Origin of the sequence: Comamonas sp. AG1104 (assembly GCF_003350425.1) — a bacterium.
Lineage (GTDB): Bacteria > Pseudomonadota > Gammaproteobacteria > Burkholderiales > Burkholderiaceae_C > Comamonas > Comamonas testosteroni.
Genome location: NZ_QQAS01000007.1, coordinates 156,776 through 214,446 on the forward strand (window position 1 = coordinate 156,776; position 57,671 = coordinate 214,446).

Sequence of the window (57,671 nt, forward strand, 5' to 3'; positions counted from 1 at the left end):
TCGTGTTTGGTGCCCAGGAGAGGACTCGAACCTCCACGGAGTTACCCGCTAGTACCTGAAACTAGTGCGTCTACCAATTCCGCCACCTGGGCATTTCAGAGTGAGTGAATTATATAGCGGCTTGAGTACTGCTCATGCCGGTTTGCGCGGATTTTTCAGAAAACTTTGCGCGGCAGCCGGGATGACTGCCAAAACGAAAAAACCGCTGCATTTGCATGCAACGGCTTGTCGTGTTTGGTGCCCAGGAGAGGACTCGAACCTCCACGGAGTTACCCGCTAGTACCTGAAACTAGTGCGTCTACCAATTCCGCCACCTGGGCATTTCAGAGTGAGCGAATTATATAGCGGCTTGAGTACTGTTCATGCCGGTTTGCGCGGATTTTTCAGAAAACTTTGCGCGGCAGCCGGGATGACTGCCAAAACGAAAAAGCCGCTGCATTTACATGCAACGGCTTGTCGTGTTTGGTGCCCAGGAGAGGACTCGAACCTCCACGGAGTTACCCGCTAGTACCTGAAACTAGTGCGTCTACCAATTCCGCCACCTGGGCTTTCAGGGAAGCTTCGTATTGTAATGCATTTTTCTGCATTCAATCCGAATCTTTAAATTTTCATAAGATGCCGTTTGGCTTGCAAACATTCCCTTGAGGAATGTTTTCCAAGTTTGTTTCAACCCTTGCAGGTTGTCGTTAAACTTGGTGCCCAGGAGAGGACTCGAACCTCCACGGAGTTACCCGCTAGTACCTGAAACTAGTGCGTCTACCAATTCCGCCACCTGGGCATCTCAGGAAAGACATAGATTGTATATCAAGAAAATGAACCCTCGCGCAAAAGTTGCCGATATGAACGAAGAAATTTTGGGCACAGTGCAGGGCCACCGCGACGGACACGGCTTTGTCGTCCGTGACGATGGTGAGCGTGACATCTACCTTCCCCCCAATGAAATGCGTGCTGTGTTGCACAAGGACCGAGTCCAGGTGCGCATTGCTCGCCATGATCATCGCGGTCGCCCCGAAGGGCGCGTGGTGGAAATCGTGGAGCGTCCCGATCAGCCCATCATTGGCCGCTTTCTGCAGGAAAGCGGTGTGTGGCTTGTGGCCCCTGAAGACAAGCGCTACGGTCAGGATGTTCTGATTCCTTCCAACGCCACAGGCGCGGCCAAGCCGGGGCAGGTGGTGGTGGTCGAATTGACGGAGGCGCCGGCGCTGTTCGGTCAGCCTGTGGGCCGCATCATCGAAGTGCTGGGTGAGGTGGATGACCCAGGCATGGAAATCGAGATTGCGGTGCGCAAGTATGGCGTGCCGCATATCTTTTCCGACGCCTGTCTCGAGCAAGCCAAGGCGCTGCCAGAAAAAGTCCGGCCCGCAGACTACAAGCACCGCATTGATCTGACCGATATTCCTCTGGTCACCATTGACGGCGAAGATGCGCGCGACTTTGACGATGCCGTGTATTGCGAGCCCGCCAAGGTGGGGCGCAGCAAGGGCTGGCGTCTGCTTGTTGCGATTGCGGATGTGAGTCACTATGTGACCACAGGCAGCGCCATTGATGTGGATGCCTACGATCGCGCCACCAGCGTGTATTTCCCGCGCCGAGTGATTCCCATGCTGCCGGAAAAACTCAGCAACGGGCTTTGCTCCTTGAACCCCGACGTCGATCGGCTGTGCATGGTCTGCGACATGCTGATCACGGCGCAAGGTGAGATTCACGCCTATCAGTTCTACCCGGCGGTCATGCACAGTCATGCGCGCTTCACTTATACAGAGGTGGCTGCAATCCTGGCCAATACGCGTGGCCCTGAAGCAGCCAAGCGCAAGGAGCGCGTACAGGATTTGCTGAACCTGTATGGCGTCTTCCAGTCCCTGCTCAAGGCTCGCGAGGCGCGCGGCGCAGTGGACTTTGAGACGACAGAGACGCAGATCGTCTGCGACGACAACGGTCGCATCGAAAAAATCGTGCCGCGCACTCGCAACGATGCGCACAAGTTGATTGAAGAGGCCATGCTGGCGGCGAATGTCTGCAGCGCAGATTTCATCGACCAAAGCGGGCAGCTTGGTCTGTTCCGAGTGCACGACAAGCCTTCGCTGGAAAAGCAGGAAATTCTGCGCAACTACCTCAAGGCCATGGGTGTGAGCATGAGCATCAGCGAAAACCCTTCGACCAAGGAGTTTCAACAGATTGCCAATGCCACCAAGGACCGTCCTGACTCGCAGCAGATTCACACCATGCTGCTGCGCTCCATGATGCAGGCCTTCTATACGCCGGAGGGCTCGGGGCACTTCGGCCTGGCCTTTGAGGCCTATACCCACTTCACCAGCCCGATTCGTCGTTATCCGGACTTGCTGGTGCACCGCGTGATCAAGGCTGAGCTGAACGGCACACACTACAAGCTGCCAAGCCTGCCCACGCCGGGTGAAGCCGAAGCCAAGATGGCCAAGCGCCTCTCTTCGCGTGTGGTCGAGCCGGGGCAAAAGCCGCGCAAGCGCTCGGCGGCCAAGGAATTCCAGGCATGGGAGGCTGCCGGCCTGCACTGCAGCGCCAACGAGCGCCGCGCCGATGAAGCCAGCCGCGATGTGGAGGCCTGGCTCAAGTGCAAATACATGCGCGAGCATCTGGGCGAGGAGTTTGCGGGCACGGTTTCCTCGGTCACGACCTTCGGCGTCTTTGTGACGCTTGATGCCATGTACGTGGAAGGCTTGGTGCATATCACCGAGCTGGGCGGCGATTACTTCCGCTTTGACGAAGCTCGCCAGGAGTTGCGTGGCGAGCGCTCGGGTGTTCGCTATGGCATCGGCGCACGAGTGCGGGTGCAGGTCAGTCGCGTGGATCTGGACGGACGTCGCATCGACTTCCGCCTGGTTCGCGATGGCGAGGATGGCTTGGTACAAACACCGCGCAGCGGGCGTGGCCAGGCCAAGGATGAAGGGCGTGGGCGCCGCGAGTCACGTGACGAGCGCAGTGCGGGCGGCTATGCCGACAAGTGGAGTCGCCGCGATGCCAAGGCAAGTCGTGCGCAGCGCAATGCCGCTGCGGGCCCTGCTTCTGCACCCGAGCCCGATCGCGCCAAGCAGGGGCGAAAGGCAGCCAAGAAAGCCATGCTGAAAAGCGTGAATCTGGCCGCACTGGAGGCAGAGTACGCACAAGAGCAAGCCGCGCCCAAGCCTGAGCCTGTGATGGAGTCCGTCACAGCGGTGCAGCAAGCCAAGCCGCGCAAGGCGGGGGGCAGGAAAAAGGTTGCAGCCCTGCTTGCGCCTGATGCTCCGGCCATCTCCGTTGCCAAGGCTGCGGTCAAGACCGAATCAAAGTCGGTCGCAAAGCCCGCAACAAAGGTCGCAGCGAAGTCTGTGGTGAAGTCGGCTTCCAAAGTCGTAAAGGCTGCTGCCAAGCCTGCGGCAGGTGCCAAGGCTGTGCCGGCAAGCAAGACCAGCAAGCGCAAGACTGAGCGCTGATTGCTCTCCTATCAAGAGCTGAAAGGCTTTGCCAGATAATGGCAAGGCCTTTGTTTTTGGCAGTTTATGGATTGCCCAGACGCAGAGCCAGTGCACTGGCGCTGAATGGGAGATCTGCTGGCCAGCAATCTGCAATGTGGCCATGGCGGAATGCAGCCTGAGTCGCTGCCATATCGGCACTTTGACCCTGTGTCCATAGCGCCGCTATCAATCCGGCCAGCACATCGCCCGTGCCGCCCGTGGCCAGGCGGGCATTGCCGCTGGCATTGATCCAGACTTGCTGCTGTGGATTGGCAACAACCGTGCCCGAGCCCTTGAGCAGCACCGTGCACTGAAATTTGCTGGCAAGCTGCAGGCAGGATTGAAGGCGGTCGGCCTGTACTTGAGCGGTGCTCGTTCGCAGCAGGCGCGCGGCCTCCAGCGGGTGGGGAGTCAAGACCGTGCTCTGCTGGAGTGCGGCGCGCTGGCTCAGCTGCTGTGCCAGTGCCGGGCTGGCCGCAACGGCGTTGAGTGCGTCGGCATCCAGCACCAGTTGCGGTGCTTGTGCCAGTATATGGGGCAGCCAGGCCTGCACGGCTTCGCCGCCACCGCAGCCGCAGACCACGGTGGCCTGGCTCCAGTCCTGTGCGGCGGGCCGGCGCAACATGATTTCCGGCCAGGGCGCAATGCCTTGCGGTGATGGCTCGTCCAGCAAGGCCAGCATGACGCGGCCGGCACCAGTGTGCAGTGCAGCCAGTGCCGCCAGCCAGGCTGCGCCCGTCATCGACAGGCCGCGCATGCCCAGGCCTTCGCCACCGAGCACGGCCACATCGCCAAAGCTGCCTTTGTGACTGGCGTGCGGGCGTGTTCTTGAGGAGGCAAGGCCAGGGTTGCTCAGGTGCGCCACGGGCTGTGCTGCAGCGGCTAGGGTGGGCGAGCTCGGTGCGTCGGGAGTGCTGGCAATGCCGCAGCCCAGGTCGTCCCACCAGATTTGTCCGCAGGCATCGCGGCCTTGACCGGTGAACAGGCCGGGTTGCAAGGTCAGCAAGGCAAGCGTGTGGCGTCGTTGGTCGGTGGTGATATGGACAGGCGCGAACTCCCTCAGATATTGACCGGTATCGGCATCGAGGCCTGAAGCAATGTCTACACAGAGTACGCTGCAGGTGCAATGCTGAACCTGGGCCAGCAACTGCAGCAGGCGCTGATAGGCAGCCGAGGTCTTGCCAGAAGTGCGCGGGCTCAGTCCTATACCCAGCAGTGCATCGACGCACAGATCTTGTGGGCCCAGATCGACGGGTGCGTCATCGAGCCACTGCGCGCCAGCCTGCAAGGCCTTGTCCCGGGAAGTCTGCGCGTCGGAGGGCAGCTCGGCAGCCGCCCGCACTTCGCTGACCATGATTTGTGCGTGGGGCAGCATGGCCCTGAGTTGCGCCGCCGCCTCAAAGCCGTCGCCGCCGTTGTTGCCAGGGCCGCAGGCAATCCAGATGCGTTGCGCGTGCGGGGCTATTGCCATTGCCAGCTTGGCGATGGCAAGGCCTGCGCGTTCCATCAGCCTGTGAGGCGGCAGGCGCTCGGCGCAAGCCTTCTCAATCTGACGCGTGGCAGTGGTGCTGAACAGCGGCCAGCCTTGACCAGCGGAAATGGAGGCGGGCGGGGTGTCGGTGGGAGAAATGCGCAGCATGGTCCGAGGATAGCCTCCGGCTGCGTATTTGTGGGTTTTGATGATGTTTGCCTTGTGGCCCGATAACCATAAGCGGTTATAGCTACAAAAATGGAAGTCAGTCCCGATTGAGCATGGCTTCGATGCCCGCGCTGATATTCAGGATGGCGTCGTCGTGCAGGGCGGCATGCCAGATCATCAGGCCCATGGGGAGCTCGTTCGGGTTGTGGCACGGCAGTGACAGGGCGCAGCCGTCCAGCATATTGACCACGCTGGTATTGCGCAGCAGCAGGCCGTTGACGCGGAAAAATTCTTCGTCACGCCTGAGGTCGGCTGCAGCATCGAAGCCGTTGGCCGGGGCGACTGAGGCAATCGTGGGTGCTGTGATTGGCGTGGTGGGCGAGAGCAGGGCGTCATAGCCGGCGATGGCACTCTCCATCTTGGCAATCCAGCTCTTGCGCGCGGCCAGCAGATCAAGATAGTCGGCAGCGCTCATGCTCGCGCCGCGCTCTATGCGCGAGCGCACCCGGGGATCGTAGAGCTCGGCTTTGGCGGGATCCCGCAGATGGCGCCGGTGCCAGGCATAGCTTTCGGTGGGCGAGAAGCCGCCGATGGTGCTGATCTCGTCCAGCTCCTGCAGCTCTGGCAGGTCAATCCACTCGATCTGTGCGCCGCCGGCCTGCAGCTTGGCGATGCTGCGTTCGAAGGCGTTGCGCACGGCGGGCTCGATCTGCTCGAAGAAGAGGGGGCGCGGCACTGCCAGACGCCACTGGCTCTGGCCGCGTTCGTCCTTGGCGACTTTGCGCCCGGCCAGAATCTCGTGCAGCAGCACGGCATCGCGCACGCTGCGGGTGATGGCACAGGCGGTATCCAATGTGGGCGATAGAGGTACTGTTCCTTCGGTGGGGACCAGTCTGGCCGTGCTTTTGAAGCCAACCAGGCCATTGAGCGCAGCGGGAATGCGGATGGAGCCGCCAGTGTCCGAGCCCAGTGCCGCCCAGGCGGCGCCGCTGGCGACGGAAACAGCAGCGCCTGACGAGGAGCCGCCGGGAATGCGCGCCGGCCACGTGGGCGCCAGCTGAGGGTTGGCGGGGTGGCGGGCGTCCAGCGCGGCGGGGGTGCCGAAATGCGGGTTCACGCCAACGCCGGAAAAAGCGAACTCGACCATATGGGTGCGGCCGATGATGGCAGCGCCTGCCGCGCGCAGGCGGGCAACGGCCGTGGCGTCCGTCCGGGCGAGGGGCGCATCCTGCAGCACCAGGGAGCTGGCGGCGCTGCGCGTGCCTTGTGTGTCGAACAGGTCCTTGATCGAGATGGCCAGGCCGGCCAGGGGCGTAGTGGATGGTGTTTCTGCAGCAGCCCAGCGTGCCTCGTCAAAAAAAGTCTGGCTGAAAACGTTGGCGCATAAGGGGCTTTGCGCGGCAGCAATGCTCATTTGCATGAGGTTTGCAGCGCTTTGGCGGCCTTCGCGGATCTCAAGAGCGACGTGACTGAGGTCGAGTTGCATGGCAGTGTGCTAAAATTTTGCGGCTTTGCTAAGGGTTAGTCCGTGAGGATTGACTTGAAAAGCTCTGAAGGTGGTTGATGCGATGGCGTTTTTTGTGTTGCAGCAATTGCTTTTAAGTCGGCAAGGCAAATAGCAAACCGGCCTATTCAAGGTGTTGCGATCGCTTATTTCAAGGCGGCTGCAATCGTTGGGCCGGATTTTAGACCCAACCTTTGAGGTAATTAACATGGCAGTAACAATGCGCGAGATGCTGGAAGCCGGCGTCCACTTCGGTCACCAAACTCGTTTCTGGAATCCCAAGATGGCTCCGTTCATCTTCGGTGCCCGCAACAAGATCCACATCATCAACCTGGAAAAGTCCCTGCCGATGTTCCAGGAAGCCCAGAAGTTCGCCAAGCAGCTGACTGCTAACGGCGGCACCATCCTGATGGTGGGTACAAAGCGTCAAGCCCGTGAGCTGGTGGCTGAAGAAGCCAAGCGCGCTGGCGTGCCCTTCGTTGACCAGCGCTGGCTGGGCGGCATGCTGACCAACTTCAAGACCGTCAAGACCTCCATCAAGCGTCTGAAGGACATGAAGGCTCAGCAAGAAGCCGGTCTGGAATCCATGTCCAAGAAGGAACAGCTGATGTTCGTTCGCGAACTGGAAAAGCTGGAAAAGGACATCGGCGGCATTCAGGACATGAACGGTCTGCCCGACGCCATTTTCGTGATCGACGTGGGCTTCCACAAGATCGCTATCGCTGAAGCCAAGAAGCTGGGCATTCCTCTGGTCGGCGTGGTTGACACCAACCACAACCCCGAAGGTATCGACTACGTGATCCCCGGTAACGATGACTCCGCCAAGGCAGTCGAGCTGTACGCCCGCGGTATCGCTGACGCGATCCTGGAAGGCCGTGAAGCCCGTCTGAACGACGTGGTCAAGGCTGCTGCCGGTGAGAACGGCGACGAATTCGTGGAAGTGGAAGCGTCCGCCGCCTAAGCGAAGTCCGGCTGCGCGACCGCATCGCGAGAAAAAGCGGGGCTCTAGGTAGCCCCGTTTTTTTAGCCGGAATCCTGTAACGAATCGAACTGATACTGGAGAAATACGATGGCAATTACTGCAAGCATGGTCGCTGAACTGCGCGCCAAGACCGACGCCCCCATGATGGAATGCAAGAAGGCTCTGACAGAAGCTGATGGCGATATGGCCAAGGCTGAAGAGCTGCTGCGCGTCAAGCTGGGTACCAAGGCTGGCAAGGCCGCTTCCCGTGTGACTGCTGAAGGCGTTGTGGCTGCTTTCATCGAAGGCGGCAAGGGCGGCCTGATCGAAGTGAACAGCGAAACCGACTTCGTGTCCAAGAACGACAGCTTCCTGGCCATGGCCAACGCCGCTGCCAAGCTGGTCGCTGAGCACAACCCCGCTGACCTGGACGCTCTGGGTGCTCTGGCCTACGAACAAGACGGCTACGGCCCCACTCTGGAAGACGTGCGCAAGGGTCTGATCGGCAAGATCGGCGAAAACATGTCCTTCCGTCGCTTCAAGGCTTTCAGCGGCGCTGGCCTGGCTGCCTACGTGCACGGCACCCGCATTGGCGTGGTGGTCGAGTTCGACGGCGACGCTGCTGCTGCCAAGGACGTGGCAATGCACGTGGCTGCCATGAAGCCCGTGGCTCTGACTTCCGCTGACGTGCCTGCTGATCTGATCGCCAAGGAACGAGCTGTGGCCGAAGGCAAGGCAGCTGAATCCGGCAAGCCTGCCGACATCGTCTCCAAGATGGTGGAAGGCTCCGTGCAGAAGTACCTGAAGGAAGTGTCCCTGGCTGACCAGGTCTTCGTGAAGGCTGCTGACGGCAAGCAAACCGTGGCTCAGATGCTCAAGGCTGCCAACACCAATCTGAAGGCGTTCACGATGTATGTCGTGGGTGAAGGCATTGAGAAGAAGACTGACGACTTCGCCGCTGAAGTGGCTGCCCAGGTGGCAGCAGCCAAGGCTGGTGCTTAAACCTAAGCCTTAGCAACAATCGCGGCCTAGAGCCGCGATTGATTTATTCCCCTCCCGTTTTCATACTCATTCAACTTCCATCGGAGAAACACCATGTCCAACGCCATTCCAGCCCACAAGCGCATCTTGCTCAAGCTGTCGGGGGAGGCGTTAATGGGAGATGACCAGTTCGGCATCAACCGTGCAACCATCGAGCGCATGGTGGCTGAGATCGTGGAAGTGACCAAGGTGGGTGTGCAGGTCGCCGTGGTGATCGGCGGCGGCAACATCTTCCGCGGCGTGGCAGGCGGCTCGGTCGGCATGGACCGTGCGACTGCCGACTATATGGGCATGCTGGCCACGGTGATGAATGCCCTGGCTCTGGCAGATGCCATGGACAAGCAGGGTTTGACGGCTCGCGTGATGTCCGCCATCGGTATCGAGCAGGTGGTCGAGCCCTATGTGCGTCCCAAGGCGCTGCAGTACCTGGAAGAGGGCAAGGTCGTGGTGTTTGCTGCCGGTACGGGCAATCCCTTCTTCACCACTGACACCGCCGCTGCGCTGCGTGGTGCTGAAATCGGCGCCGAAGTCGTGCTCAAGGCCACCAAGGTGGATGGCGTGTACACGGCTGACCCGGTCAAGGATCCTTCGGCCACGCGTTACGACAAGCTGGCTTTCGATGAGGCCATCTCGCGCAATCTGGGCATCATGGATGCCACGGCCTTCGCGCTGTGCCGCGACCAGAAGCTGCCGATTCGCGTGTTCTCCATCGTCAAGCCTGGCGCACTCAAGCGCGTGGTCATGGGTGAAGACGAAGGCACTCTGGTGTACGCTTGAGCGTTTTGCTGCCACATGCCCGCAAAGGAACAAGAACATGACGATCGCTGAAATCAAAAAGAATACCGAAACCAAGATGGGTCAGTCCATCGAGGCGCTGAAGAACAACCTGGCTCGCGTGCGTACCGGCCGTGCGAATCCCGCGCTGCTGGATGCCATTCATGTCGAGTATTACGGCTCCATGGTGCCTCTGTCCCAGGTGGCCAATGTGTCTTTGCTGGATTCCCGCACCATCAGCGTGCAGCCCTGGGAAAAGAACATGGCTGCCAAGGTGGAAAAGGCCATTCGCGAGAGCGATCTGGGCCTGAATCCCGCTTCCATGGGCGATCTGATTCGCGTGCCCATGCCTCCCATGAGCGAAGAGCGCCGCAAGGAAATGACCAAGCTGGCGCGCAACGAAGGCGAGAACGCCAAGATTGCCGTTCGCAACCTGCGCCGCGATGCCAACGAAGGCGTGAAGAAGCTGGTCAAGGACAAGGAAGCCTCTGAAGACGATCAGAAGCGCTCCGAAGCCGAAATCCAGAAGATCACGGACAAGCATATTGCCGAGGTCGATACGCTGGTAGCGGCCAAGGAACAGGACATCATGGCGGTCTGAGTCTTTTCGAAGGACTTGCACTTTTGACATCCAAGAAAAACGGCGCGGTTCCGCGCCATATCGCCGTCATCATGGACGGCAACGGACGGTGGGCCAAGCGCCGTCTGCTTCCGCGTCTTGCCGGTCACAAGCAAGGTGTAGAGTCCCTGCGCCGCTGCGCTCGCGCCTGCGTCGAGCGTGGCGTGCAGGTGCTCACGGTGTTTGCGTTTTCCTCCGAGAACTGGAACAGGCCTCAGGAAGAGGTCTCGGGCCTCATGAGCCTGCTGGCCAATGCTCTGGCCAAGGAAGTTGCTCAACTCAGTCGCGACGGCGTGCGCCTGTACTTTGTTGGCGACCGTCAGGGGCTGAGCGACAAGGTCCGGGAGGGCTTGGCAGAGGCTGAGCGCATCACCGCTCACAATACGCGTCTGGTTCTCAACGTCTGCTTCAACTACGGTGGCCGCTGGGATATTGCCCAGGCTGCTCAGAAGCTGGTGGTCCAGGGGCTGGAGCTGACTCCCGAGAATCTTGACAGGGCCATGGCCTTGGCCCATGTGCCCGATCCTGATCTCATGATCCGCACCGGCGGTGAAACTCGCATCAGCAATTTCCTGCTCTGGCAGGCTGCTTATACAGAGCTTTTTTTCAGCAATGCCCTGTGGCCTGATTTCGACGAGGCGGCTCTTGACGAGGCCATTGCCGTGTTTGGCGGCCGTGAGCGCCGCTTCGGTCAGACTTCCGAGCAAATTCAACCATCATCTACCGTCACCTTGACGGCTTAACCATAAGAGGTGCCATGCTCAAGCAGCGCGTCATTACCGCCTTGATTTTGCTGGCCATTTTGCTGCCGGCACTGTTTTATACGGCCAGCACTGTGCCCTTTGCCGCACTGATGCTGCTGTTCATGGCGGCTGGTGCCTGGGAGTGGGGGCGACTCAATGGTTTTGGGCAGGCCGGTTCACTGGGTCTGGGTGCTGTCTGTACGGCGCTGTGCGCAGGCTCCTGGTGGGCCGGCTGGGTCGATCAGCCTCTGTCCACGCTGTGGCTGATTGCGGGTTCTCTCTGGGTGCTGGGGGGCGTGCTGCTGCTGCGTGCTGGCGTGGCTGGCTGGCCGCATATTCCCGCTGCAGTTCGTCTGGTCGGCGGCGTGCTGGCATTGTGGCTGGCTTGGCTCGCCGTGGTGCAGGCGCGCAATATCGGCATCAACTTCCTGCTGTCGGTGCTGGTGCTGGTCTGGGTGGCTGATGTCTTTGCCTATTTTGCCGGCCGCACTTTCGGCCTGAAGTTCACCAGGAACAAGCTGGCGCCGTCCATCAGTCCCGGCAAGAGCTGGGAAGGTGTCTGGGGCGGCATGCTGGGGGTGATTGTTCTGGCTCTGGTCTGGAGCTGGGCAGATCGCCACTACAGCGCCGGTGTTCCCAGTTTCTATTCGGTGCTGCAGTCGCGCGGACTTTGGTTCCTGCTGCTGGCTGCGGTGTTTATGGCTGCGATGAGTGTGGTGGGCGACCTGGTCGAATCCCTCATCAAGCGCAGCGTCGGTGTCAAGGACAGCAGCGGCTTGCTGCCCGGCCATGGTGGTGTCCTGGATCGCATTGATGCCCTCCTGCCCACACTGCCGTTGGCGATGATGCTCTCATCCTTTGTGCATCCATGAAGCAGAAAATCACGGTTCTGGGTTCTACCGGTTCCATCGGAACCAATACCCTGGATGTGGTGGCGCGCCACCCTGAACAATACGAAATCTTCGCGCTGAGCGCAGCCACGCAAGTGGATCTGATGCTCAGTCAATGCGCGCAGTTCAAGCCGCAGTTCGCCGTGATGGCCGGTGCGCCCCATGCACGGCAGCTGGCTGAAAAGATCAAGCAGAGCGGACTCCAGACACGGGTTCTTCAAGAGCGGGATGCTCTTGAAGTGATAGCTTCACATCCTGATGTGGATGCCGTCATGGGGGCGATTGTCGGTGCGGCTGGACTGGCCCCCTGTCTGGCTGCGGCCAGAGCGGGCAAGCGCCTGCTGCTGGCCAACAAGGAAGCCCTGGTGGTGGGCGGTGCGCTGTTCATGGACACCGTCAGGCGCCATGGCGCCACCTTGCTGCCCATCGACAGCGAGCACTCGGCCATCTTCCAGTGCCTGCCCGAAGACAGCAGTACCTGGGCCGAGCGCGTCGACTCCTTGCTGCTGACGGCCTCGGGCGGCCCGTTCCGCCAGCGCGACCCGGCGACACTGTCCGAGATCACGCCCGAGCAGGCCTGCTCGCATCCCAACTTCTCCATGGGGCGCAAGATCTCGGTGGACTCCGCCACCATGATGAACAAGGCGCTGGAGGTGATCGAGGCGCGCTGGCTGTTCGATATGGCGCCCGAGAAGATCAAGGTGGTGATCCATCCGCAGCAGATCGTGCACTCCATGGTGCAGTTCAAGGATTCGTCGGTGCTCGCCCAGCTGGGAACGCCCGATATGCGGGTGCCGATTGCCTGCGGTCTGGCCTGGCCCGAGCGCATCGAAAGCGGCGCACCTGTGCTGGATTTCGCCAAGCTGGCGGCGCTGACCTTCGAGGAGGCGGATGCGCATCGCTTTCCCGGCCTGCATCTGTCCTGGCAGGCGCTGCGTGCGCCCGAAGGTACGACCACGGTGCTCAACGCCGCAAACGAAGTGGCGGTCGCCGCCTTCCTGGAGCGTCGCCTGTCGTTTGACCGCATCCATGCCGTCAACCTGCAGACGCTGGAATCCGTGCAACCGGGAGCCGTGAGCAGTCTTGAGGATCTGATGGCTCTCGATGCGCGAGCACGCGAGAGCGCGGCCGCCATAGCCGGCCGGTGGGCGCGCTGAACGGGCGCGAAGCGCGGGTGCTTGCAGGGCGGCGGTTGAACTTGCGGCCCGGCGCACACTCCAAGCATCGATTGGCAAAAAGGAGTTTCAGGTGTTGCTGACAGTTGTGGCTTTCATCGTGGTGCTCGGCGTTCTGATTGCGGTGCATGAGTGGGGTCACTATCGCGTTGCCGTGGCCTGTGGCGTCAAGGTGCTGCGTTACTCCGTGGGCTTTGGCAAGCCGCTGCTGCGCTGGGTCGGCAAGAAGTCGGGCACCGAGTATGTAATCGCGGCGCTGCCTCTGGGCGGCTATGTGCGCATGCTTGACGAGCGTGAGGGCGAGGTCAGGCCCGAGGAAAAGCATCTGGCCTTCAACAATCAGCCCCTGCGTTCACGTGCAGCCATTGTTGCGGCGGGGCCGGCAGCCAATCTGGTGCTGGCCGTGGCGCTGCTGGCGGTGGTCAACTGGGTGGGCACCAACGAGCCTGCAGCCCGACTGGCGGCTCCTGCGCAAGGCTCGTTGCTGAATCAGGCCGGTATTCAAAGTGGCGACTGGGTGCAGCGTGCCTCTGTGGGTGGCAAGGAATGGCAGCCTGTGCGCGCCCTGGGTGATCTGCGCTGGCTGGTGACGACAGCCGCCATTGAAGGTGAAACCTTGCAGCTGGAGGTGGCTGCCCAAGAGCATGGCGCGGCGCGTGTCGTGCCTCTCGATCTCGCTGCTTTGCAACAAAAGGAACCGGATGCGGCTTTCTTTGACAAGGTCGGGCTGCAGGGTGCCTGGAGTCGTCCGGTCATAGAAGAGGTTGTTGCCGGTGGCCCGGCAGAGAAGGCGGGTCTGCAAAAAGGCGATGTGTTGCTCAGCATCGATGGCCAGGCAGCTCAGGATGGTGCTCAGGCGCGTGCCGCGATTCGTGCCTCGGGCGCATCCGGTCAGGTTGAGCCGCAGGCCTGGGTTGTGGAACGTGCGGGCCAGCGTCTGAATCTGCGGGTGCAGCCGGAAATAGTTCCTGGCAAGGATGGACAAGCCGCAACTGCACGTGTGAATGCCTTTATCGGCAGCCAGCCCGAGATGGTGCTGGTGCGCCATGGCTTTCTGGATGGCCTGAGCGCCGGTGTGAAGAAGACCTGGGAGCTGTCCACCATGACGCTGCGCATGATGGGGCGCATGCTGATCGGTCAGGCCTCGCTCAAGAATATCAGCGGTCCTTTGACGATCGCAGACTATGCCGGCAAGTCCGCCAGCATGGGATTGGTGCAATACCTGTCGTTCCTCGCGCTGATCAGCATCAGCCTGGGCGTTCTCAACCTGCTACCATTGCCCGTTCTGGATGGTGGGCACCTGATGTATTATCTTTGGGAAGGTTTGACGGGGCGCAGTGTCTCTGATGTCTGGGCTGAAAGATTGCAGCGTGCAGGCATCGCAGTCATATTGCTGATGATGTCAGTCGCCTTTTTCAACGATATCAACCGGCTCTGGGGCTAATTTTTACCGCTACGGTAGGCCGCATTCGCGGCGATTTCCACTCATGAAAAAACATTTCAATCGCTTGGGCGTGCGCTCTGCAACTGCCCTGGCTGCTATGGTTTTAGCTGCGCAAGCGGCATGGGCATTGGAGCCCTTCAAAGTTCAAGATATCCGCGTCGAGGGTTTGCAGCGAGTGGAGCCCGGTACGGTGTTCGCTTCCATGCCTTTGCGCGTGGGCGATGACTACAACGACGAAAAGGGCGCTGCTGCCATTCGTTCGCTGTTTGCACTGGGTCTGTTCAAGGACGTGCGCCTCGAAGCTAATGGCAATGTGCTGGTGGTGGTTGTGGAAGAGCGACCCACCATTGCCGAGGTGAACTTTGCCGGCACCAAGGAGTTTGACAAGGACACTCTGCTCAAGGCCATGCGTGACGTGGGGCTGGCCGACGGCCGCCCCTTCGACAAGGCGCTGGCCGATCGCGCCGAGCAAGAGCTCAAGCGCCAGTACATCAACCGCAGCCTGTATGGTGCAGAAGTGGTGACCACGGTGACGCCTATCGAGCGCAACCGAGTGAACCTGACCTTCACAGTCTCCGAAGGTGAGCCGGCCAAGATCAACGAAATCCACATTGTGGGCAACAAGGCCTTCAAGGAATCGACGCTCAAGGACTTGTTCGACCAGGACACCGGCAACTGGATGAGCTGGTACACCAAGTCTGACCGCTACGCCCGCAACAAGCTCAATGCCGACCTGGAGTCGCTGCGCTCCTACTATCTGCAGCGCGGCTATCTGGAGTTCCGTGTGGAGTCCACACAGGTCGCCATTTCTCCTGACAAGCAGAGCATCGGCCTGACCGTGAACATTCACGAAGGCAATCAGTATGTGGTCTCCGGCGTGAAGCTCGAAGGCAACTACCTGGATCGCGACGACGAGTTCAAGTCGCTGGTCAAGATCAAGCCCGGTGAGCCCTATAACGCCGACCAGGTTTCCGAGACCATCAAGGCTTTTACCGACTATTACAGCAATTTCGGTTTTGCTTTCGCCAAGGTGGAAGCCGTGCCCGAAATCGATCGTGCCAACAACCGCGTATCCCTGGTGCTGCAGGCTCAGCCTTCGCGCCGTGCCTATATCCGTCGCATCAGCGTCAGCGGCAACAACAAGACGCGCGACGAGGTGATTCGCCGCGAGTTCCGCCAGTTCGAGGCCTCCTGGTATGACGGCCAGAAGATCAAGCTGTCGCGCGACCGCGTGGACCGTCTGGGCTTCTTCACCCAGGTCGACATTGAGACCCAGGAAGTGCCCGGCTCTCCCGATCAGGTCGATCTGATGATCAATGTGGTTGAGAAGCCCACAGGCTCGATCCAGCTGGGCGCAGGTTTTTCCAGCGCTGAAAAGGTCTCGCTGTCCTTCGGCATCAAGCAGGAAAACGTGTTCGGCTCGGGCAACTACCTGGGTCTGGATGTCAACACCAGCAAGTACAACCGCACCATGGTGGTGTCGACAACCAATCCTTACTTCACGGATACCGGTATCTCGCGCACCTATGACCTGTACTACCGCACCATCCGTCCCTACTACGACGACGGCGCCTACAAGATCGTCACCAAGGGTGCCAGCGTGCGTTTTGGCGTGCCCTTCAGCGAAGTTGACACCATCTTCTTCGGCGCCGGTGTCGAAGGCAATGAGATCAAGCCGGGCACCTATATGCCCGAGGTCTACAACGAGTATTGCGGCGGGGCCGTGGGCGCGAATGTCGGCTGCTCCAAGACCGGCATTCCCCTGACGCTGGGCTGGTCTCGAGATAACCGCGACAGCGCGCTGGCTCCGAATGCCGGTCGCTATCAGCGCGTGAATCTGGAAGCTTCGTTCATGAGCGATATGCGCTATGCGAAGGCCAACTACCAGATTCAGCAATATATTCCGCTGAACAAGAAGTACACGATCGCCCTGAACGGTGAGCTGGGCTGGGGCAAGGGCCTGGGCGGCAATCCCTATCCCATCTTCAAGAACTTCTATTCGGGCGGTCTGGGCTCGGTGCGCGGTTTCGAGCAAGGCTCTTTGGGCAAGCACGATTCCGTGAACACCAATCTGGCCCTGGGTGGTACCCGCAAGCTGACCCTGAACGGTGAATTCATGGTTCCATTCCCCGGTGCCGGCAACGACAGAACCCTGCGTCTGTTCGGCTTTGTGGACGTGGGTAATGTGTGGGCGGAAGGTGAAAGCATGGATCTGGGGACCTTGCGTGCTTCCACCGGTATCGGTATCAGCTGGATTTCGCCGCTGGGTCCTCTGCGTTTGGCGTATGCTCAGCCAATCCGTAAGGAAACCGGCGATAGAATCCAGAAACTGCAATTCCAAATCGGAACATCTTTCTAATGAAATCTCTCTCTAGCCATCTTTCTCTGGCTGTGCTGCTTGGCGCCATGGCCGTCTCTGCGCATGCACAGGAATTCAAGGCCGGTTTTGTGAACACGGATCGCATCTTCCGTGAGGCATCCGCTGCCAAGGCTGCCCAAGCCAAGCTTGAGCAGGAGTTTTCTAAGCGTGAAAAGGATTTGGTCGATCAGGGCAATTCCTTGAAGACTGCTTCGGACAAGTTCGAGCGTGAAGCTACTACCATGTCCGAGAGCCAGCGCGCTTCGCGCCAGCGTCAGCTGGTGGATCAGGACCGTGAATTCCAGCGCAAGCGCCGTGAATTCCAGGAAGACCTGAACGCCCGCAAGAACGAAGAGCTGGCTACGGTGCTCGATCGTGCCAACAAGGTTGTCAAGCAAGTGGCCGAGACTGAAAAGTACGACGTCATCCTGCAAGAGGCTGTGTATATCAACCCCAAGTTCGATATCACCGACAAGGTCATCAAGGCCCTGAACGGCACAAAGTAATCCCAAGGATACTTTTGTGAGCGTTCTATTGGGACAGATTCTCGATGCGCTCGGTGGAGAACTGGTCGGTGGCGAGCGCGAGATGCCTATCTCGCGCATCGCTCCACTGGACTCTGCGGGTCACGGTGATCTGAGCTTTTTAAGCAATCCCCGCTATCGCCAGCAACTGGCCGCCTCACAGGCGGCCTGTGTCATTGTGGCGCCGACGATGCGTGATGAAGCGGCGCAGCGTGGCGCCTGCATTGTCACGGCCGATCCTTATGCCTATTTCGCGCGTGCCACCCAGTGGTGGAAGGCGCACCAGCAGGGCGGCAGGCCGCGCGGCATCCATGCGAGTGCGGTGGTGGATGCCACGGCACAGGTGCATGAAAGCGCCTATGTGGGGCCGCAGTGCGTGGTGGAGGCCGGCGCGGTCATCGGTGCCGATACGGTGCTGAAATCCCGTGTCACCATCGGCCAGGGCTGTGTGCTGGGCGAGCGTTGCATTGTGCATCCCGGTGTGGTCATCGGTGCCGACGGCTTCGGCTTCGCGCCTTCGGCGGGTCAATGGGAAAAGATCGAGCAGCTGGGGGCCGTGCGCATCGGCAACGATGTGGAAATCGGCGCCAACACCTGCGTGGATCGTGGGGCACTCGATGACACCGTCATTGAAGACGGCGTCAAGATCGATAATCTGGTGCAGATTGCCCACAATGTGCACATTGGTGCGCATACGGTGATTGCCGGCAATACCGGTATTGCCGGCAGTGCGCGCATCGGCAAGCGCTGCCAGATTGGTGGAGCCGCCAATATTCTGGGGCATTTGACGATTGCGGACGGTACGGTGATTTCGCCGACCTCCATGGTCACTCGTTCCTTGCCCAAGGCAGGTTTTTATACAGGCATCTTTCCGTTGCAAGAGAACGAGCAATGGGAAAAGAACGCTGCAACCTTCAGGCAGTTGTACACGCTCCGGGAGCGGGTCAAAAAGCTTGAACAAGCGCTGGCAGAGGGCCGGCAAAGCAACAACGGAAATTGATGATGGATATTCAAGAAATTCTCAAGCAACTGCCTCACCGCTATCCCTTTCTTCTGGTGGACCGGGTGCTGGAGCTTGAGCGCAACACGCGCATCAAGGCGATCAAGAACGTCACCTTCAACGAGCCGTTCTTCACCGGGCATTTCCCCGGTCGTCCGGTCATGCCCGGCGTGCTGATTCTTGAAGCTCTGGCCCAGGCTGCCGGCTTGCTGGCCTTCGATGCGATGGGCCAGGTGCCCGACGAAAACAATATCTACTACTTCGTGGGCATCGACTCGGCTCGCTTCAAGCGCCCCGTGGTGCCGGGAGACCAGCTGGCTCTGGAGATCACCATCGACCGCGTGCGCGGCGGCATCTGGAAGTTCAACGCCGTCGCCAGCGTGGATGGCGAAGTGGCCGCTGAAGCCCAGCTGATGTGCACCATGCGTCACGTGGGATAAGCGTTGATGGCGGCTGTGAGCTTGATTCATCCCACCGCCGTGGTGGACCCTGCGGCCCAGCTTGACACCTCGGTGTCGGTGGGGCCGTATGCGGTCATCGGCCCCAGGGTGCGCATTGGCGCCGGCAGCAAGGTGGGCGCGCATTGCGTGATCGAAGGCGACACCACCATTGGTGAAGGCAACCACATCTTCCAGTTCGCGTCGCTGGGTGCGCAGCCCCAGGACAAGAAGTACGCGGGCGAGCCCACGCGCCTGGTGATGGGCGACCGCAACACGGTGCGCGAGTTCTGTACCTTCAACACGGGGACCACGCAGGATCGCGGCGAGACGACCATCGGCAATGACAACTGGATCATGGCCTATGTGCATATCGCGCATGACTGCATCATTGGCAACCAGACCACGCTGGCCAACAACACCACGCTGGCAGGCCATGTGCATGTCGGCGACTGGGTGACGATTGGGGGCCTGACTGGTGTGCTGCAGCGCATGCGCATCGGCGCGCACGCCATGGTGGGCTTTCAGGCCCATGTGAACAAGGATGTGCCGCCCTTCATGACGGTGGACGGCAATCCGCTGGCCGCGCGCAGTGTGAATCTGATCGGTCTCAAACGCCGTGGCTTCTCGGATGCACGCATTGCCGCGGTGCGCGAGATGCACAAGCTGCTGTACCGCCAGGGTCTGACGCTGGAGCATGCCATTGCGGCCATGGATGCGATCAAGTCGGCAACGCCTGAAGCGGTGCAGGATGTGGACTTCATGCAGTCCTTTCTGGCATCGGCAAGCAACGGCATTACACGTTGATAGCAGCTCGCGCTGTCCCTATCTGAGTTTGAGACGTGAATGGCTCTGAAATGCCCAATAAGCAAACGCAAGTAGCTGCAGATTCAATAGCGCCCAGCATTGCCATGGTGGCCGGCGAGGCCTCCGGCGATCTGCTGGCTTCGCTGTTGCTGGACGGACTGCGTCAGCGCTGGCCGGATGCGAGCTCCATGGGCATAGGCGGCGACAGAATGCAGGAGCGCGGCTTTGACGCCTGGTGGCAGTCAGAGCGCCTGGCTGTGCATGGCTACAGCTGGGAAGTGCTGGCGCGCGTGGCCGAGTTGCTCGGCATTCGCAAAAAGCTGCGTCAGCGTCTGATTGCACATCCGCCCTCGGTCTTCGTGGGCGTGGATGCGCCGGACTTCAATCTGGGGCTGGAAACCGGCTTGCGCGAAGCCGGCATCAAGACCGTGCACTTTGTCTGCCCTTCGATCTGGGCCTGGCGTGCCGATCGCGTGGAGAAAATCCGTCGCGCGGCCGACCATGTGCTGTGCATCTTCCCGTTCGAGCCGGAACTGCTGGCCCAGCACGGCATCGAAGCCACTTACGTCGGCCATCCGCTGGCGCAGGTGATTCCCTTGCATCCCGACAGGGTGGCCGCGCGTGCGCGCCTGGGTCTGGCCGAAGAGGGGCTGGTGCTGGCCTTGCTGCCCGGCAGCCGCCGCTCCGAGGTGCGCTACATTGCCTCAGGCTTTTTCAAGGCGGCCGCGCTGGTCCGCAAGGCATTGCCGCAGACCCAAATCGTGGTGCCGGCCGTGCCTTCCCTGTATGAGGAGGTGCAGCGCATTGCGGCCGAGGCCGGCATGCAGGACCACTGCCTCATCGTCAAGGGCCAGTCCCACGATGTGCTGGCTGCCTGCGACTGCACGCTGATTGCCAGCGGCACCGCCACGCTGGAGGCCGCGCTCTACAAGCGCCCCATGGTCATCAGCTACAGCATGCACCCCTGGAGCTGGCGCCTCATGAAGCGCAAACAGCTGCAGCCCTGGGTGGGGCTGCCCAATATTCTGTGCGGAGATTTTGTCGTGCCCGAGCTGCTGCAGGATGCGGCAACACCCGAGGCGCTGGCCCAGGCCGCACTGGGCTGGCTCAGAGCCAGCCAGGATTCTCCTGCCACCATTGAAGCGCTGGTTGAGCGCTTCACCGCGCTACATCACGAATTGCGCCGCGATACCGCCGAACTGGCTGCCCATGCGATCCAAAAAATCATTGCCACCCCCGCTGCTTGAGCAAGGCTGCCTGCCCTGGCATCCGCCCGGGCTGGTTGCCGGGGTGGATGAGGCAGGGCGTGGCCCGCTGGCCGGCCCGGTGGTGGCTGCTGCCGTCATTCTGGACGATCTGAAGCCTATTGCCGGGCTTAACGACTCCAAGAAGCTCACGGCCAACCGTCGCGAGGTGCTCTACGACGAAATCCGTGCCAAGGCGCTGTGCTTTTGCATAGCACAGGCCTCGGTGCAGGAGATCGACGAGATCAACATCCTCAAGGCAACGCTGCTGGCCATGCGCCGCGCGGTGATGGGCTTGCGTCTCAAGCCCGTGCTGGTGCTGGTGGACGGCAACCAGCTGCCGCAGATCGATGTGCAGGCCGAGGCCATCGTCAAGGGGGACTCGCTGGTGCAGGCCATTTCTGCAGCGTCCATCTTGGCCAAGGTCACGCGCGACCGCTGGTGCGAGCGGCTGGATGCCCAGTACCCGCAGTACGGCTTTGCGGGCCACAAGGGCTATGGCACGGCCGCGCATCTGCAGGCCTTGCGCGCCCATGGCGCGACGGCAGAGCACAGGCGCTCCTTTGCGCCCGTGGCCCAGGTGCTGCAAGCCGGCCAGGTGTGTGCGGGCGGCACGGCGCAGCCCGTGCTGTGCGAGACCGGGCTGTCGGGCGTGACGTCCAGCCTGCAGATGTCGCAGGCTTTGCTCTACGTCTGATGCGCGCCTGATCGACATTGTCTGCATTCCCGAGTGCGGCGCAGGGCCGCCTCGGGCGTTCTATCTTCTTTGGGGCTTACGCAAACAAGAGTGTCACAACGGCCTGCCTTCTGAGGCAGTCGCCCGGCCTGAACCCGTTTTGCGTAAGTCGTGTTTTCGTTTCAGGCTCGGCCAGGCGCTTGCATGCCGGGTTTTTGTTTTTTTCTCAGAGGTCGACATGGCTGCACGCCCCCAGGTCACGGACATTCATTCGCGCGACAACGCTTTCGTCAAGGAGCTGCGCCGTCTGTCCCAGGACAGCACGGCCTACCGCAAGCATGGCCAAGTCTGGCTTGAAGGCGATCATCTTTGCCGTGCAGCCCTGGTGCGGGGCCTGAAACCAAAGGTTGCCGTTTTTGCTCAGTCTTTCTGGCCTCAGGCGCCCGAAGAGTGGGTGCAGGCAGCCGGCAAGGTAGTGGTGCTGGCAGATGTCTTGTTCGACGAGATCAGCGCCCTGGAGTCTCCCGCCCGCATGGGCTATGTGATGGACTGGGATGCGGGTGTGCAGGTGCAGCCGGGCGTTGCGACCGTGGTGCTGGACCGCGTCCAGGATGCCGGCAATGTGGGCAGCATCCTGCGCAGCGCGTCGGCCTTCGGCTTCACCCAGATCGTGGCACTCAAGGGTACGGCCGCGCTGTGGAGTCAGAAGGTGCTGCGCGCCGGAATGGGTGCTCACTTCGGCCTGCATCTGGTCGAGGCGGCATCGGTCGAGGATGTGCAAGCCCTGCAAGTGCCCCTGGTAGTGACCAGCTCCCACCAGGGGACATTGATTCATGAGGCGGACCTGCCCTGGCCCTGTGCCTGGGCCATGGGCCATGAGGGGCAGGGCGTGGGTGATGCGCTGATGGAGATGGCGCAGCGCCGCATCAGCATTGCACAGCCCGGAGGTGAGGAGTCACTCAATGTGGCTGCTGCTGCAGCGATCTGTCTGCACGCGAGCAGCGTAAGCATGCTACGCCGTAGAGGGTAATCCCGGGGCGCTTCAAAGGGGTGAAGCGGACAGAGCCTATAATGGGCGGCTTTCAAGCATTCCTTCATACGCCTAGCGACGCTTCCTCGCCATTCCCTGCAGACACAAATGTCCCAGCGCACACGCCGGGGCTTCGTTGGGCGTAACCGTAATTAAAAAACCGGAGAACCCAGTGCTTTTGTCTCTCAAGGGAAATTTCCCATCCGCCATTCTGGCGCTCGCAGACGGCACGGTCTTTATTGGCAACTCGATTGGTGCGCAAGGCACCACTGTTGGCGAAGTCGTTTTCAACACTTCGCTGACCGGCTACCAGGAAATCCTCACAGACCCCAGCTATTGCCAGCAGATCGTGACGCTCACGTATCCGCACATCGGCAACTATGGTGTCAATCCTGAAGACGTCGAAGCTGACAAGATCCATGCCGCAGGTCTCATCATCAAGAACCTGCCTTTGCTGGCCAGCAACTTCCGAAGCACCCAGACGCTGTCCGAGTACCTGATCGAAGGTAAGACCGTCGCCATCGCCAACATCGACACCCGCAAGCTCACGCGACTGCTGCGTGATCAAGGCGCGCAGAACGGCGCAATCGTGGGTCTGGCCGCTGGTGAAGAAGTCACCCAGGCCAGGATCGACGAGGCCATCGCCGCCGCCAAGGCAGCCCCCAGCATGAAGGGGCTGGATCTGGCCAAGGTCGTGTCCACCGACAAGTCCTACCCATGGACCGAGGCCGAGTGGACGCTGGGCGAAGGCTACGGCAAGCTCGAATCGCCCAGGTTCAAGGTCGTGGCCTATGACTTCGGCGTGAAGAAGAACATTCTGCGCATGCTGGCCGAGCGCGGCTGCGACGTGACCGTCGTGCCCGCCCAGACACCAGCCAAGGATGTGCTGGCCCTGAATCCGGACGGCGTGTTCCTGTCCAACGGCCCTGGCGACCCCGAGCCTTGCGACTACGCGATTGCCGCCGTGCAGGAGATCATGGCCGCCAGGATGCCGGTGTTCGGTATCTGCCTGGGCCATCAGATCATGGCTCTGGCCTCCGGCGCCAAGACCTTCAAGATGCAGAACAGCCATCACGGTGCCAACCACCCCGTCAAGGACCTGGACACCGGCCGCGTCAGCATCACCAGCCAGAACCACGGTTTTGCGGTGGAGCTGGAGTCGCTGCCCGCCAATGCCCGCGCCACGCACATCAGCCTGTTCGACGGCACGTTGCAAGGCCTGGAGCGCACCGATGTGCCTGCCTTCTGCTTCCAGGGTCACCCCGAAGCATCGCCCGGCCCCAACGATATCGGCTATCTGTTTGACCGCTTCACAGCGCTGATGGAGAAACACAACAATGCCTAAGCGCAACGACCTTAAAAGCATTCTGATCATTGGCGCCGGTCCCATCGTGATCGGTCAGGCCTGCGAGTTTGACTACTCCGGCGTGCAGGCCTGCAAGGCCCTGCGCGAAGAGGGTTACAAGGTCATCCTGATCAACAGCAACCCTGCCACGATCATGACCGACCCAGCCACTGCCGACGTCACCTACATCGAACCCATCACCTGGCAGACGGTCGAGAAGATCATCGCCAAGGAGCGTCCCGATGCGATCCTGCCCACCATGGGTGGTCAGACTGCGCTGAACTGCGCACTGGACCTGTGGAAGAACGGCGTGCTGGACAAGTACAAGGTCGAGCTGATCGGCGCCAAGCCCGAAGCCATCGACAAGGCCGAAGACCGTCTGAAGTTCAAGGACGCCATGACCAAGATCGGTCTGGGCTCCGCGCGCTCCGGCATCGCCCACTCCATGGACGAAGCCTGGGCAGTGCAAAAGCAGATGGGCTTTCCCACCGTCATCCGCCCCAGCTTCACGCTGGGCGGCACCGGCGGCGGCATTGCCTACAACCCCGAGGAATTCGAAACCATCTGCAAGCGCGGTCTGGAGGCTTCGCCCACCAACGAGCTGCTGATCGAAGAATCCTTGCTGGGCTGGAAAGAGTACGAGATGGAAGTGGTGCGCGACACCGCCGACAACTGCATCATCGTCTGCTCCATCGAAAACCTGGACCCCATGGGCGTGCACACCGGTGACTCCATCACCGTGGCACCGGCCCAGACACTGACCGACAAGGAATACCAGATCATGCGTAACGCATCTCTGGCCGTTCTGCGCGAAATCGGTGTGGACACTGGCGGCTCCAACGTGCAGTTCTCGGTGAATCCCAAGGACGGTCGCATGATCGTCATCGAGATGAACCCCCGCGTCTCGCGTTCCTCGGCACTGGCTTCCAAGGCCACGGGCTTCCCCATTGCCAAGATCGCGGCCAAGCTGGCCGTGGGTTTCACGCTGGACGAGCTCAAGAACGAAATCACCGGTGGCAAGACCCCCGCTTCGTTCGAGCCCTCGATCGACTACGTGGTCACCAAGATCCCGCGTTTCGCTTTCGAGAAGTTCCCCGCCGCCGACAACCGCCTGACCACGCAGATGAAGTCCGTGGGCGAAGTGATGGCCATCGGCCGTACCTTCCAGGAGTCCTTCCAGAAGGCCTTGCGCGGCCTGGAAGTGGGCGTGGACGGCATGAACGAAAAGACCCAAGATCGCGAAATCCTGGAAAAGGAACTGGGCGAGCCCGGTCCCGATCGCATCTGGTATGTGGGTGACGCTTTCGCTGCCGGCTGGTCGCTGGACGAGGTGCACAACATCACCAAGATCGACAAGTGGTTCCTGGTGCAGATCGAAGAGATCGTCAAGATCGAACTCGAGCTGGACAAGCTCTACGAAGCCAAGGGTGAAGGCGCTCTGGCGGCTCTGGATGCGCAGACCCTGCGCAGCCTCAAGCAAAAGGGCTTCTCGGACCGCCGCCTGGCCAAGCTGCTGCACACCAGCGACAAGGCCGTGCGCGAAGCGCGCAAGGCGCTGAAGGTGCGTCCCGTGTTCAAGCGCGTGGATACCTGCGCTGCCGAGTTCGCTTCCAATACCGCATACATGTACTCCACGTATGACGAAGAGTGCGAAGCCGCTCCCACGGACAAGAAGAAGATCATGGTGCTGGGCGGTGGCCCGAACCGTATCGGCCAGGGTATCGAGTTTGACTATTGCTGCGTGCACGCCGCCATGGCCATGCGCGAAGATGGTTACGAAACCATCATGGTCAACTGCAACCCCGAGACCGTGTCCACCGACTACGACACTTCCGATCGCCTGTACTTCGAGCCCCTGACGCTGGAAGACGTGCTGGAAATCGTGGACGTGGAGCAGCCCGAAGGCGTGATCGTGCAGTACGGCGGCCAGACGCCTCTGAAGCTGGCCCTGGGTCTGGAGCGCGAAGGCGTGAAGATCATCGGCACCACGCCCGACATGATCGATGCCGCCGAGGACCGCGAGCGCTTCCAGAAGCTGCTCAACGAACTGGGTCTGCGCCAGCCTCCCAATGCCACTGCGCGTACCGAAGCCGAAGCCCTGGAAAAGGCTGCCGGCCTGGGTTACCCCCTGGTGGTGCGTCCTTCCTATGTGCTGGGCGGCCGTGCCATGGAAATCGTGCACGAGCAGCGCGACCTCGAGCGCTACATGCGCGAAGCCGTGAAGGTCTCCAACGACTCTCCCGTGCTGCTGGATCACTTCCTGTCCAACGCCATCGAGTGCGATGTGGACTGCGTGCGCGACAAGACCGGCGCCGTGTACATCGGCGGCGTGATGGAGCACATCGAGCAAGCCGGCGTGCACTCCGGTGACTCCGCCTGCTCGCTGCCTCCTTACTACCTGAAGGCCGAAACCGTCGCTGAAATCAAGCGCCAGACCGCAGCCATGGCCGAAGGCCTGCATGTGGTGGGCCTGATGAACGTGCAGTTCGCCATCAAGGAAGCAGACTGCCAGGACGTGATCTACGTGCTGGAAGTGAACCCCCGTGCCTCGCGCACCGTGCCTTTCGTCTCCAAGGCCACTGGCGTGCAACTGGCCAAGGTGGCTGCGCGCTGCATGGCCGGCCAGACTCTGGCCGAGCAGGGCGTCACCAAGGAAGTCACGCCGCCTTACTTCAGCGTCAAGGAAGCCGTGTTCCCGTTCGTGAAATTCCCCGGTGTGGATACCATTCTCGGCCCCGAGATGAAGTCCACCGGTGAAGTCATGGGCGTGGGCAAGACCTTTGGCGAAGCCTTTGTGAAGAGCCAGATGGGCGCCGGCGTGCACCTGCCCGCCGAAGGCAAGGTCTTCCTGTCGGTGAAGAACAACGACAAGACCCGTGCCGTGGCCGTGGCCAAGGAGCTGGTTGCCATGGGCTACAACCTGTGCGCCACACGCGGCACGGCTGCAGCGATTGCTGAAGCTGGCCTGGAAGTGCAAGCGGTCAACAAGGTGACTGAAGGCCGTCCTCACATCGTGGACATGATCAAGAACGGCGAAATCGCCCTGGTCATCAACACCGTGGAAGAGCGTCGCAACGCCATCGCCGACTCGCGCCAGATTCGTACCAGTGCGCTGCTGGCACGCGTGACCACCTTCACCACCATCTTCGGCGCGGAAGCGGCCGTGGAAGGCATGAAGGCCATGCGCGGCAGCCTGGACGTGCACTCGGTGCAAGAGCTGCACGCCATGCTGACCAAGGCCTGAAAAGGCTGACGCCCGAAGCAGCCCGCAAGGGCTGCCGGGTTTTTACCGCACTTGTGCCGCGGCAAACACGGCATAATCTGCGGTAATGTATTTGAACCGCCGCGCGGCAACGTGCGGCGGTTTGCTTTTGGGGCACAGGCCCCTGTTTGACGTTGTCACTCAGGCCTGTGCGAGAGGTGCCGCGCTGGGCGCGGCGTTTGCTGAATTTGGAGACTCGATCATGGCCACCATCCCAATCACCAAGCGCGGAGCAGAAAAGCTCAAGGTGGAACTGCAACGCCTGAAGACGGTGGATCGTCCTGCGGTCATTCAAGCCATTGCAGAGGCCCGTGCCCAGGGTGACCTGAGCGAAAACGCCGAATACGAATCCGCGAAGGAGCAGCAGGGCTTCATCGAGGGTCGCATCATCGAGGTCGAAGGCAAGCTGTCTGCCGCGCAGGTGATCGATCCTACCGAGCTGGATGCTGGCGGCCGTGTGGTGTTCGGTGCGACCGTGGACCTGGAAGATGAAGACAGCGGCTCGGCCGTGACCTACCAGATCGTGGGCGAGGACGAGGCTGATCTCAAGCACGGCCTGATCAACGTGTCCAGCCCGATTGCCCGCGCCTTGATCGGCAAGGAAGAGGGCGATACCGCCGTGGTGCAGGCACCGGGCGGCGAGCGTCGCTACGAGATCGTAGGCGTAAAGTACATCTAATCACCCCTGAGGCGCTGCGCGCCTTCCCCTCTCTCTTCGGGAGGGGACGACATCCTCGCTGCGGGGCGGCCCTTGCTTGATGTCCTTTGCTTGGGCTGTGCCGGTTTACAGACTGGTCACTATGTTTGAACGCCTGCCTTTCTTTTGCGCTGCTCTTTGGTGGGGCAGTTTGTCGGCCATCGGCTTTGTGGCCGTACCCATGCTGTTTGCCCATCTGCCCACACCGGCTCTGGCGGGCTTTATGGCAGCCAAGCTGTTTGCGGCGCAGACTTGGATTTCCATAGCATGTTGCGCTCTGCTGCTGGTGTTTTCAAAGCGAAAACATGCTGAAAAGCTTGAGCAATGGGCGCAGGCAGCTATCGGTTTTGTGATCACCGGCATGTTGCTGGCCCTGCTGGTTCAGTATGGCGTGTCGCCCAAGATTGTGGCGCGCGAGAACCTCAGACTCTGGCACAGCGTGGGCACCGGCATGTATGCGCTGCAGTGGCTGTGCGCCGCCGTCGTGCTGTGGCGTGTGGCGGGTGCTCGCAAGCGGGCTTGATCCAGTGCAAGCCCGCCCCAGCTGCCGGGAGTACACTGCCGAAGCCATGGAATCTCAAATCGTAAAAATCGACGCGACCGACTGGAGCAATGTCCAGGGGCGCGATGAATGGACTGCTGCCGTCGAAGCCGGCAAGGTGCTGTACTTTCCCCAGCTGAGCTTTGAGCTCTCCGAGCAGGAAAAAACGCTGCTGCGCCCCGATGTGCGCGATCCCAAGACGCGCAATATCAGCCTCAATGTGGATGGCTCGATCAAGGGCGTTGCAGGCGACGAGTCCACGCAGGCCCAGGTGGCGGGCATGGTCGGACGCTTTCGCGAGCAGGCCACGGCGCTGATCGCGGGCCTGTTTCCTGCCTACATGCCGGTGGTACGCATGGCACCCACCAGCTACCGCCCCTCGCAGGTGGAAACGCGGGCGCAGTCCTGGCGTGCGGACGACAAGCGTATGCATGTGGATGCCTTTCCTTCGCGGCCCAACTATGGCGAGCGCATTCTGCGCGTCTTCACCAATGTCAACCCGGATGGCCAGCCCCGGGTCTGGCGGGTGGGCGAGCCGTTCACCGATGTGGCCAAGCGTTTCGTGCCGCGTGCCAAGCCCTACAGCGCCTGGCAGGCCAAGGCGCTGGAGCTGCTGCATGTGACCAAGTCCTATCGCAGCGAATACGACCATCTGATGCTGCAGCTGCATGACGGCATGAAGGGCGATCCTGACTATCAGAAAAATGCACCCCAGGAAACCGTGCCTTTCGCGGCAGGCTCCACCTGGGTGTGCTTCTCCGATCAGGCAGTGCATGCCGTCATGTCGGGGCAGTACATGCTGGAGCAGACCTTGTTTCTGCCGTCAGGCAGTGAATACAACCCCGCGGCCAGCCCGCTGTCCATTCTCTCGCGCATGAAGGGGCATCCGCTGGTCGATGCCAAATATCGCTGATCCATCGGTCAGGCGAGCACAAAAAAGGCGTTGAACCTCGCGGTCAACGCCTTTTGTTTTTGAGGCTGCAACTGCAGCCGTCTCTCAGCCCCAGGCCTTCTCGATCCACCTGGCGGGCTCGATATGGCGAAAGCGCTTGTTGCGGCGCCCTTCCAGGGCATCGGGCGGGTTCACTTCGCCGTGGAAGATCACGATGCGCGCATCGGCCGGCGGCAGCGGCTCCTTCCAGTAGTTGCTGGGCCAGGTCGGAATGCAGTAGTACTTGAAGCTGGGGCACCAGGCGGCAGGCCAGTAGTCCAGCTTGCCCTGCTTGTGCAGAAAGTGCGACAGGTACTCCTGCTCGTTGCGGTACTTGGCACGCATCTCTTCGGTGTGCGCACGGAAATGCTCCAGCACATCGGCATGGGCACCCAGCTCGAAGCGGTAGACCGAGGAGTTGCCGACAATGCGTTCGCCAAAGCGCCAGAAACGCGGATAGTCGTGAATGATGCGGAACTCGCCGGGCAGCGTGAAGAACTCGTCGAGGCTGCCCACAATCACCACATCCAGGTCCAGGAACAGCGCCTGACCCTTGAGTCCGTGCAGGTCGCGCTCGAAGGTGGTGAGCTTCTTCCAGGCGCCGTCACGCTGGCCGGGAGCCAGATGAATGTTCAGGTCGGGAATGGGAAAGCACTCCACTTCGGAGCGAATCCCCTCTGTGCTGTCGGTCAGGCAGACAAAGCGAAAATCTCCGCTGAGATGGCGGCGCACCATGGCGTAGAGTCGGTTGACGTACTCTGGGCCGTATTTGGTGCCCCATTTCATGCAAAGAATGTGGCGTTGCTGCTGTGTGGTCTGAGCCATGGCTTGGTGGTCTAGGCGAAGAAAAAAGGCGGGTGGGCGGGCAGACAGGGCGGATCCGTAGATCAGTCCTGGCGGCCTTTCTTGACCGACTTCTGCTTGGGCTTGGCGCGCTTGATGGTGCCGCCGGCGGTCAGGCGCTGGTTGCCGAGCACGCGCAGCTGCTTGACTTCGGGCTTCTGGCCGGCGCGGCCGAACTTGAGCACCTTGACGTCGCGAGGACCGGGCATGCGGTCTTCGTCAAAGGCCTTTTCCTTTTCGGGAATCGGGCGCCACAGCACCAGCAGCTTGCCGATGTGCTGGATGGGGGCGGCGTTCAGCTCGTCGCAAAGTTGTTGATAGATCTGCTCGCGGGCTGCACGGTCGTCGCCGAAAACGCGGACCTTGATCAGACCATGGGCATTGAGTGCGGCGTCCACTTCCTTTTGAACGGCAGTGGTCAGACCATCGCCACCGATGAGGACGACGGGGTCCAGATGGTGGGCTTCGGCGCGGTGTTCCCGGCGCTGCGCGGGAGTTAATTCAATTTGGGGCATACCCGTATTATCAAGGCTGCGAGAATTCAGGCATGAAAACGAAAACCAAAAGCAAGAAGGTCAATAAGAATTGGCTGCACGATCACATCAATGACCCGTATGTGAAAGCCGCCCAAAAGGATGGCTATCGTGCCCGCGCGGCCTACAAGCTCAAGGAAATTGACGAGTCGCTCAAGCTGATTCAGCCCGGCCACACCGTGGTGGACCTGGGTTGTGCGCCCGGTGCCTGGAGTCAGTATGTGCGCCGTCGTCTCTCTCCCAGCGGTGCTGCTGTGGGTGAGCTCAACGGCCGCATCATCTCGCTGGATCTGCTGCCCATGGAACCCATCGAGGGCGTGCATTACATCCAGGGCGACTTTCGTGAAGAGGCGGTGCTGGCGCAGCTGGAAGAAGCCATGGGCGGCGGCAAGGCCGATGTGGTGGTCTCTGATATGGCCCCCAATCTGTCGGGCCATGGCGCCACTGACGGCGCGCGGGTTGCGGTGCTGATCGAGATGGCCGTCGATTTTGCGATCAATAACATGAAGCCCGAGGGCGCGCTGGTGGTCAAGTTGTTCCACGGCAGCGGCTATAACGAGCTGGTGGATCTGTTCAAGCAGACCTTCAAGGTGGTCAAGCCCATCAAGCCCAAGGCCTCGCGCGACCGGTCTTCCGAGATTTTCCTGGTGGGGATGGGGCTGAAGCAGGGCTCCTGACTCAGTTGCCGGCTTGCATAGGGGCATTTGATCTCATGCCTTGCTGCAGCAAACCAGTGAAACTGATAGCGCAAAGCCCTGATAAAACACAGGCTTAGAGCCGTTTGCCTGTCGGACCATAGCTTGCCTATGGCCGCTATAGGGGGAAATAGGCGTCCTGGTCGCTTGAAACACCTAAAATGAACCTCAACTAGGTCTGGAGTCCCCTCCGGGCCTTTACGTCTGAATATTCCATTGGAGCCCCGCTTGAACAATCAGTGGTTTTCAAAAGTCGCCGTCTGGCTGGTCATCGCCATGGTGCTGTTTACGGTGTTCAAACAGTTTGACACCCGAGGTGCTGGCGGTGCCTCTCATGTTGGCTACTCGGAATTCCTGGAGCAGGTGCGCAACAACCGTATCAAGAGCGCCACCATTCAGGAAGGTGCCGGCGGTACCGAGGTCGTAGCCACCACCACCGATGATCGCAAGATCCGCACTACAGCCACCTACCTGGATCGTGGTCTGGTGGGCGACCTGATCAACAACAACGTCAAGTTCGACGTCAAGCCACGTGAAGAAGGCTCGCTGCTCATGACGCTGCTCGTGAGCTGGGGCCCCATGCTGCTGCTGATCGGCGTATGGGTGTACTTCATGCGTCAGATGCAGGGCGGCGGCAAGGGCGGCGCCTTCAGCTTCGGCAAGTCCAAGGCGCGCATGCTCGACGAGAACAGCAACACCGTCACCTTTGCCGACGTGGCTGGTGCCGATGAAGCCAAGGAAGAGGTCAAGGAAGTCGTGGACTTCCTCAAGGACCCCAACAAGTTCCAGAAGCTCGGCGGCCGTATTCCCCGTGGTCTGCTGCTGGTCGGCCCTCCCGGCACCGGCAAGACGCTGCTGGCCAAGTCCATCGCGGGCGAAGCCAAGGTGCCTTTCTTCTCGATCTCGGGTTCCGACTTCGTTGAAATGTTCGTCGGCGTGGGCGCGGCCCGTGTGCGCGACATGTTCGAGAACGCCAAGAAGAATGCACCCTGCATCATCTTCATCGACGAAATCGACGCGGTCGGTCGCCAGCGCGGCGCCGGCATGGGCGGCGGCAACGACGAGCGCGAGCAGACACTGAACCAGATGCTGGTCGAGATGGACGGTTTCGAGACCAACCTCGGCGTGATCGTGGTGGCGGCAACCAACCGTCCCGACATTCTCGACGCAGCGTTGCTGCGCCCCGGCCGCTTCGACCGTCAGGTCTATGTGACGCTGCCCGATATCCGTGGCCGCGAGCAGATCCTGAACGTGCACATGCGCAAGATTCCCGTGGGCCAGGACGTGAACCCCGCCATCATCGCGCGCGGCACGCCCGGCATGTCGGGTGCCGATCTGGCCAATCTCTGCAACGAAGCGGCTCTGATGGCGGCACGCCGCAATGCTCGCACCGTGGAGATGCAGGACTTCGAGAAGGCCAAGGACAAGATCATCATGGGCCCCGAGCGCAAGTCCATGGTCATGCCTGAGGAAGAGCGCCGCAATACGGCCTACCATGAGGCGGGCCACGCCCTTATCGGCAAGCTGCTGCCCAAGTGCGATCCCGTGCACAAGGTCACCATCATCCCGCGCGGTCGTGCGCTGGGCGTGACCATGAGCCTGCCCGAGAAGGACCGCTACTCCTACGACAAGGAGTACATGCTCAACCAGATCGCCATGCTGTTTGGCGGACGCATCGCCGAAGAAGTGTTCATGAACCAGATGACGACTGGTGCATCGAACGACTTCGAGCGTGCGACCCAGATCGCCCGTGACATGGTGACGCGCTACGGCATGAGCGATGCGCTGGGCACCATGGTCTACTCCGAGCAGGAAGGCGAGCCTTTCCTGGGCCGTACCTTCAGCCGAGGCTCCAATCTGTCCGAATCCACCATGCAGAAGGTGGACGACGAAGTGCGTCGCATCATCGACGAGCAATATGCGCTGGCGCGCAAGCTGATCGAAGACAACAGCGACAAGATGCACGCCATGGCCAAGGCCATGCTGGACTGGGAGACGATCGACTCCGAGCAGCTCAACGACATCATGGCCGGCAAGGAGCCTCGTCCTCCCAAGGACTGGACGCCTCGCAACCCACCTTCATCGGATGGTGGCAATTCCTCGGGAGGCAATCCCGCATCGAATGCCGAGCCCTCGCCGACTACGGCTTGAGCGCCAAGCCTCATACACAAAAGGTCCCTCAGGGGCCTTTTGTTTTTGCACTCTCAGATATCGGAAGATTTATGTCGCAACAGTGGCAAACCTCGCGTTTTCTCTTGCAGCTCGACAAGCCTCAGGTCATGGGCATTGTGAATGTGACCCCGGATTCCTTTTCGGACGGAGGCAGGCATGCCGGTGTATCCCAGGCCATGGCCCATGCGGAGCTGCTGCTGGAGCAGGGGGCGCATATTCTGGATATAGGTGGCGAGTCCACCAGGCCGGGCTCACCCGCTGTGAGCCTTGAAGACGAGCTGGCTCGCGTTCTGCCCGTGCTGCGCGAGGCCGTCAAGCTCAACGTGCCCATCTCCATCGATACCTACAAGCCCGAAGTCATGGCCGCGTCTCTGGATCTGGGGGCCGACATCATCAACGACATCTGGGCGCTGCGCCAGCCCGGTGCCTTCGAGGTGGTGAGCAGGCACGCCAGCTGTGGGGTGTGCCTGATGCATATGCACAAGACCCCGCAAGACATGCACCTGGAGCATATGCAGGGCAATGCCGTGGCCCAGGTTCGGGACTTTCTGCTGCAGGTGACGCAGCCTTTGCTCGATGCGGGCGTTGCTCGCACCCGCATTGCCTGGGATTACGGTATTGGTTTCGGCAAGAGCGTGGTACAAAATTTTGCCTTGCTTGCACATCAGGGTGAGCTGCTGGGCCTAGACTTCCCCCTGCTGGCGGGCTGGTCGCGCAAGGGCTCCCTGGGGCAGGTGACCGGCCTGCCTGTGGATCAGCGCATGGTGCCCAGCGTCGCGGCGGCATTGCTGGCGGTCGAGCGTGGGGCCAAAATTGTGCGTGTCCACGATGTGAAGGATACGGTGGCTGCGCTGGCAGTCTGGCAGGCCATGCAAGATGCGCAAGCGCCGCAGGCCTGATGACAGGGTATTGAATCTAAAAAGGACAACGAGAATATGGCACGACAGTATTTCGGCACCGACGGGATTCGCGGCACGGTGGGCAAGTCGCCCATCACGCCTGACTTTGCCCTGCGTCTGGCGCATGCCGTGGGTCGCGTGTTGCGCCGCACGCAAGAGCGCCCTCTGGTGCTGATCGGCAAGGACACCCGCATCTCCGGCTACATGCTGGAGAGCGCGCTCGAGTCGGGCTTCAACTCTGCCGGTGTCGATGTCATGCTGCTTGGCCCTTTGCCGACACCGGGCGTGGCCTATCTGACGCGCGCCCAGCGTGCCAGCCTGGGGGTGGTGATCAGTGCCAGCCACAACCCGTTCTACGACAACGGCATCAAGTTCTTCAGTGCCGAGGGCACCAAGCTGCCTGATTCCTGGGAAGAGGATGTGGAAGCCGCTCTCAAGGAAGACCCCGTCTGGGTGGATTCGGCCTCTTTGGGCAAGGCGCGACGCCTGGCCGATGCCGCCGGCCGTTATATCGAGTTCTGCAAGAGCACTTTCGATCACAGCCTGTCGTTGCGCGGCCTGAAGGTCGTCGTGGATGCGGCCCATGGCGCGGCCTATCAGATTGCTCCCAAGGTCTTTCACGAGCTGGGCGCCAGCGTGGTGGAAATCGGCTGCTCTCCGGACGGCCTGAACATCAACGAGGGAGTTGGCGCGACCCATCCCGAAGCGCTGGTGAGGGCCGTGCGAGCCAACAATGCCGACTATGGCGTGGCGCTGGACGGCGATGCCGACCGCCTGCAGCTGGTCGATGCGCAAGGCCGTCTCTACAACGGCGACGAGCTGCTCTATCTCATGGCGGCCGATCGTCTGGCGCGCGGCCACGTAGTCAGCGGTGTGGCGGGAACCCTGATGACCAATATGGCGGTGGAGCAGGCGCTCAAGGAGCAGGGCGTGGGTTTTGTCCGTGCCAAGGTGGGAGACCGCTATGTGCTGGAAGCGCTCAATGCCAAGGGCTGGCAGCTGGGCGGCGAAAGCTCGGGCCACCTGCTGGCGCTGGACAAGCATACGACCGGTGACGGCCTGGTCAGCGCACTGCAGGTGCTGCAGGCCTGTGTGCGCTCGAAAAAGACCATTGCCCAGTGGCTGGAGTCCGTGAAGCTGTTCCCCCAGGTCATGATCAATGTTCGCTTGAAGCCTGGTCAGGACTGGAAAAATAACGCCAAGCTGCCCGGCGAGCAGGCGGCTGTCGAGAAACTGCTGGGCAGCGACGGCCGCGTGCTGATCCGTCCCAGCGGCACCGAGCCTCTGGTGCGCGTCATGGTCGAGGCCAGGAGTGCGGATATGGCCAGCAACTGTGCCGAGCGTCTGGCCGAGGTGGTCAGGGCCAGCTGAAGTTGTGCAAACCCTGATGACTGTCATGAACAACAATGACAGTCATCTTTTGGTCATCTAATTGTCATAAACCATGGGCAGACTGCGGACATGCCCTCATGGGCGCTTCAAGCTTTCGCAGGCTGCTGCCACATGTCCCAATCCGTATCTGGTCCCGACTCTTTTTTCCCCACTTCCATCACTTCATCTTCAGGGCAGGATCCGGCTGCAGTTTCCCCAGTGACCTCGCAGACCGGCAGTCAGGCGCATGAGGCGGGACCTGCATCTCTGGGTCTGGCGCATATCTCGCTTGTGCCTCCCGCCACGACGGCGGTCGTCAACTGCGCGAGCGAGCCGGCTGCAGTTGCGCAAGCCGGAGCTGCCGGGCACCATGGTGTGCCCGGTGCCGTTTCTGACGCTGCGACATCGGTTTCTTCCGCCCCTGCCAAAGCGCCGCGCCGACGCCGAGCGGCGTCCAAGAACGAGGTAGCCATGCCGCCTGTGATCGAGCCGACTCTGGAGCTGCTGGACCGCGATCAAAGCATTCTGGTCTTCAATGAGCGCGTGCTGAACTGGGCCGAGCGCGAGGATGTGCCGCTGCTCGAGCGCTTGCGCTATCTGTGCATCGTGTCTTCCAATCTCGACGAGTGGTTCGAAGTGCGCTGCGCCCCTCATGTCTCGGCCGCCAAGGTGGGCGATGAACAGGGCCCGTACTCGCGCGCCAGCTTCGAGCGACTGATGACCACAGCCCACGGCCTGGTGGCCAAGCAGTACCAGCTCTATAACCAGTCCATCATTCCCGCGTTCGACAAGCATGCGATTCGCCTGGTCTCTCACGGCGAGCGCAGCGTGGCGCAGCGCAAATGGGTGCGCGAGTACTTTATGCGCGAGGTCCAACCCCTGCTGATGCCGGTGGGGCTGGATCCGTCGCATCCCTTTCCGCAGGTCGCCAACAAGGCCCTGAATTTCATCGTGCGCCTCAATGGCGTGGATGCCTTCGGGAGGGCCAATGAGGTGGCCATCGTCAAGGTGCCGCGTGCCTTGCCGCGCCTGATCCGCCTGCCCGAGAAGATCTCGGGCAAGCAAAAGCTGTTTGTCAGCATCTCCAGCGTGGTGCGTGCCCATCTGGCCGAGCTGTTCCCGGGGCGCGAAGTGTCGGAGTTCTCGCAGTTCCGTGTCACCCGTCACTCCGATCTGGCCGTGGACGAGGACGATGTGGTGGACCTGCGCATGGCCCTGCGCCAGGGCCTGCACCACCGCCATTACGGCCAGGCGGTGCGTCTGGAAGTGTCTTCCTCATGCTCCGTGGTGCTCTCTGACCTGTTGCTCGAGCAATACGGCTTGCCGGCCGAGGCGCTGTTCCGCGTCAAGGGGCCGGTGAATCTGGTGCGCCAGATGCAGCTGATCGATCTGGTCGACGACCCGGCCCTGCTGTTTCCCAAGTGGAAGCCGGCCTGGCCCACGCAGCTCGTGCCCGGCCGCTCCATCCTGGCGCAGATGCGCAAGAGCGACATCATCATCCACCAGCCCTTCGAGAGTTTCGATGGCGTGCTGGAGCTGCTGCGCGAGGCCGTGAACGATCCGCAGGTGCTGGCCATCAAGCAGACCATCTACCGCACGGGCACCGACTCCGAGATCATGAGCCTGCTGGCCGAGGCTGTGAGCCGCGGCAAGGAGGTGCTGGCCGTGCTGGAGCTCAAGGCGCGCTTTGACGAAGAGGCCAATATCAACTGGGCGGAAAAGCTGGAATCGCTGGGCGTGCAGGTGGTGTATGGCGTGGTCGGTCTCAAGACCCATGCCAAGATGCTGCTCATCACGCGCCGTGAAAAGCGCAACAACCAGCTCAAGCGCTATGCCCATCTGTCCACGGGCAACTACAACGCCCGCAGCGCGCGTCTGTACACCGACATCAGCCAGCTGACCTGCGATGACGAGATCACGGCCGATATGGATGCGGTGTTCCGCCACCTCTCCAGCCATAACACCATGCCCAAGCTGCAAAAGCTGGTCATGGCGCCGTTCCATCTGCAAAACCGCATGCTGGAGCTGATCGACCTGGTGGCCGCCGCAGCGGCGCGGGGCGAGAAGGCACGCATGGTGCTCAAGATGAATGCGCTGACCGACGAGCCCCTGATTCGCGCCCTGGTCGAGGCAGGCCGCAAGGGTGCGCAGATCGACCTCATCGTGCGCGGCTCCTGCATGCTGCCGGCACAGCGCCCGGGCGTGACGGACAATATCCGCGTGCGCTCCATCATCGGCCGTTTTCTGGAGCATTCGCGCGTCTTCTACTTTGCCTGGGGCCAGGAAGAAGAGCTGCTGCTGTCCAGTGCTGACTGGATGAATCGCAATATGCTCAGCCGTGTGGAGCTGGCCTGGCCGGTGCTTGACAAGAAGCTGCGCCAGCGCGTGATCGACGAGTGCCTGGTGGCCTATCTGGGCGACGACCGCGATGCCTGGACGCTGGACGCCTCGGGCATTTACCAAAAGCCCGCGCGTCCGCTGGAGGGCAAGGGCGCCCAGCAGGCCCTGATGGTGCGCTACGGCGGAAAGAGCGTTTGAATACTCTGAAAAGAGGAGCATCTTGCGCATGATATGCAATGTTTTCAGATATCTTTAGTATTGAAATCATTGTTTGGCAGGCGCTTGCAGCTATCTTTTTGAAGGGTTCTGCAGAATAAAAAAGGGACTGCCTCGCAGTCCCTTTGCCTTTTGCAGGCCGCGGCGGCCTGACTGGTGATATCAGCGCAGCTGCAGCTTCAGGCTCCAGGGCGTCTTGCTCCAGGCCATGGCTTCCTCTTCGAGCAGGCGGGCGGACTGCGGGTAGGTCAGCATCCAGCCCGAAGGAGTGGAGAGCTTGCATTCCGAGCCTGAGCGCTTGATCTGTATGCCCTGCATGTCAGGGTCGCGGCGGGTATGGCTCAACTGCACGGCAATGCGCAGTGCCATCAGCGGCAGGGCCAGCTGCGGCTCCTCGATGGCGTCTTCCAGCTTGCGCAGCTTGCCCTGGTGACCGAGCACCAGCTGGCAGATGCGCTGGCGCAGCTCGGGCTGCCAGGTGGCCAGACCGCAATGCTCGACGATATAGGCGCCGTGGCGATGGTAGTTGCTCAGTGCCACGCGCATGCCCACCTCGTGCAGCTGCGCCGCAATGGCCAGGGCCTGGGTGCTCTGCGCAGCGGTTTCTCCTGGCAGGATTTGCCGGTACAGCTCGCTGGCGATGCGCTGCACGCGCTGGGCATGAGGTGCGTCCACGCCGAAGTCCAGCTGCAGGGCGCCGACTTCCGCCGCTTCCTTGTCGGCAGGGGGCTCATGGTCGAGCAGGTCGTGCAAGGCTCCCTGGCGCAGTGCGCCCTGGGCGACTTCCAGCTCGGTAATGCCCAGCAGATCGACCACGGCCATCATCACGCTGATGCCGCCTGCGACCACGGGGCGGCGATCTTCCTTGAGGCCCGGCATGCGCAGGCGGTCCACATGGCCAATGTCCAGCAGCATCTCGTAGAGGTGGCGCAGCTTGGCGGGCGTGATCACCTGTCCGCCCAGGCCCTGTGCCGTCAGGGCATCGGCCACGGCATTGGCCGTGCCCGAGGAGGCATAGGCGCAGTCCCAGGCCGTGCCCGGGTAGGCGAACTGGGCCTGGGCCAGGCATTGCTTGGCAGCGGCAACGGCGGCCTGGAAGTTGGCCTTGTTCAATGCGCCATCGCTGAAGAAGCGGCTGCTCCAGGAGACGCTGCCCAGCGCATACGACGCCACTTGCATAGGCTGGCTGTGCTGGCCGATGATGATTTCGGTGGAGCGCCCGCCAATGTCGATGACCAGGCGTTTTTGCTGGCTGGGCGGCAGCGAGCTGGCCACGCCGCGATAGATGAGCCGGGCTTCTTCCTCGCCGGGGATGACTTCGATGGGAAAGCCCAGCAACTGGCTGCCACGCGTCACGAACTCGTCGGCATTCAGGGCCTCACGCAGGGTCTGGGTGGCGACGGCGCGCACATGCGTGGCATCAAAGCCCCTGAGGCGCTCGCCAAAGCGAGCCAGGCATTCCCAGCCGCGCTCCATGGCTTCGCGCGAGAGTTCCTGGCGCGAGTTCAGGCCGTTGCCCTGGCGCACGGTTTCCTTGAGATATTCCACGCGCTCGATGCGTTGATGCGAGCCGATGCGGCCTATTTCCAGGCGAAAACTATTGGAGCCAAGGTCTACGGCGGCAAGCAGCGATTCAGGAGCCATTTCTGAGCCAATCAATGCGTTGTTGTTATGCGGGTTGGGGCACGGGCAGAGCATGAGCGTGATGGAACTGGCGACACATGCACTGGGCAGTGGAATATGCAATACGGGCCGTCATCGAGCTTGAGGGGCGCTGGGTTCAACCTCTGCCAAGTCAGGTATTTGCAGGTATTAGCCCGATGGGGCTGCCAGAGTGCGGACACGCTGTGTGACAGACTATGTCATACATTGCCGGCGATCAGACTCCAGCGTTGCGACAAGCTGTTACCCAGGCCGAGCCTGCGGCTCAAGGCTCAGCAGTTTGCGAATGAAATATGACACTCGCATGACTGCTTTGGAGGTCTTTCACTCGGTTGCGCCTTGAAATTTCCATGTCACGACCTTGTCATAAAAGGTTTTTAAAGTTCACTCCATCGAATCTTTCAACCCTAAGAGGTCGTTTCATGAAGTTGTCCTTGATTCACGTTCTGGTGGCTGGTGCTCTGTCTGCAGCGGGTATTGCCAACGCCAGCCAGGAAGCCACAGGTGCCGGTGCGAGCTTCCCGGCTCCTCTGTATTCCAAGTGGGCTGCCGACTATCACAAGGCCACTGGCGTCAAGATTAACTATCAGTCCGTGGGCTCCAGCGCCGGCGTCAAGCAGATCGAAGCCAAGACCGTGGACTTTGGTGCTTCCGATGAACCCCTGAAGGATGACGAACTGGCCAAGAAGGGCCTGGTTCAGTTCCCCACCGTGATCGGCGGCATTGTTCCCGTGGTCAACATCAAGGGCGTGGCTCCCGGCCAGCTGAAGCTGTCGGGCCAGGTGCTGGGCGATATCTACCTGGGCAAGATCTCCAAGTGGAATGACCCCGCCATCACGGCTCTGAACCCCGGTGTGGCGCTGCCTGACGCCGCGATCGCTCCCGTGCGCCGCGCTGACGGCTCCGGCACCACCTTCGGCTTCACCAACTACCTCTCCAAGGTCAATGCCGAGTGGAAGGAAAAAGTGGGCGAGGGCAAGGCCGTGAACTGGCCCACCGGTGCCGGCGGCAAGGGTAACGAAGGCGTTGCCGCCTTTGTGGGTCGCCTGCCCAACTCCATCGGCTATGTCGAGTACGCCTATGTGAAGCAGAACAAGCTGACCTACACACAGCTGCAGAACAAGGAAGGCGCTTTTGTCTCTCCTGACGACGAGACCTTCAAGGCAGCTGCTGCCGGCGCTGACTGGGCCAAGAGCTTCTACCAGATCCTGACCAACCAGCCCGGCAAGAACGCCTGGCCCATCACCTCGGCAACCTTCATCCTGATGCACAAGACTCAGGAAAAGCCTGCTCAGGCCGCCACCTCGCTGAAGTTCTTCGACTGGGCTTACAAGCAAGGTGACAAGACTGCCGCCGACCTGGACTATGTGCCCATGCCTGACGCTGTCAAGAACGTGATCTTCAAGTCCTGGAACGACATCAAGGACGCTTCGGGCAAGGTTGTTTCCAAGTAACTTCGTGTCATCAGTGAGCAGCGGGCTGCCGTGCCGGACGGTATGTTCGCTGCTTGTTTCAACCCTTTGCGAATAAAGGCGCTCACGTGTCCACTACGTCGCCCTCCAGTTCGCTGGCTGCAGCCCCCACCGATGCCGCCAAGCGACGCTCTCCCTCTCCGCCACGTGCTCCGATGATCTCGGGACGTATGGCGGATCGTTTGTTTGGTGGCCTGGCACGCAGCGCAGCGATTTTGACGCTGGTGCTGCTGCTGGCCATCATGGTTTCGCTGATCATCGGTGCCTGGCCCGCCATCTCCGAATATGGTCTGGGTTTTCTGACCAGCAGTGTCTGGGACCCCGTGCAGGATCAATACGGCGGTCTGGTCATGATCTACGGCACGCTGGCCACTTCGGCCATCGCGCTCATCATTGCAGTGCCCGTGAGCTTCGGCATTGCCCTGTTTCTGACGGAACTCTCGCCCGCCTGGCTCAAGCGCCCGCTGGGCACGGCCATCGAGTTGCTGGCCGCAGTTCCCTCCATCGTTTACGGCATGTGGGGCCTGATGGTGTTCGGCCCCGTGCTGGCCACCTATGTGCAGCAGCCTCTGCAGAACCTGCTGACCGGTGTGCCCTATCTGGGCGCTTTTGTCTCCGGCCCTCCCGTGGGCATCGGTATTTTGTCGGCCGGCATCATTCTGGCCATCATGATCATCCCCTTCATCGCCTCCGTGATGCGCGATGTGTTCGAAGTCACGCCGGCGCTGCTCAAGGAGTCGGCCTACGGTCTGGGCTCCACGACCTGGGAAGTGGTCTGGAAAGTAGTGCTGCCCTATACCAAGACCGGCGTGCTGGGCGGCGTCATGCTGGGCCTGGGCCGCGCACTGGGCGAGACCATGGCCGTGACCTTTGTGATCGGCAACATGAACCAGCTCAATTCCCTGTCCGTGTTCGAGGCTGCGAACAGCATCACCTCGGCGCTGGCCAATGAGTTTGCCGAAGCGGGCGAGGGCCTGCATCAGGCGTCGCTGATCTATCTGGGTCTGGTGCTGTTCTTCATCACCTTTGTGGTGCTGGCCTGCTCCAAGCTGCTGCTCAACCGTCTGCAGAAGAACGAAGGAGCTCGCTCATGAGCCCGACTTCCACCTCCTCCAAAATGCTCGACGCAGCCGATCTGGCTGCGGTTCGTCAGGCCAAGTACAACAAGCGCAAGCACCTGAATCAGGTCGCGCTGACCCTGTCCATGGCCGCCATGCTGTTTGGCGTGTTCTGGCTGGTCTGGATTCTCTGGGAAACCATCCGCCAGGGTCTGGGCGGTCTGAACTTCGCCCTGTTCTCGCAGATGACGCCTCCCCCCAACGAGGAGGGCGGTATTGCCAATGCCATCTGGGGCTCGCTGATGATGGTGGCGCTGGCCACTTTCGTGGGCACGCCTATCGGCGTGATGGCCGGGGTCTATCTGGCCGAGTACGACAAAAAAGGCTGGTTGGCTTCCGTCACGCGTTTCGTCAACGACATTTTGCTGTCGGCCCCCTCCATCGTCATCGGTCTGTTTGTCTATACCGTGGTGGTGGTGCGCTTCAAGAGCTTCTCCGGCATGGCCGGCGTGATCGCGCTGGCGCTGATCGTGATTCCCGTGGTCATCCGCACCACGGAAAACATGCTGGTGCTGGTTCCCGCCAGCCTGCGTGAAGCGGCCTATGCGCTGGGTACGCCCAAGTGGAAGGTCATCATCATGGTGACCTTGCGCGCAGCCCGCGCCGGCGTGATCACCGGTGTTCTGCTGGCCGTGGCCCGTATTGCCGGCGAGACTGCTCCGCTGCTGTTCACGGCGCTGAACAACCAGTTCTGGAATGCCGACATGAGCAAGCCCATGGCCAGCCTGCCGGTCACCATCTTCAAATTTGCCATGAGCCCGTATGAGAACTGGCAGCAACTGGCCTGGGCCGGTGTCTTCCTCATCACTGTGGCTGTGCTGGGTCTGAATATCCTGGCGCGTTTCATCACCCGCCAGAAATAATTCGAAAGTTCAAGATCATGACTGCAACCACTGCTCCCGCCAACATCAAGCTGGCCGTGCGCGACCTGAACTTCTACTACGGCAAGTTTCATGCGCTGAAAAACATCAATCTCGATATTCCCGAGAAGAAGGTCACGGCCTTCATCGGCCCCTCGGGCTGCGGCAAGTCCACACTGCTGCGCACCTTCAACCGCATGTTCGAGCTCTATCCCGAGCAGCGCGCCGAAGGTCAGATCATGCTGGACGGCGACAACCTGCTGACCAGCAAGCAGGATGTGGCACTGATTCGTGCCAAGGTCGGCATGGTGTTCCAGAAGCCCACGCCGTTCCCGATGTCCATTTATGACAACATCGCTTTCGGCGTGAAGCTGTTCGAGAATCTCAACGCCTCGGACATGGACGACCGCGTGGAGTGGGCACTGCGCAAGGCTGCGCTGTGGAATGAAGTCAAGGACAAGCTGCAGCAAAGCGGATCGGGCCTGTCGGGCGGGCAGCAGCAGCGTCTTTGCATTGCGCGCGGCATTGCCATCAAGCCCGAGGTGCTGCTGCTCGACGAGCCCTGCTCGGCGCTGGACCCCATCTCCACGGCCAAGATCGAGGAGCTGATTGCGGAGTTGAAGAACGACTACACCGTGGTCATCGTGACACACAACATGCAGCAGGCCGCCCGTTGCAGCGATTACACGGCCTATATGTATCTGGGGGATCTGGTGGAGTTTGGCGACACCGAAAAAATGTTCTTCAAGCCCCAGCGCAAGGAAACGGAAGACTACATCACAGGCCGCTTCGGCTAAGGACTTAAAAATGACAGAAAAACATTTGTCCACGCAGTTCGACTCCGAACTCAATCGTGTCTCTGCCCGCGTCATGGAGCTTGGCGGTCTGGTCGAGTCGCAGATCAGCAATGCCGTCTATGCGCTGACCAGCTTCAGCACCGAGGCGGTTGAGCAGGTCATCAGCACCGAGCAGCGCGTCAACGCCATGGAGGTCGAGATCGACCATGAACTGTCGTCCATCATTGCGCGCCGCCAGCCCACGGCCCGCGACCTGCGCCTGCTGATCGCCTTCTCCAAGGCCACGGCCAACCTGGAGCGCATGGGCGACGAAGCCTGCAAGATGGCCCGTATGGTCAAGTCCATCATCGAAAGCGGCGCTGCCCGTTCGCTGCCCAGCGGCGAGTTGCGCATGGCTGCCCAGATGGCTTCCGAGCTGCTGCGCAAGACCCTGGATGCCTTCGCCCGACTGGACACCAAGGCGGCAGTGGCCATCTTGCGTGAAGACGATCTGATCGACGAAGAGTTCGACGGCTTTGTGCGCAAGCTCATCACCTACATGATGGAAGATCCGCGCACCATCTCCGCCAGCCTGGACCTGCTGTTCCTGGCCAAGGCCATCGAGCGTATCGGCGACCACTCCAAGAACGTGGCCGAGCTGATCATCTACCTGGTCGAGGGCAAGGATGTGCGCCATCAGACCATGGCTGAAATCGAATCTGCGGTGTTGTAAGACGGAGGCTACTCAGGGATGAAGAAGATGCCCATGGTCCTCATCGTGGAGGACGAACCTGCGATTGCAGAGTTGATCGCGGTCAATTTGAGGCATAACGGCTTCCAGCCCGTCTGGGCGGAAGACGGTGTTTCGGCGCAGCGCGAGCTCGATGCCGTGCTGCCCGACGTGATCTTGCTCGACTGGATGCTGCCCGGGGCCAGCGGTCTGTCTCTGGCCCGCAAATGGCGTGCCGACAGCCGCACCAAGGCCGTGCCCATTCTCATGCTGACGGCGCGCGGCGACGAGCCTGACAAGGTGGCGGGCCTGGATGCAGGGGCCGATGACTACATCACCAAGCCTTTCTCCACTCAGGAGCTGCTGGCCCGCATTCGTGCCGTGCTGCGCCGCCGTGCGCCTGAGCAGGTGCAGGACAAGGTCAGCATTGGCGAGCTGGTGCTGGATGCTGCGGCCCACCGCGTGAGCTGGCAGGGCGATCTGATCAAGATCGGTCCCACCGAGTTCAAGCTGCTCAACTATCTGATGAAGCACCCCGAGCGTGTGCACAGCCGTGCGCAGTTGCTCGACAAGGTCTGGGGCGATCATGTCTTCATTGAAGAGCGCACCGTGGACGTGCACGTCAAGCGCTTGCGAGAATCGCTGGGCGTGGCGGGTGTTCTGATTGAGACCGTGCGCGGTGCGGGCTACCGTTTCAGCGCCCAGGCCATGGCCTGACAGTACTTCCCCCCGAACCTCGGCCCGGCCTGGCTGGGTCGTCAAAAATCACAACTGAAAGCAAATATGGGGTGGCGTGGTTTTCGATTGTTGGCTTCTCAGCTCGCGGCAGCCGTGGTGGTATGGCTGCTGTGGGCCTATCTCGTTGCACCTGCTGCGACGGCGCTGCAGCAATGTGTGGCGGCCATGACGGGCGCCTTGATCGGCGGCTGGATATGGTGGCTGGTGGACAGCTGGAATGGCGCGCGTCTGCTGCACTGGCTGCGTCAGTCGGAGCTGGGCGCGGTGCCCAATCTGGCTGGTATCTGGGGCGAGGCCAGCGTGCGCATGCGCCGCTGGATTCGCCAGAGCGTGCAGCAGGTGCAGCAGGGCGACCAGCGGCTCAATGACATTCTGTCAGCCTTGCAGGCCAGTCCCAATGGTGTGGTGCTGCTCGATGCACAGGGCCGCATCGAATGGTGCAATCAGATTTCTGCCAGGCAGTTCGGCTTTGATGCCGAGCGCGACGTGCTGCAAAGCATCGGTAATCTGGTGCGAGATCCTCAGTTCAGTGCCTATTTTGCGGCGCAGGACTTCAGCCATGATCTGGTCATGCAGGGGCGTGAAAGCACGCCTTCGCGGCCGGTCAAGCTGTCGGTGCAGCTCTACGGCTATGGTGAAGGGCGCAAGCTGCTGCTGGCGCGCGATGTGACGGCGCTGGAGCAGGCCGAGGCCATGCGACGTGACTTCGTGGCCAATGTCTCCCACGAAATCCGCACGCCGCTGACGGTGCTGGCCGGTTTTGTCGAGACCCTGCAGAACCTGCCGCTCGAGGAAGACGAGCGCAGGCGCTATCTGGAGCTGATGGCCCAGCAGGCCGAGCGCATGCAGCATCTGGTCGAGGACCTGCTGACCTTGTCGCGCCTGGAGGGCAGCCCGCTGCCCAGCAACAATGACTGGGTGTCGGTGGCCCAGCTGCTCAATCGCTGTGAGAACGAGGCTCGCGGCCTGTCCAATGCCTTGACGCGCAAGCAGGCCAAACCCCATGTGCTGAACTTTCCTGATGAGCAGGCACTGCGGCAGGCCGGAGACCTGGCAGGCGCGAGCGCAGAACTGCACAGTGCGTTTTCCAATCTGCTGGCCAATGCCATGCGCTACACGCCGGCCGGCGGGCAGATCGATGTGCGCTGGCAACTGCTGCCCGATGGATCGGCCCGCTTTGCCGTCAAGGACTCCGGCCCCGGCATCGACGAAAAGCACGTGTCGCGTCTGACGGAGCGCTTTTATCGCGTGGACCGCAGCCGCTCGCGTGACACGGGCGGCACCGGCCTGGGGCTGGCCATCGTCAAGCATGTGCTGCAGCGGCATGGCGCCAGGCTCAGCATCCAGAGTGAGCTGGGCAAGGGCTCGGAATTCGCCGTCACCTTCCCGCCCAGCCGTGTGCGGGCGGCTGCTGAAGTGCCCGCCAAGGCACTTCCTCACTAGGAGGCACTAGGCTCGGCCTGCGGCTTTGGGGGGCGTATGGCTCTGTGCAAAATGCTGCTGAAGGCCATGGCAGTGACAAACAGGGCTGCCGCGCTGCACACCCACAAGGGCATGGGCGTGGCCTGCCAGTCCCGCCAGCCTTCGGCTGCCTGCCATCGGTAGGTCAGCCAATAGCCAAGGCCCAGGCCGCCGCCCCACAGCAGCAGGCAATAGATCACCAGAGGCGCCACGGTCACGCGATAGCAGCGCAGCACGAAAATGCAATAGGTCTGCACGCAGTCCGCCACATGGTATGCGGCCACGCAGATCAGCAGCCAGGACGTCATGGCCAGCACCCGTGGGGAGTCGGTGTAGATGTCTGCAATCCAGGTGCGAGCGATCAAGAGCGTAGCTGCTGTCGCAATACCGATGAGCAGAGCAAGCTTGAAACACTGTTGAATCAGCGTCCTGGCCTGGGCTTCGTCACCGGCGCCGCGCCAGTAGCTGACGCGGGCGCTGGTGGCAATGGCCAGAGACAGCGGCACCATATAGCAGATGGCGGCCAGATTGGCGGCGATCTGGTGGCTGGCAGACGAGAGCGAGCCCTGCCTTGCCACATACAGGGCCATGAGGGTGAAGGAGGTGACTTCCACCAGAATGGCCAGGCCTGCAGGGATGCCAAGGCGGCAGAAGCGGCCCAGTTGCAGCCAGTCAGGGCGCTCCAGCCTCTGCCAAAGCGCCAGCGGAGCATAGAAGTCCTGAGTGCGCATCAGCCACAGGGCCACGGCAAACATGGTGTAGTTGACCAGCAGCGTGGCCAGTGCGCAGCCCACTGCTCCCAGGGGGGCAAGGCCCAGTCCGCCAAAGGTGAACCAGATGGACAAGGGGATCTTGATCAGCAGTGAGATGAGTTGCAGCCAGGTGACCAGCTTGGGGTGGCCCAGCGCCTGGTTGAGCGCGCTGTAGATGCGAAACAGCAGCGCCGGCGGCAAGCCCCAGGCCAGTACGGCGAGATAGCGCTTGACCTCCAGTTGCAGCGCATCGGGCACATCGGTCCAGCGCAGCAGTGCGTCGGGCATGAGCAGCACCGCCATGCCCAGCACACAGGCCAGTGCACACAGATACATGGACTGGCGCAGAGAATGGCCGATGGCCTGGGGCTGACCGGCGCCACGCTGCTCGGACCACAAGGGCAGAAGAGCCTGAAAGATACCCATCAGCGAGGCATAGACACTGATGAAAATGGCCGACCCTACGGAGAGGGCGGCGACGGCATCGTTGGAGTAGCGGCTGGCCACGATGGTATCGGTGGTGCCGAAGGCCATGACGGCCAGCTGCCCGGCCAGCACGGTACCTGCATGCCGGCCGATGTATTGCAGCTCGCCTTTCATGGCGCGGCTTTGGGGCCGGTGTACTTGAGCAGTACCAGGACTTCCTTCTGACCTGCCAGACGGGTGATGCGGCTGACTTCATCCCAGCCTTGACGCAGCTTGCGATTGTGATCGCCCGCCCAACGGTCTGCGTCGACCAGTGCCCAGCCGCAGTCGCCTGGATTGCTGCGACGCAATAGCGCCGTATCCACATGGGTGTAGTAGCGTACGGCCGCAATCTGCGAACGGCCCAGGCCGTAGGTCAGCACGCAGCTTGTGGCTCCGTTGTGCTTGAGTTCGCCGCCCAGCTGTGTCATCTGGAATTCATAGCTGCGAGCATGATCCAGCGGCTCCATCCAGAGTGTGGACAGCAGCACCCAGCTCAGTGTGGCGCCGCCGGCCGGAAGCACCAGACTCTTCCAGATGGCTGCACGATTGCGCGAGGTGCGCCAGACCACCAGCACAAACCAGCCGGCTGTGGCGATCAGCGCCACGATGACCGTGGGCCAGGAGATGCTTGCTTCGAATTGAGGGGCGAGGCGCGCAATATTGGCGGCGATCTTGGGCGGGAATCCGGTCTGAAACGCCAGCCAGACCACCCAGATGGCAATCGCGGATGCCGTAAAGAACAGCAGCGTGAACCAGTCGATCAGCGCGCTGATGCTGCGGCGGAAAGTGGGCAGGGCGAAGGCGGCCAGGGTGGCAATGGCCGGAAGTCCCAGCAGCAGGGCGCGATCGGCCGGGGTGCTGCTCAGGCAGGCGGCCACAGGGACGGTGGCAAACAGCAGGGCGATGGACAGATGCGGGTTGTGGCCGGGGTGTGCAATCTGGCGGCGCCAGACCCACAGCGTCCACAAAGCCAGGGGCCAGGCAGGCCAGCAGAACCACAGCAGCAGCTGCAGCAGTGCGCTCCAGTCCTTGAGCGAATCGACGAGATGCCAGACCCATTGATCCAGTGCGGTGGTCAGGCTGGCGGCCAGCACCGTGGCGGCCATCCAGGCTGCGGCCCAGATGCGTGCCTGGCGGTGTGAGCGGCCCGGGCTGTCGCCCCAGCTGCGCTGGGTGAAGGCGATCACACTGCCGCCCAGTCCGAACAGCACGGCAAGCGTGGGGGCGCCGCTCAGCGCCAGTCCCAGCAGGCCGAATATCAGTGCTGCCGCTGACTTCCTGGGGTGATAGGCCATGGCTGCAGCTGCGAAGAACAGCAGTGCCGTGCAGCCCAGCTGAGTGACGTAGCTGGTGGTTTCGTGCGAGAGCTGGGCCAGGCCCAGGCAGGCAACCAGGGCCAGCAAGGCCGCGTCGGCCATGGCGCGGGCGTAGTCGATCAGCTGCGCCTCTCCGCCAAAGGCAAAGGCCACGGGCTGCGCACCCGGCGTGCGTGCAAGGTAATAGGCGCCCCACCAGGTGGCTCCCAGGGTCAGGATCAGCAAGGCGATGAACGGCAGGCGCGCAGCCATCTCGGCGCCGAGCAGCCACTCGAAGCCCAGCAGGGACAGGGCGCCCAGCCAGTAGGGCAGCAGACCGTCGATGCTGGGAGCCAGACCCGAAAGCGTGGGAGACAGCCAGTCGGTATGACCCAGTGCCAGCTCGCGCATGTAGCCGAAGGCCTCCATGTCGTTGGAGCGCCAGGGGCCGCGCATGACAAAGCCGGGAATCACATAGGCCAGGCACAGCAAAAGCAGGGCCCAGCGCGGCAGTCGGCGCACGGCGCTTTGGGCAACGATGGCAGGTGTGGGCTGGTTCACGCAATCAATCCGGTAGCGGCGGTGCGAGTCTGCACGGCCTGATCAGGCGAGAGCGCCCGGGTTCGGAGCGCTTGGTGCTCCGATGATAGGAGCATTGGGATGCCGCGGAGCAGCTCCCAAAAAGAAAAGGCAGCACGGTTGCCCGAGCTGCCTTTTCAGCAAAAAAGTAAGATTTACTTCTTGCCGAAGCGGTTGCGGAACTTCTCCACGCGGCCACCCATGTTGTCCACCGACTTTTGTGTGCCAGTGTAGAAGGGGTGCGATTCAGAAGTGGTATCCAGCTTGAACAGAGGGTACTCTTTACCTTCGAAGTTTTCGGTTTCCTTGGTGGAAACGCAAGAACGTGTCACGAACTTGAAGCCGTTGGACATGTCAACGAACAGAACTTCGCGGTAATTGGGGTGAATGCCTTCTTTCATGATCTTTCCTTTGGTCAAGTGCGGGAGCCGCACCAGCCTGTCCGGTGTACTTTCCGCATAAAAGCTCTACATTATTGCACACAATGAGAAAACAGTGCCGCATGCGTCAGCGGTCGGTGGTGTGCATTCAGCTTGCAAACCATGGCCAGCAGCTTCGGTGGCAGGCTTGATCCAGGCAAGGCTGCAGAGCTCTTTTCGCTGCAGTAGCCCGGCGTTTGGGGCCGGCAGCCGCATGCCGGAGCGCTTGCGGCGGCGGGAGCTTGATGTGGCTCAACTCCGGGCAGGCCGTGACTATGCAACAACTTCTGCAGCGCATAAGATGTTGCGTTATTGCCATGCAGCAAAAAGGGGCCGCTATGGTTGACCGCAAGGCCGAAGCTCAGTTCAGTTCCAGCCAGCAGCTTGATCAAGCAGTGCGTGCGATGTGGGCGCAGCAGTGGCTGTCGGTTTCCCCCGAGTCCCAATGGCAGGCCTGGATGGATTGGGCCGGCAATCTTGCCATCAGCCCGGCAAAGCGTCTGGATCTGGCACGGCTGGCGCTGGAGGAATGGGGCAGGCTTTGTTATGGCGGGCCACAGACGCAGGAGGCAGAACGTCTCTTTCAGGCTCCTGAATGGAAGCAATGGCCGTTCACGGTCATGAGTGCCGCATTCGTCGCCCAGCAACGCTGGTGGCAGGCTGCCAGCCAAGGCGTTGCAGGTGTTGAAAAACATCACGAGCGTCTGGTCGGGTTCTGGGGCAGGCAGTGGCTGGATATGCTTTCGCCCGCGAACTTTTTTGCCACCAACCCGATAGTTCTGGAACGTACCGCCAAAGAGGGCGGGGCGAATCTGGTGCGTGGCTTCCAGTACCTGATGGAAGATGTGCATGCCCAGCTCACCAACAAGCTGCCTGCGGGCTGCGAGGAGTTTCAGGTGGGGCGCGATGTGGCCGTCACCGCTGGCAAGGTGGTGCTGCGCAACCAGCTGATGGAGCTGATCCAGTACGCACCGACCACCGACAAGGTCCATCCCGAGCCGGTATTGATCATGCCGGCCTGGATCATGAAGTACTACATCTTGGATCTTTCGCCACACAATTCGCTGATCAGGTATCTGGTCGACCAAGGGCATACGGTGTTCTGCGTCTCCTGGAAGAATCCCGATGCCGGAGATCGAGATCTGGGCATGGACGACTATATCGAGCTGGGCTGGCGCGCTGCGCTGGATGCTGTCACGGCAATCGTTCCGGGGCAGAAGGTACATGCTGCAGGCTATTGTCTGGGCGGAACCTTGCTGGCCATTGCAGCGGCCGCGATGGCGCGCGATGGAGACGAGCGTCTGGCATCGATGACCTTGCTGGCCGCGCAGACCGATTTCACCGAACCCGGCGAGCTGGCGCTGTTCATCGACGAAGCACAGGTCAGCCTGCTTGAGGCCCAGATGGCCCAGCAAGGCTATCTGCGCGCTGATCAGATGGCGGGCGCGTTCCTGATGCTGCGCTCCCATGATCTGCTGTGGTCGCGCATGGTCAATCAATACCTGCTGGGCGAGCGGGCACCGATGAGCGATCTCATGGCCTGGAATGCCGACGCCACGCGCATGCCAGCCAGGATGCACTCGCAATACCTGCGCCGTCTGTTTCTGAATAACGATCTCAGTGAAAGCCGCTATCCGGTCGATGGCAAGCCGGTCTCGCTCCTCAATCTGCAAGTGCCCATCTTTTGTGTGGGAACGCTCACCGATCATGTAGCGCCTTGGCAATCGGTATTCAAGCTGCACCACCACACTGCGGCTGAAATCACCTTTGTGCTGACGAGTGGCGGCCACAACGCCGGCATTGTCAGCGAGCCCGGCCATCCGCGACGCCGCTACCAGTTGCTCACGCGGTCTGTCGGCGCGCAGGACGTTGTCGCCCAGCAGTGGCAGCAAGAGGCCGAGCAGCGCCAGGGCTCCTGGTGGCCGGCATGGGACGAGTGGCTCAAAAACAGATCCGGCACACCGATAGCTCCGCCGCGCATGGGCGGCACGAGCGGCGGGCCCCTGCATGACGCTCCGGGCCAGTACGTGCTCGGGCATTGAGTTTTCAAAAGCCGTTTGGTCACGGTGATATGCCGGACGGTCCGCCAGCCTCTCGATAGGCACCACCATCACCATAGGGAGAACGATATGAGTATTCAAGCGACCCCCCTGAATCTGTTCAAGGCCAATGCCGAGCTGCAACTGCGCATCGCTCAGCTCATGCGTGAAAGTGGCCATCGCTGGCTGGAGGCGGCGCAGCACAGCAGTGCTACCGGCATCAGCGAAACCACGGCAGAGCTGCAAAGCCTGCTGCGTGCCGAAGACTGGCAATCGCTGGCCAGCCTGCCCGCCGAGACTTTCATGCGCAGGCTCGAGGACCGCATGAGCGATGCCAAGAGCTCCAGCGATATCGCGATCAAGAACCAGCAGGCTTTTGCCAGCGGTCTGCAGCAGGCCCTGGAGGCCTGGCAAAAATCTGTGGCCGAGGCCCTGCGTGCAGACGGCACGCCCAATCAGCCCGCTTTGCCACTGCAGGACATCTTCAAGCAATGGCTGTCTGCCTGGACGCCGGCCACTCAGGACCCCGCTCAGGCCAAGAGCGGCAAAGCAGCTCAGAAGTAGGCAATCGGCTGGCGCAGCTTCAGCACAGGATGGCGACGCTGCCGCCTGCGGGCCGGCTGATCAGCTGGCTCTCCATTGCAAAAAATCCGATGTTTTCGGCGTTTTGTGGTGACCCATAAAACGCTGGATGCTATTGTTTTTGAATCTTCTTGAGACAGAAGATTGTGACTTCGGGAGCAAGACATGAGCAAACCCAGCGGGGTCGGTCCGTCGACCAACGGGTCTGTTGATCCTTTTGCATGGTGGCGGGCCGCCGGGGCCTATGCGGTGGATGCCGCTCAACGTGCGGTGCTGTATGCCGACATCGAGCGGCAGGTGGGCGACCAGTACCGGACCCAGCGTGAGGCCAGGATGCCCAACGTGCTGCATTTCCCCGCAGAGCTCGTGATGTCGGGGCTGGAGCTCCCAAGACCCGTCAACTATGGCCTGGTGCGCATTCAGGCGTCCGAAGATCGGCCTGCCGACCCCGCCAAGCGTCCATTCGTCGTGATAGATCCACGCGCCGGGCATGGCCCGGGCATAGGTGGCTTCAAGCCCCATAGCGAGATCGGTGCGGCGCTGGAGGCCGGTCACCCTTGCTACTTCGTCGGCTTTCTGCCTGATCCCGTACCTGGTCAGACGGTGGAGGACGTGATGCGTGCCGAGGCCGCATTCATGCGTCGCGTGGCCGAGCTTCACCCCGAGAGTGAGGGCAAGCCTGCGGTCATCGGCAACTGCCAGGCGGGCTGGCAGATCCTGATGACGGCCGCTGTCTGGCCCGAGCTGTTCGGGCCCATCATTGTTGCCGGAGCGCCCCTGTCGTACTGGGCCGGAGACAATCCCATGCGTTATTCGGGCGGGCTCCTCGGGGGCAGCTGGATGACGGCACTGGCCAGCGATCTGGGTAACGGCCGCTTCGACGGTGCCCATCTGGTGCAGAACTTCGAGCAGCTCGATCCGGCCAACACGCTCTGGAGCAAGCAGTACAAGGTCTATGCGAATGCCGACACCGAAGCCGAGCGCTATCTAGACTTCGAGAAATACTGGGGTGGCTATGTCTTCCTCAACGATGTGGAGATGCAGTACATCGTCGACAATCTGTTCATAGGCAACAGGCTGTCGACGGCCCAGTTGCTGACATCGGACGGGGTGCGCATCGATCTGCGCGATATCCGCTCGCCCATCCTGGTGTTCTGCTCCTATGGCGACAACATCACGCCGCCGGCCCAGGCTCTGGGCTGGATCACCGATCTGTACGCCAGCGACGGCGACGTGCGCGCTCATGACCAGACCATCATCTTCAGCACGCACGACAGCATCGGTCATCTGGGCATCTTTGTTTCGGGCGCCGTCGGCAGCAAGCAGCACCGCAAGTTCGCCAGTGCCATCGAGCAGATCAATCTGCTGCCGGCAGGCATCTATCGCGCCAGCGTTGACGATGCCACGAAGCAGGAGCAAAAGCTGCTCCATGATCCTTATCTGCTGAGCATCCGTGCCAGCGGCATCGATGAAGTGCGCGATATCGTCAAGCCCGATCCCGAGTCCGATCGCCGTTTCGACGCGGCGGCCCGGGTATCCGACATCAACCTGGCTCTGTATCGCAGCATGTGGCAACCCTGGGTGCGTGCGCTGAGCACTTCCCAATCGGCACACTGGTTGCAGACCTTGCATCCCATGCGCCTGCAATTCGAGGCCTGGAGCAGCCAGCACCCGCTGGCTTGCCTGATACGCAGCAGCGCCCAATACATACGCGAACATCGCCAGCCCGTGGATGAGGCCAATCCATGGCTGCACATGCAGCAGCAGTGCTCGGCTGCATTGGATCGCGCTCTCGATGATTTCCGCGACCGGCGTGACCACATCTACGCCCTGTGGTTCGACATGCTCTATGGCTCGCCGCTCATGCAGGCGCTGGCTGGGCATGCTTATGGCGAGAGCGCACCAGTGCGCCAGCATCCTGGCTCCACCCCCGAGCATCTGGCGCTGATGGCGGCCAGGCAGCAACAGATCAAGAGCAGGGTGGATCAAGGGGGCGTGCTCGAGGCCACGCTGCGCGGCTTGCTGAGCGTGCTCTCCCAGCGTCGCGCTGTGGACGAGCGCTACTACCACCTGGCTGCGCAATTGCTGGAGCAGCAGGCGCCTGGGCGCTGGAGTCTGGCCGAGCTGCGAGCCGCCATCCGCGAGCAGACCCTGGTGATGAGGCAATGCGGCAGCGCTGCCATCGAAGCCATTCCTGGCCTGCTGAAGAACACGCCTGCCGACACCATCCGCAAGGCCGGCGAGGCCATCACCCAGATGGCAGCCATCGATAAGGAGCCTGGCGCGCAGGATGATGCCGTGAGACATGCCTTGCAGCAGGTGCAGGCCTTGTTCGAGCAGGCCGTGCTGGCGCAGCAGCCCCGGATACAGGAGCCTCTCGAGCTGGTGCCGGCTCCGGTACAGACTCCTGCAGCTCCCCAGCGGGCTGCAGCTGCTGCGCGACGTAAACCCGCCGCCCCACGCGGCAAGAAAGGAGTGCGATGAGTCAACCGAGCCCAGACATGACGCAGCAGCCGTTTGAGGGCATAGCCGTCGGCGACAGCCTGCGCGTTACCGTGGCTTCCCGTGACGCGGGCACGCTGACGCTGCTCTGCGCCCACGATGCACAGCCCCGGCAGCCAGCCGTGCAGCAAGCGGCGTCCATGTCATCAGGCGGCGCGGCGCAGCCGCTTGACGTTGCCTCACATCACGGCCTGACCCGGCTGCTGGCGGCTGTCAAGGAACTGCCGCCGGTTCGCGTGGGGGTCGTTCATCCCTGCGATGCCACCAGCCTGTCCGCCGCGCTTGATGCGCATCGGCTGGGGCTGATCGAGCCGGTCCTGATCGCTCCGCGCGCCAGGCTGGAGGCGGTTGCACTTGCGCAGGGGGTCGAGCTGCAGGGCCTGCGCATCGAGGACGTGCCGCACAGTCATGCAGCAGCCGAGCTTGGTGCCAGACTTGCCGCCAGCGGCGAAGTCGAGGCACTGATGAAAGGCAGTCTGCACACCGACGAGCTGATGGCGGCTGTCGTTGCCGGCAGTGCCGGGTTGCGCACCAAGAGGCGTGTAAGCCATTGCTTTGTGTTGCAGACGGCCAGCTATCCACGCCCCTTCATCGTCACCGACGCTGCCATCAACCTGGCCCCCGATCTGTTGCAGAAGGCCGATATCGCACGCAATGCCATCGAGCTGGCACAGGTTCTGGGCGTGGCAAGGCCCAGGCTCGCCATCCTCGCCGCCGTCGAGACGGTCAACCCCAACATGCCCGCGACACTGGATGCTGCCGCACTGTGCAAGATGGCCGACCGGGGCCAGATCACCGGAGGCGTGCTGGACGGACCGCTGGCTTTCGACAATGCAGTCTCCATCGAGGCCGCGCGCACCAAGGGCATCGCTTCGCCAGTGGCCGGTCAGGCCGACATCCTGCTGGTGCCCGATCTGGAAAGCGGCAATATGCTGGCAAAGCAGCTCATGTACCTGGGCGGCGCAGCCAGCGCAGGCATCGTGCTTGGCGCCAAGGTACCCATCGTGCTGACCAGCCGCGCGGATTCGCGCGAATCCCGCATTGCATCCTGTGCGATTGCGCTGCTGCTCGCACATCACTACCGGCAGACGCCGCCCTGAAAAGCATGGCCGATGGCGCCAGGCTGGCAGTTGCCACGGTCTGTGCTCTGTCGGCAGACAAAGGCACTGACATGAGCAATTCCGTCATCATCGTCCTGAACTGCGGCTCGTCGAGCATCAAGTTCGCCGTCTTCGAGGCCGCCAGTCCCCTGCCGCGCAAACCCCTGTGGAACGGCAAGGTGCAGGGCATTGGCGGGCCCGCTCCCTACTTCGGCGAAACCGGCGTCCAGCCCTTTGCCATCGAGCTGGGTGCAGAGCATCCGTATCGCGATGCGCTGCGCATCATCCGCGAGCGCATCACGGCCCGGCTCGAGGGCCGGCCCGTGGCGGCGATCGCCCATCGGGTGGTGCATGGCGGCAGCAAATATTTCGAGTCCACCCGCATCGATGCAGGCGTGTTGAGAGACTTGCGCAGCTATGTGCCGCTGGCACCGCTGCATCAGCCGTTTGCGCTGGAGGCCATCGAGATCCTGTTGCGCGAGCGCCCCGACATCGTGCAGATTGCCTGCTTCGATACAGGCTTTCATCACAGCCTGCCCAAGGTGGAGCAGATCCTGCCACTGCCCTACGAATGGTGGCAGCGCGGCGTGCGCCGCTATGGCTTTCACGGGCTCTCGTATGCCTATATGGCAACCGCGCTGGCCGAGCGTCATGGCGACAGGGCCAGGGGCCGCACCATCGTCGCCCATCTGGGCAGCGGCGCCAGCCTGTGCGGCATGCACCAGCTGCAAAGCATGGCGACCACCATGGGCTTCTCGGCCCTGGACGGATTGATGATGGGCACCCGTACAGGGGCGCTGGACCCGGGGGCCGTGCTCTATCTGATGGAGATCGAGAAGCTGACGCTTCAGGAGGTGGGGCATCTGCTCTATCACGACTCGGGGCTGCTGGGCGTCTCGGGCATCTCGTCCGAGCCGCGCGTGATCCTGCGCCATGTCC

General features: G+C 61.6%; 47 protein-coding genes and 4 tRNA genes (1 of these 51 cut by a window edge). 39 read left to right on the forward strand and 12 right to left on the reverse strand.

The window, feature by feature from the left end; genetic code table 11:
* Positions 1 to 7 precede the first annotated feature (7 nt).
* From DFO48_RS19940 to DFO48_RS19955, 4 genes are all read right to left on the reverse strand, one after another.
* Positions 8 to 92, reverse strand: a tRNA-Leu gene (locus DFO48_RS19940).
* A gap of 143 nt (positions 93 to 235) precedes the next feature.
* Positions 236 to 320, reverse strand: a tRNA-Leu gene (locus tag DFO48_RS19945).
* Between the two features lie 143 nt (positions 321 to 463).
* Positions 464 to 548, reverse strand: a tRNA-Leu gene (locus tag DFO48_RS19950).
* A gap of 145 nt (positions 549 to 693) precedes the next feature.
* Positions 694 to 778 (reverse strand) — tRNA-Leu (locus tag DFO48_RS19955).
* 34 nt (positions 779 to 812) lie between these two features.
* Between DFO48_RS19955 and rnr the strand changes: the two genes are divergently transcribed.
* Positions 813 to 3,446: a ribonuclease R gene (gene rnr / locus DFO48_RS19960; protein WP_114864589.1), complete on the forward strand. Its 2,634-nt coding sequence runs from the start codon at positions 813 to 815 to the stop codon at positions 3,444 to 3,446.
* Between the two features lie 64 nt (positions 3,447 to 3,510).
* On the opposite strand, the gene DFO48_RS19965 is transcribed toward rnr, so the two are convergent.
* Entirely contained in the window at positions 3,511 to 5,106 is a 1,596-nt protein-coding gene (locus DFO48_RS19965; RefSeq protein ID WP_114864546.1) for an NAD(P)H-hydrate dehydratase, read from the reverse strand.
* 97 nt (positions 5,107 to 5,203) lie between these two features.
* The gene (locus tag DFO48_RS19970; RefSeq protein ID WP_114864547.1) at positions 5,204 to 6,592 is read right to left on the reverse strand and encodes an amidase; all 1,389 of its coding nucleotides are present in this window, start codon (positions 6,590 to 6,592) and stop codon (positions 5,204 to 5,206) included.
* Between the two features lie 226 nt (positions 6,593 to 6,818).
* On the opposite strand from DFO48_RS19970, the gene rpsB reads away from it, so the two are divergent.
* From rpsB to DFO48_RS20075, 21 genes are all read left to right on the forward strand, one after another.
* Complete coding sequence (gene rpsB / locus DFO48_RS19975; RefSeq protein ID WP_003080318.1) at positions 6,819 to 7,571, forward strand: 30S ribosomal protein S2; 753 nt, start codon at positions 6,819 to 6,821, stop codon at positions 7,569 to 7,571.
* Positions 7,572 to 7,679: 108 nt separating this feature from the next.
* The gene (tsf, locus tag DFO48_RS19980; RefSeq protein ID WP_003080316.1) at positions 7,680 to 8,573 is read left to right on the forward strand and encodes a translation elongation factor Ts; all 894 of its coding nucleotides are present in this window, start codon (positions 7,680 to 7,682) and stop codon (positions 8,571 to 8,573) included.
* 93 nt (positions 8,574 to 8,666) lie between these two features.
* Entirely contained in the window at positions 8,667 to 9,389 is a 723-nt protein-coding gene (gene pyrH / locus DFO48_RS19985; protein WP_003053409.1) for a UMP kinase, read from the forward strand.
* A 37-nt stretch (positions 9,390 to 9,426) separates the two neighbouring features.
* The gene (frr, locus tag DFO48_RS19990) at positions 9,427 to 9,987 is read left to right on the forward strand and encodes a ribosome recycling factor (protein ID WP_003067379.1); all 561 of its coding nucleotides are present in this window, start codon (positions 9,427 to 9,429) and stop codon (positions 9,985 to 9,987) included.
* Positions 9,988 to 10,010: 23 nt separating this feature from the next.
* The gene (gene uppS, locus DFO48_RS19995) at positions 10,011 to 10,748 is read left to right on the forward strand and encodes a polyprenyl diphosphate synthase (RefSeq protein WP_114864548.1); all 738 of its coding nucleotides are present in this window, start codon (positions 10,011 to 10,013) and stop codon (positions 10,746 to 10,748) included.
* A gap of 14 nt (positions 10,749 to 10,762) precedes the next feature.
* Positions 10,763 to 11,620 carry a phosphatidate cytidylyltransferase gene (locus tag DFO48_RS20000; RefSeq protein WP_114864549.1) on the forward strand — a complete coding sequence of 286 codons (858 nt, stop codon included), beginning with the start codon at positions 10,763 to 10,765 and terminating at the stop codon, positions 11,618 to 11,620.
* Complete coding sequence (gene ispC, locus DFO48_RS20005; RefSeq protein WP_114864550.1) at positions 11,617 to 12,795, forward strand: 1-deoxy-D-xylulose-5-phosphate reductoisomerase; 1,179 nt, start codon at positions 11,617 to 11,619, stop codon at positions 12,793 to 12,795. Before DFO48_RS20000 ends, ispC begins: the two co-directional genes overlap by 4 nt.
* 91 nt (positions 12,796 to 12,886) lie before the next feature.
* Positions 12,887 to 14,257, forward strand: coding sequence for an RIP metalloprotease RseP (gene rseP, locus DFO48_RS20010; protein ID WP_114864551.1), 1,371 nt, complete (start codon positions 12,887 to 12,889; stop codon positions 14,255 to 14,257).
* Positions 14,258 to 14,300: 43 nt separating this feature from the next.
* Entirely contained in the window at positions 14,301 to 16,616 is a 2,316-nt protein-coding gene (gene bamA / locus DFO48_RS20015; RefSeq protein WP_114864552.1) for an outer membrane protein assembly factor BamA, read from the forward strand.
* The gene (locus tag DFO48_RS20020; protein WP_003080304.1) at positions 16,616 to 17,122 is read left to right on the forward strand and encodes an OmpH family outer membrane protein; all 507 of its coding nucleotides are present in this window, start codon (positions 16,616 to 16,618) and stop codon (positions 17,120 to 17,122) included. Before bamA ends, DFO48_RS20020 begins: the two co-directional genes overlap by 1 nt.
* Positions 17,123 to 17,138: 16 nt before the next feature.
* Positions 17,139 to 18,140: a UDP-3-O-(3-hydroxymyristoyl)glucosamine N-acyltransferase gene (gene lpxD, locus DFO48_RS20025; RefSeq protein WP_034349908.1), complete on the forward strand. Its 1,002-nt coding sequence runs from the start codon at positions 17,139 to 17,141 to the stop codon at positions 18,138 to 18,140.
* The gene (gene fabZ / locus DFO48_RS20030; RefSeq protein ID WP_003053425.1) at positions 18,140 to 18,580 is read left to right on the forward strand and encodes a 3-hydroxyacyl-ACP dehydratase FabZ; all 441 of its coding nucleotides are present in this window, start codon (positions 18,140 to 18,142) and stop codon (positions 18,578 to 18,580) included. Before lpxD ends, fabZ begins: the two co-directional genes overlap by 1 nt.
* 15 nt (positions 18,581 to 18,595) lie before the next feature.
* A complete protein-coding gene (gene lpxA, locus DFO48_RS20035) occupies positions 18,596 to 19,384 on the forward strand; it encodes an acyl-ACP--UDP-N-acetylglucosamine O-acyltransferase (RefSeq protein WP_172590556.1) in 789 nt (262 codons plus the stop codon).
* Positions 19,385 to 19,434: 50 nt separating this feature from the next.
* On the forward strand, positions 19,435 to 20,631 hold the full coding sequence (gene lpxB, locus DFO48_RS20040; RefSeq protein ID WP_114864553.1) for a lipid-A-disaccharide synthase: 1,197 nt from the start codon (positions 19,435 to 19,437) through the stop codon (positions 20,629 to 20,631).
* Complete coding sequence (rnhB, locus tag DFO48_RS20045) at positions 20,594 to 21,325, forward strand: ribonuclease HII (RefSeq protein ID WP_034349901.1); 732 nt, start codon at positions 20,594 to 20,596, stop codon at positions 21,323 to 21,325. Before lpxB ends, rnhB begins: the two co-directional genes overlap by 38 nt.
* A gap of 217 nt (positions 21,326 to 21,542) precedes the next feature.
* Complete coding sequence (locus DFO48_RS20050) at positions 21,543 to 22,334, forward strand: RNA methyltransferase (protein ID WP_114864554.1); 792 nt, start codon at positions 21,543 to 21,545, stop codon at positions 22,332 to 22,334.
* A 172-nt stretch (positions 22,335 to 22,506) separates the two neighbouring features.
* Positions 22,507 to 23,679: a glutamine-hydrolyzing carbamoyl-phosphate synthase small subunit gene (carA, locus tag DFO48_RS20055; RefSeq protein ID WP_114864555.1), complete on the forward strand. Its 1,173-nt coding sequence runs from the start codon at positions 22,507 to 22,509 to the stop codon at positions 23,677 to 23,679.
* On the forward strand, positions 23,672 to 26,923 hold the full coding sequence (gene carB, locus DFO48_RS20060; RefSeq protein WP_114864556.1) for a carbamoyl-phosphate synthase large subunit: 3,252 nt from the start codon (positions 23,672 to 23,674) through the stop codon (positions 26,921 to 26,923). The genes carA and carB overlap by 8 nt, the downstream gene beginning before the upstream one ends.
* Before the next feature lie 220 nt (positions 26,924 to 27,143).
* Positions 27,144 to 27,620 (forward strand): transcription elongation factor GreA, encoded by a 477-nt coding sequence (greA, locus tag DFO48_RS20065; RefSeq protein WP_003053437.1) that lies wholly within the window; start codon positions 27,144 to 27,146, stop codon positions 27,618 to 27,620.
* A 121-nt stretch (positions 27,621 to 27,741) separates the two neighbouring features.
* Positions 27,742 to 28,161 (forward strand): DUF4149 domain-containing protein, encoded by a 420-nt coding sequence (locus tag DFO48_RS20070; RefSeq protein WP_114864557.1) that lies wholly within the window; start codon positions 27,742 to 27,744, stop codon positions 28,159 to 28,161.
* Positions 28,162 to 28,207: 46 nt separating this feature from the next.
* A complete protein-coding gene (locus DFO48_RS20075; RefSeq protein WP_114864558.1) occupies positions 28,208 to 29,092 on the forward strand; it encodes a Kdo hydroxylase family protein in 885 nt (294 codons plus the stop codon).
* Between the two features lie 84 nt (positions 29,093 to 29,176).
* Here DFO48_RS20075 and DFO48_RS20080 read toward each other — a convergent pair whose 3' ends face one another.
* Both DFO48_RS20080 and DFO48_RS20085 read right to left on the reverse strand, forming a co-directional pair.
* Complete coding sequence (locus DFO48_RS20080; protein WP_199407034.1) at positions 29,177 to 29,935, reverse strand: glycosyltransferase; 759 nt, start codon at positions 29,933 to 29,935, stop codon at positions 29,177 to 29,179.
* Between the two features lie 62 nt (positions 29,936 to 29,997).
* Positions 29,998 to 30,468 carry a YhbY family RNA-binding protein gene (locus tag DFO48_RS20085; protein ID WP_003067342.1) on the reverse strand — a complete coding sequence of 157 codons (471 nt, stop codon included), beginning with the start codon at positions 30,466 to 30,468 and terminating at the stop codon, positions 29,998 to 30,000.
* Positions 30,469 to 30,500: 32 nt separating this feature from the next.
* Here DFO48_RS20085 and DFO48_RS20090 point away from each other — a divergent pair, with 32 nt between their 5' ends.
* The 5 genes from DFO48_RS20090 (at position 30,501) to ppk1 (ending at position 38,161) form a co-directional block, all read left to right on the forward strand.
* Positions 30,501 to 31,163, forward strand: a complete 663-nt coding sequence (locus DFO48_RS20090; protein WP_003080273.1) for an RlmE family RNA methyltransferase — start codon at positions 30,501 to 30,503, stop codon at positions 31,161 to 31,163.
* Between the two features lie 246 nt (positions 31,164 to 31,409).
* Positions 31,410 to 33,332: an ATP-dependent zinc metalloprotease FtsH gene (ftsH, locus tag DFO48_RS20095; protein ID WP_003053443.1), complete on the forward strand. Its 1,923-nt coding sequence runs from the start codon at positions 31,410 to 31,412 to the stop codon at positions 33,330 to 33,332.
* A 71-nt stretch (positions 33,333 to 33,403) separates the two neighbouring features.
* The gene (folP, locus tag DFO48_RS20100) at positions 33,404 to 34,252 is read left to right on the forward strand and encodes a dihydropteroate synthase (protein WP_114864559.1); all 849 of its coding nucleotides are present in this window, start codon (positions 33,404 to 33,406) and stop codon (positions 34,250 to 34,252) included.
* A gap of 36 nt (positions 34,253 to 34,288) precedes the next feature.
* Positions 34,289 to 35,623 carry a phosphoglucosamine mutase gene (gene glmM, locus DFO48_RS20105; protein WP_114864560.1) on the forward strand — a complete coding sequence of 445 codons (1,335 nt, stop codon included), beginning with the start codon at positions 34,289 to 34,291 and terminating at the stop codon, positions 35,621 to 35,623.
* A 471-nt stretch (positions 35,624 to 36,094) separates the two neighbouring features.
* The gene (gene ppk1 / locus DFO48_RS20110) at positions 36,095 to 38,161 is read left to right on the forward strand and encodes a polyphosphate kinase 1 (protein WP_003080264.1); all 2,067 of its coding nucleotides are present in this window, start codon (positions 36,095 to 36,097) and stop codon (positions 38,159 to 38,161) included.
* Between the two features lie 180 nt (positions 38,162 to 38,341).
* Here ppk1 and DFO48_RS20115 read toward each other — a convergent pair whose 3' ends face one another.
* Positions 38,342 to 39,823 (reverse strand): Ppx/GppA phosphatase family protein, encoded by a 1,482-nt coding sequence (locus DFO48_RS20115; RefSeq protein WP_114864561.1) that lies wholly within the window; start codon positions 39,821 to 39,823, stop codon positions 38,342 to 38,344.
* A 440-nt stretch (positions 39,824 to 40,263) separates the two neighbouring features.
* Between DFO48_RS20115 and pstS the strand changes: the two genes are divergently transcribed.
* The 7 genes from pstS (at position 40,264) to phoR (ending at position 46,978) form a co-directional block, all read left to right on the forward strand.
* The gene (pstS, locus tag DFO48_RS20120; RefSeq protein WP_003080259.1) at positions 40,264 to 41,295 is read left to right on the forward strand and encodes a phosphate ABC transporter substrate-binding protein PstS; all 1,032 of its coding nucleotides are present in this window, start codon (positions 40,264 to 40,266) and stop codon (positions 41,293 to 41,295) included.
* Positions 41,296 to 41,468: 173 nt separating this feature from the next.
* Positions 41,469 to 42,407, forward strand: coding sequence for a phosphate ABC transporter permease PstC (gene pstC / locus DFO48_RS20125; protein WP_034349891.1), 939 nt, complete (start codon positions 41,469 to 41,471; stop codon positions 42,405 to 42,407).
* On the forward strand, positions 42,404 to 43,294 hold the full coding sequence (gene pstA, locus DFO48_RS20130) for a phosphate ABC transporter permease PstA (RefSeq protein ID WP_114864562.1): 891 nt from the start codon (positions 42,404 to 42,406) through the stop codon (positions 43,292 to 43,294). Before pstC ends, pstA begins: the two co-directional genes overlap by 4 nt.
* A 17-nt stretch (positions 43,295 to 43,311) precedes the next feature.
* Positions 43,312 to 44,088 carry a phosphate ABC transporter ATP-binding protein PstB gene (gene pstB, locus DFO48_RS20135; protein WP_003080251.1) on the forward strand — a complete coding sequence of 259 codons (777 nt, stop codon included), beginning with the start codon at positions 43,312 to 43,314 and terminating at the stop codon, positions 44,086 to 44,088.
* Between the two features lie 10 nt (positions 44,089 to 44,098).
* Positions 44,099 to 44,800: a phosphate signaling complex protein PhoU gene (gene phoU / locus DFO48_RS20140; RefSeq protein WP_003067322.1), complete on the forward strand. Its 702-nt coding sequence runs from the start codon at positions 44,099 to 44,101 to the stop codon at positions 44,798 to 44,800.
* 18 nt (positions 44,801 to 44,818) lie between these two features.
* Positions 44,819 to 45,514: a phosphate regulon transcriptional regulator PhoB gene (gene phoB / locus DFO48_RS20145; protein WP_003080249.1), complete on the forward strand. Its 696-nt coding sequence runs from the start codon at positions 44,819 to 44,821 to the stop codon at positions 45,512 to 45,514.
* 87 nt (positions 45,515 to 45,601) lie between these two features.
* The gene (gene phoR, locus DFO48_RS20150) at positions 45,602 to 46,978 is read left to right on the forward strand and encodes a phosphate regulon sensor histidine kinase PhoR (protein ID WP_114864563.1); all 1,377 of its coding nucleotides are present in this window, start codon (positions 45,602 to 45,604) and stop codon (positions 46,976 to 46,978) included.
* On the opposite strand, the gene DFO48_RS20155 is transcribed toward phoR, so the two are convergent.
* From DFO48_RS20155 to DFO48_RS20165, 3 genes are all read right to left on the reverse strand, one after another.
* Positions 46,975 to 48,348: an MATE family efflux transporter gene (locus tag DFO48_RS20155; protein WP_114864564.1), complete on the reverse strand. Its 1,374-nt coding sequence runs from the start codon at positions 48,346 to 48,348 to the stop codon at positions 46,975 to 46,977. The genes phoR and DFO48_RS20155 overlap by 4 nt on opposite strands.
* Positions 48,345 to 50,072 carry a hypothetical protein gene (locus tag DFO48_RS20160; RefSeq protein WP_114864565.1) on the reverse strand — a complete coding sequence of 576 codons (1,728 nt, stop codon included), beginning with the start codon at positions 50,070 to 50,072 and terminating at the stop codon, positions 48,345 to 48,347. The genes DFO48_RS20155 and DFO48_RS20160 overlap by 4 nt, the downstream gene beginning before the upstream one ends.
* Before the next feature lie 173 nt (positions 50,073 to 50,245).
* Positions 50,246 to 50,491: a type B 50S ribosomal protein L31 gene (locus DFO48_RS20165; protein ID WP_003053459.1), complete on the reverse strand. Its 246-nt coding sequence runs from the start codon at positions 50,489 to 50,491 to the stop codon at positions 50,246 to 50,248.
* Between the two features lie 356 nt (positions 50,492 to 50,847).
* On the opposite strand from DFO48_RS20165, the gene DFO48_RS20170 reads away from it, so the two are divergent.
* The 5 genes from DFO48_RS20170 to DFO48_RS20190 form a co-directional block, all read left to right on the forward strand.
* Entirely contained in the window at positions 50,848 to 52,551 is a 1,704-nt protein-coding gene (locus DFO48_RS20170) for an alpha/beta hydrolase (RefSeq protein ID WP_114864566.1), read from the forward strand.
* An 87-nt stretch (positions 52,552 to 52,638) separates the two neighbouring features.
* On the forward strand, positions 52,639 to 53,112 hold the full coding sequence (locus DFO48_RS20175) for a phasin family protein (RefSeq protein ID WP_114864567.1): 474 nt from the start codon (positions 52,639 to 52,641) through the stop codon (positions 53,110 to 53,112).
* Between the two features lie 183 nt (positions 53,113 to 53,295).
* Positions 53,296 to 55,614 (forward strand): DUF3141 domain-containing protein, encoded by a 2,319-nt coding sequence (locus tag DFO48_RS20180; protein WP_114864568.1) that lies wholly within the window; start codon positions 53,296 to 53,298, stop codon positions 55,612 to 55,614.
* Positions 55,611 to 56,732: a bifunctional enoyl-CoA hydratase/phosphate acetyltransferase gene (locus DFO48_RS20185; protein WP_114864569.1), complete on the forward strand. Its 1,122-nt coding sequence runs from the start codon at positions 55,611 to 55,613 to the stop codon at positions 56,730 to 56,732. Before DFO48_RS20180 ends, DFO48_RS20185 begins: the two co-directional genes overlap by 4 nt.
* A gap of 71 nt (positions 56,733 to 56,803) precedes the next feature.
* A protein-coding gene (locus tag DFO48_RS20190) for an acetate/propionate family kinase (protein WP_114864590.1) crosses the window boundary here: on the forward strand, positions 56,804 to 57,671 show its 5' portion. It continues 329 nt past the right edge of the window; only the first 868 of its 1,197 coding nucleotides appear in the window; the start codon lies at positions 56,804 to 56,806; its stop codon lies off the right edge, out of view.

What these genes read in the sequence shown, in the direction of transcription:
- DFO48_RS20020 (WP_003080304.1), top strand. Translation starts at nt 16,616, where the DNA reads ATGAAATCTCTCTCTAGCCATCTTTCTCTGGCTGTGCTGCTTGGCGCC.
- rnr (WP_114864589.1), top strand. Translation starts at nt 813, where the DNA reads ATGAACCCTCGCGCAAAAGTTGCCGATATGAACGAAGAAATTTTGGGC.
- phoU (WP_003067322.1), top strand. Translation starts at nt 44,099, where the DNA reads ATGACAGAAAAACATTTGTCCACGCAGTTCGACTCCGAACTCAATCGT.
- tsf (WP_003080316.1), top strand. Translation starts at nt 7,680, where the DNA reads ATGGCAATTACTGCAAGCATGGTCGCTGAACTGCGCGCCAAGACCGAC.
- DFO48_RS20075 (WP_114864558.1), top strand. Translation starts at nt 28,208, where the DNA reads ATGGAATCTCAAATCGTAAAAATCGACGCGACCGACTGGAGCAATGTC.
- ispC (WP_114864550.1), top strand. Translation starts at nt 11,617, where the DNA reads ATGAAGCAGAAAATCACGGTTCTGGGTTCTACCGGTTCCATCGGAACC.
- DFO48_RS20180 (WP_114864568.1), top strand. Translation starts at nt 53,296, where the DNA reads ATGAGCAAACCCAGCGGGGTCGGTCCGTCGACCAACGGGTCTGTTGAT.
- phoB (WP_003080249.1), top strand. Translation starts at nt 44,819, where the DNA reads ATGAAGAAGATGCCCATGGTCCTCATCGTGGAGGACGAACCTGCGATT.
- glmM (WP_114864560.1), top strand. Translation starts at nt 34,289, where the DNA reads ATGGCACGACAGTATTTCGGCACCGACGGGATTCGCGGCACGGTGGGC.
- DFO48_RS20165 (WP_003053459.1), bottom strand. Translation starts at nt 50,491, where the DNA reads ATGAAAGAAGGCATTCACCCCAATTACCGCGAAGTTCTGTTCGTTGAC.
- pstA (WP_114864562.1), top strand. Translation starts at nt 42,404, where the DNA reads ATGAGCCCGACTTCCACCTCCTCCAAAATGCTCGACGCAGCCGATCTG.
- pstC (WP_034349891.1), top strand. Translation starts at nt 41,469, where the DNA reads ATGATCTCGGGACGTATGGCGGATCGTTTGTTTGGTGGCCTGGCACGC.
- DFO48_RS20185 (WP_114864569.1), top strand. Translation starts at nt 55,611, where the DNA reads ATGAGTCAACCGAGCCCAGACATGACGCAGCAGCCGTTTGAGGGCATA.
- DFO48_RS20080 (WP_199407034.1), bottom strand. Translation starts at nt 29,935, where the DNA reads ATGGCTCAGACCACACAGCAGCAACGCCACATTCTTTGCATGAAATGG.
- lpxB (WP_114864553.1), top strand. Translation starts at nt 19,435, where the DNA reads ATGCCCAATAAGCAAACGCAAGTAGCTGCAGATTCAATAGCGCCCAGC.
- DFO48_RS20085 (WP_003067342.1), bottom strand. Translation starts at nt 30,468, where the DNA reads ATGCCCCAAATTGAATTAACTCCCGCGCAGCGCCGGGAACACCGCGCC.
- DFO48_RS20155 (WP_114864564.1), bottom strand. Translation starts at nt 48,348, where the DNA reads ATGAAAGGCGAGCTGCAATACATCGGCCGGCATGCAGGTACCGTGCTG.
- DFO48_RS19965 (WP_114864546.1), bottom strand. Translation starts at nt 5,106, where the DNA reads ATGCTGCGCATTTCTCCCACCGACACCCCGCCCGCCTCCATTTCCGCT.
- fabZ (WP_003053425.1), top strand. Translation starts at nt 18,140, where the DNA reads ATGATGGATATTCAAGAAATTCTCAAGCAACTGCCTCACCGCTATCCC.
- DFO48_RS20090 (WP_003080273.1), top strand. Translation starts at nt 30,501, where the DNA reads ATGAAAACGAAAACCAAAAGCAAGAAGGTCAATAAGAATTGGCTGCAC.
- pyrH (WP_003053409.1), top strand. Translation starts at nt 8,667, where the DNA reads ATGTCCAACGCCATTCCAGCCCACAAGCGCATCTTGCTCAAGCTGTCG.
- rnhB (WP_034349901.1), top strand. Translation starts at nt 20,594, where the DNA reads ATGCGATCCAAAAAATCATTGCCACCCCCGCTGCTTGAGCAAGGCTGC.
- pstB (WP_003080251.1), top strand. Translation starts at nt 43,312, where the DNA reads ATGACTGCAACCACTGCTCCCGCCAACATCAAGCTGGCCGTGCGCGAC.
- DFO48_RS20170 (WP_114864566.1), top strand. Translation starts at nt 50,848, where the DNA reads ATGGTTGACCGCAAGGCCGAAGCTCAGTTCAGTTCCAGCCAGCAGCTT.
- DFO48_RS20070 (WP_114864557.1), top strand. Translation starts at nt 27,742, where the DNA reads ATGTTTGAACGCCTGCCTTTCTTTTGCGCTGCTCTTTGGTGGGGCAGT.
- folP (WP_114864559.1), top strand. Translation starts at nt 33,404, where the DNA reads ATGTCGCAACAGTGGCAAACCTCGCGTTTTCTCTTGCAGCTCGACAAG.
- DFO48_RS20175 (WP_114864567.1), top strand. Translation starts at nt 52,639, where the DNA reads ATGAGTATTCAAGCGACCCCCCTGAATCTGTTCAAGGCCAATGCCGAG.
- bamA (WP_114864552.1), top strand. Translation starts at nt 14,301, where the DNA reads ATGAAAAAACATTTCAATCGCTTGGGCGTGCGCTCTGCAACTGCCCTG.
- DFO48_RS20000 (WP_114864549.1), top strand. Translation starts at nt 10,763, where the DNA reads ATGCTCAAGCAGCGCGTCATTACCGCCTTGATTTTGCTGGCCATTTTG.
- ppk1 (WP_003080264.1), top strand. Translation starts at nt 36,095, where the DNA reads ATGCCGCCTGTGATCGAGCCGACTCTGGAGCTGCTGGACCGCGATCAA.
- greA (WP_003053437.1), top strand. Translation starts at nt 27,144, where the DNA reads ATGGCCACCATCCCAATCACCAAGCGCGGAGCAGAAAAGCTCAAGGTG.
- DFO48_RS19970 (WP_114864547.1), bottom strand. Translation starts at nt 6,592, where the DNA reads ATGCAACTCGACCTCAGTCACGTCGCTCTTGAGATCCGCGAAGGCCGC.
- rpsB (WP_003080318.1), top strand. Translation starts at nt 6,819, where the DNA reads ATGGCAGTAACAATGCGCGAGATGCTGGAAGCCGGCGTCCACTTCGGT.
- DFO48_RS20115 (WP_114864561.1), bottom strand. Translation starts at nt 39,823, where the DNA reads ATGGCTCCTGAATCGCTGCTTGCCGCCGTAGACCTTGGCTCCAATAGT.
- frr (WP_003067379.1), top strand. Translation starts at nt 9,427, where the DNA reads ATGACGATCGCTGAAATCAAAAAGAATACCGAAACCAAGATGGGTCAG.
- carB (WP_114864556.1), top strand. Translation starts at nt 23,672, where the DNA reads ATGCCTAAGCGCAACGACCTTAAAAGCATTCTGATCATTGGCGCCGGT.
- pstS (WP_003080259.1), top strand. Translation starts at nt 40,264, where the DNA reads ATGAAGTTGTCCTTGATTCACGTTCTGGTGGCTGGTGCTCTGTCTGCA.
- DFO48_RS20050 (WP_114864554.1), top strand. Translation starts at nt 21,543, where the DNA reads ATGGCTGCACGCCCCCAGGTCACGGACATTCATTCGCGCGACAACGCT.